The organism is Chryseobacterium sp. KBW03, from assembly GCF_003852415.1.
Classification (GTDB): domain Bacteria; phylum Bacteroidota; class Bacteroidia; order Flavobacteriales; family Weeksellaceae; genus Chryseobacterium; species Chryseobacterium viscerum.
Window position 1 is genome coordinate 286407 of record NZ_QAJO01000004.1, and the last position, 53089, is coordinate 339495.

47 protein-coding genes (1 of these 47 running past the window's edge) are annotated in these 53089 nt (G+C 37.5%); 19 read left to right on the forward strand and 28 right to left on the reverse strand.

Translation table 11 applies throughout. From position 1 onward, the window contains the following. The 5 genes from DBR39_RS09300 to rsfS all read right to left on the reverse strand — a co-directional run. A protein-coding gene (locus DBR39_RS09300; RefSeq protein WP_124532479.1) for a phosphatidylserine decarboxylase family protein crosses the window boundary here: on the reverse strand, positions 1–44 show its beginning. The gene continues 613 nt to the left of window position 1, outside the view; only the first 44 of its 657 coding nucleotides appear in the window; the start codon lies at positions 42–44; the stop codon falls past the left edge of the window. Positions 45–48: 4 nt separating this feature from the next. Then, positions 49–921: a phosphatidate cytidylyltransferase gene (locus DBR39_RS09305; RefSeq protein ID WP_124532481.1), complete on the reverse strand. Its 873-nt coding sequence runs from the start codon at positions 919–921 to the stop codon at positions 49–51. 24 nt (positions 922–945) lie between these two features. After that, on the reverse strand, positions 946–1527 hold the full coding sequence (locus DBR39_RS09310; RefSeq protein ID WP_165835248.1) for an LUD domain-containing protein: 582 nt from the start codon (positions 1525–1527) through the stop codon (positions 946–948). A 137-nt stretch (positions 1528–1664) separates the two neighbouring features. Beyond that, positions 1665–3680: an ATP-dependent zinc metalloprotease FtsH gene (gene ftsH / locus DBR39_RS09315; protein WP_124532483.1), complete on the reverse strand. Its 2016-nt coding sequence runs from the start codon at positions 3678–3680 to the stop codon at positions 1665–1667. Positions 3681–3700: 20 nt separating this feature from the next. Next, positions 3701–4066 carry a ribosome silencing factor gene (gene rsfS / locus DBR39_RS09320; protein ID WP_124532485.1) on the reverse strand — a complete coding sequence of 122 codons (366 nt, stop codon included), beginning with the start codon at positions 4064–4066 and terminating at the stop codon, positions 3701–3703. An 87-nt stretch (positions 4067–4153) separates the two neighbouring features. Between rsfS and DBR39_RS09325 the strand changes: the two genes are divergently transcribed. After that, positions 4154–4867, forward strand: a complete 714-nt coding sequence (locus DBR39_RS09325) for a biotin--[acetyl-CoA-carboxylase] ligase (protein ID WP_124532487.1) — start codon at positions 4154–4156, stop codon at positions 4865–4867. Here DBR39_RS09325 and DBR39_RS09330 read toward each other — a convergent pair whose 3' ends face one another. The 4 genes from DBR39_RS09330 to DBR39_RS09345 form a co-directional block, all read right to left on the reverse strand. Further along, a complete protein-coding gene (locus tag DBR39_RS09330; RefSeq protein WP_109737806.1) occupies positions 4868–5980 on the reverse strand; it encodes an LptF/LptG family permease in 1113 nt (370 codons plus the stop codon). Between the two features lie 6 nt (positions 5981–5986). Then, on the reverse strand, positions 5987–7117 hold the full coding sequence (tgt, locus tag DBR39_RS09335) for a tRNA guanosine(34) transglycosylase Tgt (RefSeq protein WP_103231096.1): 1131 nt from the start codon (positions 7115–7117) through the stop codon (positions 5987–5989). A gap of 67 nt (positions 7118–7184) precedes the next feature. Continuing rightward, entirely contained in the window at positions 7185–7553 is a 369-nt protein-coding gene (locus DBR39_RS09340; RefSeq protein WP_124532489.1) for a DUF4296 domain-containing protein, read from the reverse strand. Continuing rightward, on the reverse strand, positions 7550–8266 hold the full coding sequence (locus tag DBR39_RS09345; RefSeq protein WP_124532491.1) for a polyprenol monophosphomannose synthase: 717 nt from the start codon (positions 8264–8266) through the stop codon (positions 7550–7552). Before DBR39_RS09345 ends, DBR39_RS09340 begins: the two co-directional genes overlap by 4 nt. A gap of 241 nt (positions 8267–8507) precedes the next feature. Here DBR39_RS09345 and DBR39_RS09350 point away from each other — a divergent pair, with 241 nt between their 5' ends. The 5 genes from DBR39_RS09350 (at position 8508) to DBR39_RS09370 (ending at position 12890) form a co-directional block, all read left to right on the forward strand. Then, complete coding sequence (locus tag DBR39_RS09350) at positions 8508–9176, forward strand: DUF4271 domain-containing protein (RefSeq protein WP_103231099.1); 669 nt, start codon at positions 8508–8510, stop codon at positions 9174–9176. Between the two features lie 12 nt (positions 9177–9188). Then, the gene (locus tag DBR39_RS09355; RefSeq protein ID WP_109737905.1) at positions 9189–9929 is read left to right on the forward strand and encodes a uroporphyrinogen-III synthase; all 741 of its coding nucleotides are present in this window, start codon (positions 9189–9191) and stop codon (positions 9927–9929) included. 170 nt (positions 9930–10099) lie between these two features. Further along, the gene (locus DBR39_RS09360; RefSeq protein WP_124532493.1) at positions 10100–12145 is read left to right on the forward strand and encodes a S9 family peptidase; all 2046 of its coding nucleotides are present in this window, start codon (positions 10100–10102) and stop codon (positions 12143–12145) included. A 10-nt stretch (positions 12146–12155) separates the two neighbouring features. Beyond that, a complete protein-coding gene (locus DBR39_RS09365) occupies positions 12156–12512 on the forward strand; it encodes a four helix bundle protein (protein ID WP_124532495.1) in 357 nt (118 codons plus the stop codon). Between the two features lie 36 nt (positions 12513–12548). Further along, entirely contained in the window at positions 12549–12890 is a 342-nt protein-coding gene (locus tag DBR39_RS09370; protein ID WP_124532497.1) for a hypothetical protein, read from the forward strand. A gap of 78 nt (positions 12891–12968) precedes the next feature. On the opposite strand, the gene DBR39_RS09375 is transcribed toward DBR39_RS09370, so the two are convergent. Beyond that, complete coding sequence (locus DBR39_RS09375; protein WP_124532499.1) at positions 12969–13463, reverse strand: SRPBCC domain-containing protein; 495 nt, start codon at positions 13461–13463, stop codon at positions 12969–12971. A 201-nt stretch (positions 13464–13664) separates the two neighbouring features. On the opposite strand from DBR39_RS09375, the gene DBR39_RS09380 reads away from it, so the two are divergent. From DBR39_RS09380 to DBR39_RS09400, 5 genes are all read left to right on the forward strand, one after another. Then, on the forward strand, positions 13665–15209 hold the full coding sequence (locus DBR39_RS09380; protein WP_124532501.1) for a sensor histidine kinase: 1545 nt from the start codon (positions 13665–13667) through the stop codon (positions 15207–15209). Between the two features lie 130 nt (positions 15210–15339). Next, entirely contained in the window at positions 15340–16026 is a 687-nt protein-coding gene (locus tag DBR39_RS09385) for a response regulator transcription factor (RefSeq protein ID WP_103231104.1), read from the forward strand. A 78-nt stretch (positions 16027–16104) separates the two neighbouring features. Further along, positions 16105–16740 (forward strand): hypothetical protein, encoded by a 636-nt coding sequence (locus tag DBR39_RS09390; RefSeq protein WP_228447803.1) that lies wholly within the window; start codon positions 16105–16107, stop codon positions 16738–16740. Between the two features lie 46 nt (positions 16741–16786). Beyond that, the gene (locus DBR39_RS09395) at positions 16787–17122 is read left to right on the forward strand and encodes a hypothetical protein (protein ID WP_228447821.1); all 336 of its coding nucleotides are present in this window, start codon (positions 16787–16789) and stop codon (positions 17120–17122) included. Between the two features lie 68 nt (positions 17123–17190). Beyond that, the gene (locus DBR39_RS09400) at positions 17191–19896 is read left to right on the forward strand and encodes a TonB-dependent receptor domain-containing protein (protein ID WP_124532505.1); all 2706 of its coding nucleotides are present in this window, start codon (positions 17191–17193) and stop codon (positions 19894–19896) included. A gap of 266 nt (positions 19897–20162) precedes the next feature. On the opposite strand, the gene DBR39_RS09405 is transcribed toward DBR39_RS09400, so the two are convergent. The 12 genes from DBR39_RS09405 to DBR39_RS09460 all read right to left on the reverse strand — a co-directional run bounded on the left by DBR39_RS09405 (position 20163) and on the right by DBR39_RS09460 (position 40858). Further along, entirely contained in the window at positions 20163–20660 is a 498-nt protein-coding gene (locus DBR39_RS09405; RefSeq protein WP_103231107.1) for a phosphoheptose isomerase, read from the reverse strand. A gap of 25 nt (positions 20661–20685) precedes the next feature. After that, a complete protein-coding gene (locus DBR39_RS09410) occupies positions 20686–22968 on the reverse strand; it encodes a GH92 family glycosyl hydrolase (RefSeq protein ID WP_124532507.1) in 2283 nt (760 codons plus the stop codon). Positions 22969–22989: 21 nt separating this feature from the next. Next, the gene (locus DBR39_RS09415; protein WP_124532509.1) at positions 22990–23850 is read right to left on the reverse strand and encodes an ROK family protein; all 861 of its coding nucleotides are present in this window, start codon (positions 23848–23850) and stop codon (positions 22990–22992) included. Positions 23851–23982: 132 nt separating this feature from the next. Continuing rightward, positions 23983–26391 (reverse strand): endo-beta-N-acetylglucosaminidase H, encoded by a 2409-nt coding sequence (locus tag DBR39_RS09420; protein WP_124532511.1) that lies wholly within the window; start codon positions 26389–26391, stop codon positions 23983–23985. Positions 26392–26448: 57 nt separating this feature from the next. Then, the gene (locus DBR39_RS09425; RefSeq protein ID WP_124532513.1) at positions 26449–28602 is read right to left on the reverse strand and encodes an endo-beta-N-acetylglucosaminidase H; all 2154 of its coding nucleotides are present in this window, start codon (positions 28600–28602) and stop codon (positions 26449–26451) included. Positions 28603–28712: 110 nt separating this feature from the next. Beyond that, complete coding sequence (locus DBR39_RS09430) at positions 28713–30140, reverse strand: glycoside hydrolase family 125 protein (protein ID WP_124532515.1); 1428 nt, start codon at positions 30138–30140, stop codon at positions 28713–28715. A 32-nt stretch (positions 30141–30172) separates the two neighbouring features. Further along, positions 30173–32404 (reverse strand): GH92 family glycosyl hydrolase, encoded by a 2232-nt coding sequence (locus DBR39_RS09435; protein WP_124532517.1) that lies wholly within the window; start codon positions 32402–32404, stop codon positions 30173–30175. Positions 32405–32534: 130 nt separating this feature from the next. After that, a complete protein-coding gene (locus tag DBR39_RS09440) occupies positions 32535–33506 on the reverse strand; it encodes a glycoside hydrolase family 130 protein (RefSeq protein ID WP_047376309.1) in 972 nt (323 codons plus the stop codon). A 33-nt stretch (positions 33507–33539) separates the two neighbouring features. Continuing rightward, positions 33540–34838, reverse strand: a complete 1299-nt coding sequence (locus DBR39_RS09445) for an MFS transporter (protein WP_124532519.1) — start codon at positions 34836–34838, stop codon at positions 33540–33542. Between the two features lie 160 nt (positions 34839–34998). After that, complete coding sequence (locus DBR39_RS09450) at positions 34999–36624, reverse strand: SusD/RagB family nutrient-binding outer membrane lipoprotein (protein WP_124532521.1); 1626 nt, start codon at positions 36622–36624, stop codon at positions 34999–35001. A gap of 17 nt (positions 36625–36641) precedes the next feature. Next, positions 36642–39602: a SusC/RagA family TonB-linked outer membrane protein gene (locus DBR39_RS09455; RefSeq protein ID WP_124532523.1), complete on the reverse strand. Its 2961-nt coding sequence runs from the start codon at positions 39600–39602 to the stop codon at positions 36642–36644. A gap of 377 nt (positions 39603–39979) precedes the next feature. Next, positions 39980–40858: an AraC family transcriptional regulator gene (locus tag DBR39_RS09460; protein WP_103231118.1), complete on the reverse strand. Its 879-nt coding sequence runs from the start codon at positions 40856–40858 to the stop codon at positions 39980–39982. 199 nt (positions 40859–41057) lie between these two features. Between DBR39_RS09460 and DBR39_RS09465 the strand changes: the two genes are divergently transcribed. The 6 genes from DBR39_RS09465 to fabF all read left to right on the forward strand — a co-directional run bounded on the left by DBR39_RS09465 (position 41058) and on the right by fabF (position 46174). Beyond that, positions 41058–41924 (forward strand): helix-turn-helix domain-containing protein, encoded by an 867-nt coding sequence (locus DBR39_RS09465; RefSeq protein ID WP_124532525.1) that lies wholly within the window; start codon positions 41058–41060, stop codon positions 41922–41924. An 87-nt stretch (positions 41925–42011) separates the two neighbouring features. Further along, on the forward strand, positions 42012–42431 hold the full coding sequence (locus tag DBR39_RS09470; protein ID WP_124532527.1) for an OsmC family protein: 420 nt from the start codon (positions 42012–42014) through the stop codon (positions 42429–42431). A 177-nt stretch (positions 42432–42608) separates the two neighbouring features. Then, positions 42609–43214: a TetR/AcrR family transcriptional regulator gene (locus DBR39_RS09475; RefSeq protein ID WP_124532529.1), complete on the forward strand. Its 606-nt coding sequence runs from the start codon at positions 42609–42611 to the stop codon at positions 43212–43214. Between the two features lie 10 nt (positions 43215–43224). Beyond that, positions 43225–44493, forward strand: a complete 1269-nt coding sequence (locus DBR39_RS09480) for an acetyl-CoA C-acetyltransferase (RefSeq protein ID WP_124532531.1) — start codon at positions 43225–43227, stop codon at positions 44491–44493. 11 nt (positions 44494–44504) lie between these two features. Then, entirely contained in the window at positions 44505–44930 is a 426-nt protein-coding gene (locus tag DBR39_RS09485; protein WP_124532533.1) for a PaaI family thioesterase, read from the forward strand. A 2-nt stretch (positions 44931–44932) separates the two neighbouring features. Then, entirely contained in the window at positions 44933–46174 is a 1242-nt protein-coding gene (gene fabF, locus DBR39_RS09490; protein WP_124532535.1) for a beta-ketoacyl-ACP synthase II, read from the forward strand. A gap of 68 nt (positions 46175–46242) precedes the next feature. On the opposite strand, the gene DBR39_RS09495 is transcribed toward fabF, so the two are convergent. The 4 genes from DBR39_RS09495 to msrB form a co-directional block, all read right to left on the reverse strand. Further along, positions 46243–46674: a hypothetical protein gene (locus tag DBR39_RS09495; RefSeq protein WP_228447805.1), complete on the reverse strand. Its 432-nt coding sequence runs from the start codon at positions 46672–46674 to the stop codon at positions 46243–46245. 111 nt (positions 46675–46785) lie between these two features. Continuing rightward, on the reverse strand, positions 46786–47541 hold the full coding sequence (locus tag DBR39_RS09500) for a murein L,D-transpeptidase catalytic domain family protein (protein WP_124532537.1): 756 nt from the start codon (positions 47539–47541) through the stop codon (positions 46786–46788). 204 nt (positions 47542–47745) lie between these two features. Next, positions 47746–48123 (reverse strand): hypothetical protein, encoded by a 378-nt coding sequence (locus DBR39_RS09505; RefSeq protein WP_124532539.1) that lies wholly within the window; start codon positions 48121–48123, stop codon positions 47746–47748. Between the two features lie 7 nt (positions 48124–48130). Then, positions 48131–48658, reverse strand: coding sequence for a peptide-methionine (R)-S-oxide reductase MsrB (gene msrB, locus DBR39_RS09510; protein WP_124532541.1), 528 nt, complete (start codon positions 48656–48658; stop codon positions 48131–48133). A gap of 96 nt (positions 48659–48754) precedes the next feature. Here msrB and DBR39_RS09515 point away from each other — a divergent pair, with 96 nt between their 5' ends. Together DBR39_RS09515 and DBR39_RS09520 are read left to right on the forward strand one after the other, a co-directional pair. Next, entirely contained in the window at positions 48755–49999 is a 1245-nt protein-coding gene (locus DBR39_RS09515; RefSeq protein WP_124532543.1) for a DUF445 domain-containing protein, read from the forward strand. A 94-nt stretch (positions 50000–50093) separates the two neighbouring features. Then, positions 50094–50915: a hypothetical protein gene (locus DBR39_RS09520; protein WP_124532545.1), complete on the forward strand. Its 822-nt coding sequence runs from the start codon at positions 50094–50096 to the stop codon at positions 50913–50915. 190 nt (positions 50916–51105) lie between these two features. Here the strand turns inward: DBR39_RS09520 and DBR39_RS09525 are convergent, their stop codons facing one another. Beyond that, positions 51106–52143 (reverse strand): quinone-dependent dihydroorotate dehydrogenase, encoded by a 1038-nt coding sequence (locus tag DBR39_RS09525; protein WP_124532547.1) that lies wholly within the window; start codon positions 52141–52143, stop codon positions 51106–51108. 171 nt (positions 52144–52314) lie between these two features. After that, positions 52315–53089 (reverse strand): pseudouridine synthase (locus DBR39_RS09530; protein WP_317127287.1); only part of this gene is annotated, 775 nt, incomplete at its 5' end.

Sequence of the window (53089 nt, forward strand, 5' to 3'; positions counted from 1 at the left end):
GTAGCTACGGTAATTGTTCCTTTTGATTCTCTATGTAATTTCATGAGACTAAATAAATTTTTCTAAAATAAAGTACAAATATACGACAGGAACGCAGATAATAAAACTATCCAGCCTATCTAAAACTCCTCCATGTCCTGGAATGATGTTTCCACTGTCTTTCACACCGAAATTTCTTTTCAATTGGCTTTCTACCAAATCGCCTAATGGAGCAAAGGCAGCAACCAAAAATCCTACAATCATCCAATTTCCTCTTAACTCTGGCTGATAATGTTCAATGAAGTACGATAAAACAAGTGTTAAGACAACACCGCCTGCATATCCTTCCCATGTTTTTTTAGGAGAGATTTTAGGGGCCATTTTATGTTTGCCAAAGAACTTTCCTACCAAATAAGCAAAGGTATCGCTGCTCCAAATCAGGATAAACAGAAAAAGAACCTCTAATGAGAAGTTTTCATTATAGCTGGAGAACTTTGGTAACCCTAGTGCAAAACTGAACGGAAGCGCTACGTAGATAACGGTAAAAATCAGTTTTCCGCTATCGAAGTATAATTCGTTGGGATATTTGAATAAAGTAACCACAGCAATCCCAATAAGGGCCAGGGCTAATATTTCGCTAAGTCTGAAATCGAAAAAGAAATCATGATTAAAATATCTTTTGGAAAAAATATAGAATATAAAAATGACCAATGGGAATACAACCCATTTTTCATATCCATTCCCAAACTTCATGATCTTGACACACTCCCAGGTTCCCACCACCAGCAACAAACTTATTAATCCATAATAAAGATACTGTTGTTTGATAAGACCGGGTGCAATGCTGTTCAGCAGTTCTGCTCCCAGCGGCGTTGAGCAAAGAATAATGACGGCTATATAGACGATACCTGATACGGTTCTTTGAATGAGATTTTTATCCAAAATTTAAAATTTAGAAGTGGTTGCTTAATCTTCAAGCAGCAATAAAAACAGTTTTGTATTGGAATTGGAAGAACTGTCCATTTTTGACTGGCTTCCGCTGATAGAAGTAAGGTTCTTGATATTTCCGTTTCTTTTTATCTTCCCCATGGCATCATTCAGATTGTTTACAATCTGAGAAACATTGGCCATGATAATAATCTTATCCGGCAGCCTTGAAGAATGATAATGAAGGATATTATTATGCGAAAGCATGATTCTGCCATCATAGGCAATCAGGTATTCACAGGTGATGAATGCAGCATCATTAGATTGCTGCAGTTCTGAAGTATAAGAGGTCTTCACAACGTTCAAAAAGTTCTGAAGTTCTTTGTCCCAGCAGAAAAGGTTGTGAGCACCTTCTATTTTGATAATTTGATTTAAAGTTTGTAGAGCCTCCGCTTCATCTGCACAATAATTAAAAAATCCCCCCGAATGCGTAAATAATTGCGCAAACTTATAGTCAAGATCCGCATTTTTCAGCGAATCCCCTAGCTTCTCCAGGCTCTGTTTATCCTCTTCTTCAGGCTGGTTGGTAAGTTTGCTTACAATCCTCTTGAATAAATTCAACTTAATCTATTTTTAGTCAACTTTATACAAAAATAGAAAATAAATTACAATAGTGTCCTAAATATCTCTTTAAATATGAAAAAACCTGACAATTTTGAAGTTGTCAGGTTTATTTAATTCTATTTTTTTTAAGAGTCTTAAAGCTGTGTCGGACTTTCTGGAGCCTGTATTTCGCTTTCTTCTTCTTTTTCTTTAATCTGAGGTGTTTCCATTACTACCTCTTTTTCAGGGATAGTATTGGTAACAGGTTTCTCTGTCAATTCAGGATCCCAAGCTCTCTTTCCGAATATGTCTTCCAGGTCTTCACGGAAGATCACTTCTTTTTCTAGCAATTTATTCGCTAAAGCATCAAGCTTATCTTTATTTTCCTCAAGAATTCTTACCGCTCTTTCATACTGATTTTCGATGATCGATTTGATCTCTACATCAATTTTTGTAGCAGTTTCTTCAGAATAAGGTTTTCCGAAAGAGTATTCAGACTGTCCTGAGCTGTCATAGTAAGAGATATTCCCAATATTCGGGCTCAATCCGTAGATTGTAACCATTGCCTGAGCTCTTTTCGTTACTGTTTCAAGATCAGAAAGTGCTCCTGTAGAAATATTGTTAAAAATCACTTGCTCTGCTGCTCTACCACCTAATGTTGCACACATCTCGTCAAGCATCTGTTCAGTCGTTGTAAGCTGTCTTTCTTCCGGAAGATACCATGCTGCCCCTAGAGAACGTCCTCTTGGAACAATGGTTACCTTTAAAAGTGGTGATGCATGTTCTACCAACCAAGAGATTGTAGCGTGACCTGCCTCATGATAAGCCACTCTTTTCTTTTCAGATGGTTTGATAGCCATATTTTTCTTTTCAAGACCTCCAATGATTCTGTCTACTGCATCCAGGAAATCCTGTTTTGTCACAGAATTGTGGTTATATCTGGCTGCAATCAAAGCTGCTTCATTACAAACATTAGCAATATCTGCCCCACTGAATCCAGGAGTTTGTTTTGCCAGGAAATCTCTATCTACATTATCATCAAGCTTGATTTTCTTCAAATGAACATCAAAGATATCTCTTCTTTCATGCAATTCCGGAAGATCTACATAGATTGAACGGTCGAAACGCCCTGCTCTCATTAATGCTTTATCAAGTATATCTGCTCTGTTGGTAGCCGCCATTACAATTACATTGACGTCTGTTCCAAAACCATCCATCTCAGTAAGAAGCTGGTTCAGGGTATTTTCTCTTTCATCGTTCCCGCCAGAGAAATTATTTTTTCCTCTTGCACGTCCGATAGCATCAATCTCATCGATAAAGATGATCGCCGGAGATTTTGCTTTAGCCTGAGCAAAAAGGTCTCTTACTCTTGAAGCTCCAACCCCAACAAACATTTCAACGAAATCAGAACCTGAAAGGGAGAAGAACGGAACTTTGGCTTCACCTGCAACAGCTTTTGCCAACAACGTCTTACCTGTTCCCGGAGGGCCTACTAAAAGAACTCCTTTAGGAATTTTACCTCCCAGTTTGGTGTACTTTTCAGAGTTTTTCAAGAAATCTACAACCTCCTGAACTTCTTCTTTAGCACCTTCCAACCCAGCAACATCTTTGAATGTTACCTGAATTCTTTCTTTTTCGTCAAAAAGCTTAGCCTTAGATTTTCCAATAGAGAAGATTTGTCCGCCAGGACCTCCGCCTCCGCCCATCTTTCTGAAAAGCAGGAAGTAGAATAATCCCAAAATCGTAATCCAGACTAGTGCAGGCACTAAGATGTCCATCAACGCGCTTTTGCCCGTTCCGTAGTCTTTGCTTGTTTTAATCGCAGGATTTGTGACTTTAATCTGTTCAAATTTCTGAAGGAAAAGTTGAAGGTCTCCATATTTCACGGAAAAATCCGCTTTAGGAGCCATGTCAAGGGCAGAAAGAGGGTTATTATCTTTCCCGGTTTTGGAAACCATTGCCGATTTTGCTTCTTTTGTTAGGAAAACATCAGCTTTCTCTATGTCTTTGTATATAATTACATTCTGGACTTTCCCCGCCTGCATTTCTCTAAAGAAACCATCTTCATCAATAGATTTTGCACTATCACCTCCAAGGAAATTGGAACCAAAAAATAGCAAAAGAGCTATGATTGCAATTGGAAAGAACCAGTTGAACCCTTTATTATTCATTTAGACTTTTTAAATTTTTATTATTCATTTTCAATTTTGGTAATGACTGCGTCACCCCAAAGCTCTTCTATATCATAGTACTCACGTACTTCTTTTTGAAATATATGAACCACCACTGAGACGTAATCTACCAATACCCACATTGCATTTTCAGTACCTTCTACGTGCCAAGGTCTGTCCTGCAGTTCGTTTCTTACTTTTTTCTCAACACTTCCTGCCAGTGCAGCTACCTGTGTATTCGAGTTTCCACTACATATCACGAACGTTTCTGCTACGGAGTTTTCGATGTTTGAAAGATCGAAGATCATAATGTCTTCTCCTTTTACATCCTGGATAGCTTCAACGATTTTATCTATTAACGCTTGTTTTTCTGCTGTCTTATTCATTAAAAAAATACTATAATCTGCAAATTTATTGTTTTTTCTTTACTTTAACCTTACTTTTACCCTCTTAATGTCTTAAAGTTTTCTTAAATGAGTCAACTCTTCTACCTGAAAGAATGTTCTTCTACTAATGACGAAATATCAAAGTTTTTACTTTATGAAAATTCAAATTTTTTAGGATTGCATACTTTTAATCAAACTAAAGGCCGTGGTCAGTATGGTAATGTCTGGACTCCGACTGCCGGAAAAAACCTGGCTTATACGCTGGCAGTGAATACTCAGGACATCTTGTGCTCTGATTTTATGCTCAATTATTATACCGCAATAGTTGTCCGGGATTTCCTTGCCAAATTGTCTGACTCAGAGGTAAAGATCAAGTGGCCAAATGATATTATCCTTAAAGGTAAAAAAATCGTTGGAATATTAATAGAAAAGAAAAAAATTAATCAAAATAATTATTTCATCATAGGAACCGGAATCAATATTCTTCAGGAGAATTTTGATGAAATATCCAATGCTGGCTCACTTTTTACCCAAACAGGCGTCTTATTTGACCTTGAAGATCTTGCCTTAAATCTTCATGAGTTTTTGTCTGAAAAACTAAAAAACATTCCTTCCGACAAGGAAATTCTGGAGGGATTCAATGAAAATCTTTTCAGAAAGGATCTGATCTCTGTCTTTGAAATTGAAAAAGCACGACAAAATGGCATCATCCGAAATGTAGATGAGCAAGGTAAGCTTTGGATTGAACTGGAAGACGGGATGCGCTCCTTTTATCACAAGGAAGTAAAATTACTCTACTAATTATTGATTGGCTCTTTTGATATAAAGATAGAGCGTAAGCGGCAAGAACACCATATTAGGCAGCCACATAGCCACAGCCGGAGACAAACTTTTATTTTCCGAAACCACTTTTAGGGCTTCAAATGAAAAAACGAAAATAAAGGCCAATGAGATCCCTATCGCAAGGTTGACTCCCAATCCTCCTCTTTTCTTTTGTGATGACAGGGAAAGCGCCAGAAATGTCAGAATAATGATGGAGGCAGGCATGGATGTTCTTTGGTGAAGCTCATTCAGATAAGAGTTCAGGTTACTGTTTCCTCTCGCCTTTTCTCTTTCAATAAATTTTAAAAGTTCGGGGGTGGTTTTATTTTGTCCCAAAAGCTCATTAGGGAAAAGTTCTTCGGGTGAGTGCCCGTAATTTTTCCTTAATTCTATTCCGTTATTTAGCTTTTCGGTATTGTCTTTATTGATGGTTTTTTCTAAATAATTATTTAAAACAAACTGTTTTTTGAGCTTATCCCAATATACTTCACTTGCTTTCAGCTCATAAACCATTTTTCTGTCTTTATCAAATTTCTGATAGACAAAGCTTGACCCTCTTTTTTCTCTTTTATTCCAGGAATCGACAAAGATATATTCTGTTTTACTCAGCTGTGAAGAGGCTGGTGCTGTTCCTAAGATCTTTTCTTTATTGGCGGCGTTATAGGTATACGCTTCCAATTCATTTTTCTTGATATTAGCCCATGGCAGCACCATATGATACACCACAAGAGCAATCAAACCAATAAAAATAGATGTAAGCAGATAGGGTTTCGAAAATCTGTGAAAACTAGCTCCACTACTGATAATAGCAACAATTTCAGTATTATTTGCCATCCTGGAGGTAAAATAAATCACGGAAATAAATACCAGAATAGAAAGGAAGGTCACCACAAGATTAATAATCCAGAAAGGATAAAAATGAACCAGGAAATACATCAGGTCCAGCTTCGGATCTATGGCTTTGGCATTTTCTATCCTTGGAATCTTCTGCTGAACATCGATTACCAATACGACTATAGACAACAGTACCAACATGAAACTGAAAGTTCCAAGGTATTTTTTAATGATATATCTGTCTACAATTTTAAGCATAGTCTATTATAGTCTTTGTCTAAGAACCGGCACTACAGATTTTTTCCACTCGTAGAAATCTCCTGCAATGATATGTTCTCTGGCTACTTTTACTAAATCAAGATAGAATGCAAGATTATGAATCGAAGCAATCTGTTTTGCGAGATATTCTTTAGACACAAACAGGTGACGAAGATACGCTTTTGAATATTCACGGTCTACAAAACTGGTCCCAAATTCATCCAAAGGCGAAAAGTCGCGCTTCCATTTTTCATTTTTAAGATTCATCACTCCCTGCCATGTGAAAAGCATTGCATTTCTTGCATTTCTTGTTGGCATTACACAATCCATCATATCAATTCCCAGTCCGATAGTCTCAAGGATATTCCATGGTGTTCCTACTCCCATCAGATATCTTGGCTTATCTTTCGGAAGGATATCAGTAACTTCATCAGTGATTCTGTACATTTCTTCTTCAGGCTCTCCTACGGAAAGTCCTCCAATCGCATTTCCTTCTGCTCCTGCTTCAGAAATTACTTCTGCAGAAATTTTTCTAAGGTCAGAATAGGTTGATCCCTGAACAATTGGGAAAAGTCTTTGCTTATATCCGTATAATTCAGGATTATTATTTGTCCATTCAATACATCTTTTCAGCCAACGGTGTGTAAGCTCCATAGATGATTTTGCCTGGTTATATTCACAAGGATAAGGAGTACATTCGTCAAAAGCCATGAAAATATCAGCTCCGATCTGTCTTTGAATCTCCATTGATCTTTCTGGAGAGAACATGTGATAACTTCCGTCAATATGAGATTTGAATCTCGCACCTTCTTCTGTCATTTTTCTGCTGCTGGCTAGTGAAAATACCTGAAAACCTCCTGAATCAGTAAGAATAGGAAGGTCCCAGTTCATGAATTTATGTAAGCCACCTGCATCCTGCATCGTCTCCATTCCCGGACGAAGGTAAAGGTGATAAGTATTTCCCAGAATAATCTGAGCTTTAATGTCTTCTTTTAATTCTCTCTGATGAACTGTTTTTACACTTGCTACAGTTCCCACAGGCATAAAAATAGGAGTTTGAATCTTCCCGTGATCTGTGGTAATTTCCCCTGCTCTTGCTTTCCCTTCAGAGGTTTTTTCTATATTAAAAAATTTCATCTCTATACTTTTTTAGTTCACCGTTTTTATCAGTGATTTCTTTTCGGATAACAGCTCCATATCGTTTTTACCTTACTATAGGTATGACAACGCCATTCTGTTTCAGTTTATCCTTTATATATTTATCTGCTTTAGGATCTTTTTTCACCAATATTTCCTGTGCATCGTTGGCGATCCCATCCATTTCTTCTTTAATTACATAGTATTTGAAACTTCCGACGAAGTCATCAGGTTTTACTTTATATGACTTGAGAACAGCCCTTGTTCCTGCTTCCATATTTTTGTCCGGATACACGTAGATAGCCTGATCGTTGATCGAAAGATCTGCAATAATTTCCGCCATCACGTTTTTATCGATCAGATTTTTAGGCTTATCAATATAATCTGAACACGAAAACAGACTTATCAAAATGAAAATAAAGATCAGCTTTTTCATAGTCTATTGATAATTGATTTCCATTTTAGGTTTAATACTCCAAAAACTGCTTCATGGATAATTCCACCGTTCATTTTACTTTCTCCTAAAATTCTATTGGTAAATATAATAGGAACTTCTACAATTCTGAATCCTTTTTTAAAAGTTCTGAATTTCATTTCTATCTGGAATCCGTAGCCCTTCAGTTTCACATTGTCCAGTCCTATTTCTTCCAACACTTTTCTTGAAAAGCAGACAAACCCTGCGGTGGTATCATGAATCGGAAGGCCCAGAACAAATCTTACATATTTTGAAGCAAAATAGGACAGCAATACTCTTCCCATAGGCCAGTTGACTACATTTACTCCTTTTGAGTAACGAGAACCGATGGCCATGTCAGCATTGATGCATGCTTCAAACAATTTTGGGAGATCAGTTGGATTATGGGAAAAATCTGCATCCATCTCAAAAATATAATCGTATTTATTTTCGAGTGCCCATTTAAATCCATGGATATATGCCTTTCCCAATCCATCTTTCATATGTCTTATCGACAGGTGCAGATAATGTGGATGTTTCTTCTGCAATTCTTTTACAATCTCGGCTGTTCCATCCGGAGAAGTATCGTCCACTACCAAGACATGAAAGTCGTCGTCCATTGCAAAAACCGCGGAAATAATATTTTCAATATTTTCCTTTTCGTTATATGTTGGGATAATGACGAGCTTTTTCATTTCAGTTTGCAAAGATAGTTTATTTAACCTTTTTATTTTATACAAAATAATCTATAATTTTGCAAAAATACTTATCACGGATTAAGCGGATGGACCAGAAACTTGTATTAAACAGATCTGAACACTACGTAAAATCGATAAGAGTAAGTATTTTAGCTGCAAATTCATAGATCAGGTGATAGGAAAATCTGTGCCGGGTTGTGTTATCTGAAGTTAAATAATAAATAAAAAAAATTAAATTTTGCCATCATCACAACACTTTATCAACCATGTAAGAATACCTGAGAATAATGACTGGGTAATTTTTATCCTCGTGGGCTGTATATTTTTATATGTTTTTATGATGAACATCATAGAAAGGGATGCCAGTCTCAAAGATTTTCTGCTTCAGAAATATTTTGATGCCAGCAACAACCTTCCCAGCTGGATTATCACGTCATGTGTGACTACGCTTACGCTGTCTATATTAATTTCACAGTATATTCCTATTGTCCCGAAGTATATTGCCGATCTTCAGCTTTTCGGGTATCAGCTTAATAAATTTGGGTATACTTTGCTGGCTGTGCTGTTTTTTTATTTAATAAAATCAACATTAGGGTTTTTATTTTATCAAAGTATAGGGGATGGAAAAAAATGGACTATTTTTTATTTTACCTCCACAAAATTTTATTTCATTCTTTCTTTTTTGCTAATAATTCTTTGTGTAACCCACTATTACTTTCCCATAGACAGAAATAAAATGTTTTTTTATTATTTATGCTTCTTTTCTTTTGTATTCATTTTCAAAGTTTTTTTCTACTTATTTCACAAGAACAAGATTCTTCCCGAGAAATGGTATTATAAATTTTTGTATATTTGCACCCTCCAAATCACACCATTATTATTGCTTTGGAAGTTGTTATTTTTTTAATAAATGTCAATGATGAGAATAAAGTCTATATTGGTTTCTCAACCAGCGCCTAGTGAGTCTTCTCCATACTTGGATATAGCGAAGAAGGAAAAAATAAAGATTGATTTCCGTCCTTTTATCCACGTCGAAGGGGTTGACAATAAAGAGCTCAGAACACAGAAAATAGATCTGACGCAGTATACCGGTATTATTTTTACCAGTAAAAATGCGATTGACCATTACTTCAGACTAGCAGAAGAACTGCGTTTTGCCGTTCCGGATACAATGAGATATATCTGCCAGTCGGAAGCAATTGCCAACTACCTTCAAAAACATATTGTGTACAGAAAAAGAAAAATCAGCTTTGGGGAGAAAAACTTCTCAGACCTGCTTCCTCTTTTCAAAAAATTCCCAACTGAAAAATATCTGCTGCCATCTTCAGATGTTCTAAGTTCGGATACTGTAAAAACCATGGATGCATCTAATGTAGACTGGACAAGAGCAATTATGTACCGTACTGTATGCAGCGACCTTACTGATATCAACGCCAAAGATTATGACATGTTGATCTTCTTCAGTCCACAAGGAATCAAATCGCTACAACAAAACTTCCCTGACTTCAAGCAAGAGGAAACAAAGATCGGTGTTTTTGGAAACACGACTTTGGCCGCAGCAGAAGAAGCAGGATTAAAAGTAGATTTAATGGCGCCTACGAAGGAAACTCCTTCCATGACGATGGCCCTTGAAAAGTATATTAAAGCACTTCACAAATAGTCTTTACTATAAAAATACTATCAACCGTCTTTTCAATAAAGGAAAGATGGTTTTTTTTTACCTAAATTTGAACGAAAATTAACATTGAATGAGATGTCTGTGTAAATCACTTACTTTCAGAAGAAAAGTATAAAGACAGATCTTACTCAATAAAAAATTAAAATATACGGATGAAAGCTCCACAGGCAAAAAAAATAGAGAAAATATTAGAAATACACGGCGATAAAAGAGTTGATAATTACTTTTGGCTGAACGAAAGGGAAAACCCCGAAGTCATCAAGTATATTGAAGAAGAAAATGCCTACGAAGAATTCATCATGAAAGATACGGAAACTCTTCAGGAAGAGCTTTTCGAAGAGATGAAAGCCCGTTATAAAAAAGATGATGAGTCTCTTCCCTATTTCTTTAATGGATACTGGTATATTGTACGCTATGAAGAAGGGAAAGAATATCCTATTTTCTGCAGAAAACATAAAAGCCTAGACAACGAAGAGGAAATTGTACTTGACGTTAATATTTTAGCAGACGGTCAAGATTTCTTTGAAGTGGGAAGTCTAGCTGTAAGTCCTAATAATGAACTTGCCTCTTTTTCTTCAGACAATGTAGGAAGAAGAATTTATACACTCAACTTTAAAAGCTTAAAGACAGGGGAAATACTTCAGGATACAATTCCGAATACAACAGGAAAAGCTGTCTGGGCCAATGATAATCAACACGTTTTTTATATCAGAAAAGACAAAAGTCTTCGTGCGTTTCAGGTATACAGACATCAGCTGGGAACAGACTCTTCAGAAGATGTTCTGATCTTCCATGAAAAGGATGATACTTTTGACGTCAATGTATTCAAAACAAAATCAATGCAATATATTTTTATTGCAAGTTCAAGTACTATTTCTGATGAGCACCACTTCATTCCTTCTGACAATGTATTTGCAGAATGGAAAGTGATCCAGCCAAGAATAGACGACCTTGAATATTCTGTAGAGCATTACGAAGATGAATTCTACATTATCACCAATGCTGATGATGCTATCAATTTCAAGATCGTAAAAACCAAGATCAACAACTGTGGTATGGAAAACTGGGTAGATGTTATCCCCCACCGTGCAGAAGTTTTATTGGAAGGTTTTGAAATTTTCAAAGATTATCTGGTACTGGAGGAAAGAGAAAGAGGACTGCTTCAGATCAAAATCATTGATGAAAAGACTCAGGAATCTTATTATTTACCTTTCTCTGATCCTACTTATACTTCTTATATAGGAATCAACATGGAATTTGATACTGAAATTCTACGTTACGGTTATACCTCTCTTACACAGCCCAGCTCCACTTATGAGTACGACATGAAGGAAAAGACCACCAAACTTCTGAAACAACAGGAAGTACTGGGTGGACAATTTTTCCCTGAAAATTATATTTCAGAAAGAATATGGGCAGACTCCAGAGATGGGGAAACAAAAATTCCAATCTCATTAGTCTATCACAAAGACACCAAAAAATCTGCTGACACTCCACTTCTTCTATACGGATATGGAAGTTATGGACATACTGTAGATGCTAGTTTTTCAAATGTAAGATTATCTATCCTGGACAGAGGATTTATTTATGCTATCGCTCACATCCGTGGTGGAGAATATTTGGGAAGAGAATGGTATGAGGACGGAAAAATGTTATTCAAGAAAAATACGTTCTTCGACTTTATAGATGCAGGAAAATATTTAATCAAAGAAAACTACACTTCATCAAAGCATCTATATGCGATGGGTGGAAGTGCCGGAGGACTGCTGGTAGGAGCTGTAGTTAATTATGAGCCTCAGTTATTCAACGGAATTGTAGCACAGGTTCCTTTCGTGGATGTTGTGAGTACGATGCTGGATGACACTATTCCTTTGACCACCGGAGAATATGACGAATGGGGAAATCCAAATGATAAAGAATATTATCATTATATGAAAGACTACTCTCCTTATGATAATGTAGAGGCAAAAGATTATCCACATATGCTGATCACGACAGGATTCCATGATTCTCAGGTACAGTATTGGGAGCCTGCAAAATGGACTGCAAAACTGAGAGAATTAAAAACAAACGATAATATCTTAGTTTTTAAAACTGACATGAGCTCCGGGCATGGAGGTGCCAGCGGAAGATTTGAATCATTGAAAGAAGATGCTTTAGAGTATGCATTCCTTTTAAAGATAAATGATAATTCATAAATGATAAATGATGGATACTCCGGATTATAATGCAATTTTTGCTTCTAAAACAAAGCAGCTAGCCATCATAATTATTAAGGAATTATCAAAACTACCCTATAATGAAGCCTTTTCAGTTATCAGAAAGCAGATATTTCGGTCTTCAACTTCAATGGCTGCTAATTATAGAGCAATGTGCAGAGCAAGATCAAAAGCTGAAAGATTTTCAAAAATATCGATTGTAATAGAGGAAACTGATGAAACTTTATTTTGGATAGAAATGCTAGAAGAACTGGAATACGCTCAAAAAGAAATTTTAACAGATATAAAAATCAAAACTGAAGAAATACTAAAAGTAACTTCTTCATATAGAAAAATGCTAAAGTAGTTGCTTTATCAATAATCATTTACTATTTATAAAATTATGATTAACGAGTCCGAATATTGGAAAAAAATAGAACAGTTTTTCGAAGACAACTTCCAGACTGAAAAGAACCCTCCCATTGAAACCCTTTTATTTCTGATTGGGTTACAGGAACTGGGAAGTGGCCAGCAGAAATATACAAAAGAAGACAAAGTAAACCTGATTCACATTGCAGTCTGCAGGTTACTTGAGCCTTTCGGGTATTATAAATTCACACACTATGAAGACGGATGGCCTCAGTTTGATAAACTGGAAGGACTTCCGGAATTGAAGCCCAATGAGCAGTCATTGCTTATGAAAAAGGCAATTATTCAGTATTTTCAGGAAGAAGAATTGATATAAAAATAAAGCTTGGATATTTTCCAAGCTTTTATATTTTACACCATTGAGATTAAATTTATTATTCTTAGCTTCATCATCCTATGATTGTAAAATCTCCTCAAGCTGATTTAATCCCATACTAAAACCACCTTCAAATCCCATATCCAGTATCTTTTTCATAACTTCCTGAGAATGGTAATGGATATTAATGGTCACTTTGGTTCCCTCTTCCACTCCCGTAAAGCCGATCAGCCATTTTGACCTTGGAAAATCTTCGTTGATGTTTCCTTTTTCATCGCAGAAACCACTCATCCAGTCAAGACTTCTGTGCTCTCTAATTTCTCCGTACTCAGATTGAGAATACATGGGTCCTTTTTCTCCGTTTGGACCTATCATTGTATACATCCAGACTCCTCCTTCTCTGAAATCCTGATGTATCGTTTCACATTTCCAGGGTTTTGGGCCCCACCATTGATCCAATAATTCAGCTTTGGTAAAATAGTTCCATACCGTTGAAGGATCAGCTTTATAAATCTTCATGACATAAATACTGAGCTCTTCAAAATCTTTGTTGAAAATGATATTAGATTCCATAAATAATTATTTTTAATAAAGTTAGCATTTTATTTACTGCGTGGGACTTTTCATATGACAACTAAAAGATAATTCATAAATAATTGTTAAAAAACACTCTTTTAAGAAAAATAAAACAATTTTTTGGCTCGTTTTTTGTTTATGTAGTCTTAAAACAATTAATTTTAACATTCATCTTTCGAAAACATATATAATTAAATAATGAATAACAAATTCATCCCAATAATTTCAGTGTTTATGACAATCTCACTGATTGTCTTTGTGACGCTCCAATTTTATTGGTTGAAAGGCTATTACGGTGTACTGGAACAGGATTTTTCAAATAAGGTGTATGCGGTTTTGGAAAGTACTTCGAAAAGTATTGAAGAAATTGAGGCAGACAAATACCTGAATCAGGATTATAAAGATTTCAGAAAAAATATTATTGCCAACAGCAAACAGCCTTCTTTAACGACCATTCAACAGGTAGCAGACTCCGGTACTCAGAGACAGATTATTTATTCCAAAAATATTATTGAAAAAACACAGCTTCCGATTTCCCAAAAAGGAGATTCTATCAAGCTGACTACTTTATATACAGATGAAGCAGCCTACAAAATAAAAAGAGATACTACCAATCGTGAACTTCTTACCACAGACATCAATCAGGAGATTGAAACTGGAGACTACTCCATGAAAGAGTTTGTGAAAGTATATGGAAACAACCTTCCCATCACCAAAAGAGTAGATCCCAAAACACTTGATTCCGTCATTGCTAAAGAACTTAAAATAAGAGGCATCACTGCTAAGTTCGGATATGGGGTTCTAGACCGCAGCAACAAACTGACAAGCATTGTAAATAAGGCATACAAAGAGAAAAAAGACAGCAATGTCTATAGTTTTCCTCTTTTTGCTGATAAAAAAAATACACTATACAGTCTCGCACTGGTTTTCCCTAAAAAAGAATATTCTCTGGCGATGAACAACTGGCCGATGCTGCTAGGAACGTTCCTTTCTCTTCTTACTATTCTTGGGATTTATATTATTTCCATCAATTATATGATGAGGCAGAAAAAGCTTGCTGAAGTAAAGACAGACTTCATCAACAATATGTCCCACGAGTTTAAAACACCTCTGGCCACCATTTCTGTAGCCACAGATTCTTTGGCTAATGATAAGATTGCAACCAACCCGGATAAGGTAAAGTATTACTCGGAGCTGATCAAGCAGGAGAACTTAAGGATGAAAAAGCAGGTGGAAAATATTCTGAATATGTCTAAGCTTGAAAGAAATGAAGTAGAATTGTTTTTAAAAGAAGCCAACGTAAGAGAACTGATTAAAAAAACAACAGAATCCTTCAATCTGATTGTACAGCAAAGAAACGGAACCCTTACACAGAAGTTCAATGCCACTCATTATATTTTTAAAATAGACGAATTCCATATCTCAAATATGCTGGTCAACCTGCTGGATAATGCCAATAAGTATTCTCCTGAAGCACCGGAAATACATGTGGAAACCAAAAATGAAGGCCACTGGTATGTCATTCAGATTTCCGATAAAGGAATGGGAATGGATACTCAGAATAAAACCAAAATTTTCGAAAAATTCTTCAGAGAGGAAACCGGAAATATTCATAATGTAAAAGGACAGGGATTAGGACTTTCCTATGTAAAGAAAATTGTAGAACTGCACAAAGGAGAGATTATCGTAGAGTCTTATAAAGGAAAAGGAAGTACGTTCACGATAAAACTACCGATGAGCTAGAATATAAAAATGATAATTGATGATACAAGGACTGTTCACATCAATTATAAAAGTTAAACCAAATATCAAAATATAGAAGATAGAGTGAGAAAGTTCATTCTTAATTGTTAATTATTAATTATTAAAAGTTATGAGCAACAGAATATTATTAGTAGAGGACGATCAGAGTTTCGGGGCGGTGCTTAAAGATTATTTGACAATCAATAATTTTGAAGTAACTCTTGCCATTGATGGAGAGCAGGGACTTAAAGAATTCACGGAAAATGAATTCGACATCTGCATATTCGACGTAATGATGCCAAAAAAAGACGGATTTTCATTGGCTGAAGATGTAAAAAAGATTGATAAAAATACCCCAATCATATTCCTTACCGCAAGAAATATGAGAGAAGATATTTTGAAAGGCTATCAGTTGGGCGCTGATGATTATATCACCAAGCCTTTTGACACTGAGCTTCTTTTATACAAAATAAAGGCTATTCTTCAGAGAAGTTCTACACTGGAAAATGAAGAGCAGGAGCAGTTCAAGATCAGCAATATTTTCTTTGACTCTATGTTGAGACAATTGAAAGTAGGTGATAAAGAATACAAACTTTCTCCTAAAGAAAATGAATTACTGAAGCTTCTTTGCATTCATAGAAATGATTTCATGCCTAGAGATCTTGCTTTAAGAAAGATCTGGAAAAAAGAAAATTACTTTACAGCAAGAAGTATGGACGTGTATATTGCAAAGCTTCGTAAATTATTAAAAGATGACGAAGGATTGGAAATTATCAACGTTCACGGAGAAGGATTCAGACTTTTGGTGAAAAATTAATCCGAAAATCGAATTATAAATATAAAATTAGCAAAACAATTGAAAATGTTTTGCTAATTTTGTTTCATACCCATGGATATGAAGAATACATTTATAGGTTTGATCACCGTATCACTATTAGCTGCATCTTGTAAAAAGGATGAAAAAGCAACTTATTTAAAAGAAGAAGCCAACGCTGGACAGCCCAGCGTAGCTCTTAATACCACCTCAAAAACAGCCCTGATGGACCAGGCAGGTATTCAATCTACCCCCGCTCCGTCTCCAATGGCTGCTGCACCCGGTATGAATCCTCCACACGGACAACCCGGACACCGATGCGACATCCAGGTAGGACAACCCTTGAATAGTGCTCCTGCAGCCACTCCTGCGCCACAAAATATAAACACAGGCGGAAATAAGGTCATCCAGATTGATCCTAATGCAATGTCACCAGGAAAAGTAGCAATTGACAACTCCGGAAAACAAGTAAAGACGGCTCCAGGAATGAACCCTCCACACGGGCAGCCGGGACACCGATGTGATATTGCAGTTGGACAGCCATTAAGCAGTAAACCGGCTCCAGCCGCTCAGCCAGCTCAAAATATAATACAGACAACTCCAACTCCTGCACCCGCTGCACAAAACCTGGCTATGGGCGAAAAACCCAAATTAAACCCAGCACATGGAGCACCATGGCACAGCTGTTCTCTAAAAGTTGGTGATCCTTTGCCATAAATTTTGTATTTTTGCAGAAATGAAGCTGTTTCACATACTTGCAATCGTGTTTTGCTTGGGAGTTTTTTTAATTCCCAAGGATAACTTCTATGCGCAAGGGATGCAGGAAACATGCTGTAAAGCAGAATCTTCGAAAAAAAGTGACTGCTGCAAAAATCATTCTTCAAAAGAAGGCAGCAAGGATGACAAAACAAAATCATGTAATGACGACTGCTGTTCATCATGTGTTGCCTGCTATACCTTTATTGAAACTCCTTTCTCAAAAAACTTACGTCTGGAACTGTCTTATTACAAAGCGAATAAGAATCCTCAGTTTCAATATTCAGATCCTTATCTTTCAGATAGTTTAAAGGAAATCTGGCAGCCGCCCAAGATAGGTTAATTAAAATATCGCGCGTTCATTATACTACTTAATGGACTGTTTTTTAATTAATTTAAACTTTAAACAAAATGAAATTACATATTTCCAGGTTGATACTTGGTGCATTATTCCTATTTACACAATTTATATCTGCTCAAACACTTTCAAAAAACCAGTTCAAGGTAAAAGGGAACTGTGAAATGTGCAAAACAAGAATTGAAAGTGCAGCTAAAAAAGCAGGTGCAAAAACAGCAGTATACTCTGTTGATCTTCAGACATTAACTTTAGAAACAGACAAGGTATCTACCGATGATATTCTAAAGAAAGTAGCTGAAGCAGGTCATGATAACGAAAAATTCAAAACTTCTGACAGCACCTATGAAGGACTTCCGGGATGTTGCCATTACGACAGAGATGCACAGCTTTCACAGGCAGAACCTCATCATGAGCACCATGCAGATGCTAATGTTTCCGCTAAAAAAGAAAACGAATTCTATGTAAGAGGAAACTGTGCTTCATGTAAAGCCAGAATTGAAAAAGCATCAAAAGATGCCGGTGCCAACACCGCAGAATGGAATGCAGAGAAACAAACGGTTACCTTAAATTTTGACCCGTCAAAAACCTCATCGTATAAGATTTTAAAAGCAATTGCTGATGCAGGTCATGATAATGAAAAATATAAGGCTTCAGATGCTGTATACAAAGGACTTCCAGGATGTTGTCTGTATGACAGAGATTTTACTTTTGGTGAACCCAATCCAAAAGTACATTATGAAGAAGGTGCAAAACATGAAGATCATAAAGATAATGGCACCTCTGCAACTAAAGAGGATCATTCTCAACATGAAAAAAACATCGACGGTGTTGTCGTAACGGGCTCCAAGGCCGCAACAGCTTTGAGTAAGAAAGAAGCCGGACTTGTTTTTAATATTGATAAAAAAGAGCTGTTAAAGGCAGCTTGTTGTAACCTGTCTGAAAGTTTCGAAACCAATGCAACCGTTGACGTTTCTTTCAGCAATGCGGTTACGGGAACAAAACAGCTGAAAATGCTTGGTCTGGATCAAAAATACACCAGCTTAACGAAGGAACAATTACCCGAAATCAGAGGATTGGCTTCTGCCTACGGACTAAACTTTATTCCGGGAAGATGGATTGAAAGCATTCAGCTGACTAAAGGTGGAAGTACTGTAACCAACGGGTATGAAAGTATCACAGGACAGATCAACACTGAACTTTTGAAAAATGCAAAGGCTCCCGAAACGTCACTGAACCTTTTTTCCGATTTCAACGGAAGAGCAGAGATAAATATTACCAATGTTTCTCCCATCAACGATAAATGGTCACAAACTTTTCTTCTTCACGGAAACGGAACATTCGGAAATACGGATATGAATGATGACGGTTTTCTTGACAGACCGAAAGGAACACAGATCAATGCCGCTTATTTGCTGAATTATAATGATCTTGAAAAGTCTGGATTCGGATCTCACTTCGGTATTAATTTTATCCGAGATGAAAGAACTGCAGGACAGGTTGGTTTCGATAAAAAACTGGCTCAGGATAAGCAGTCTCCTTACGGTGTAGGAATTGATATTTCAAGATTCCAGGTTTGGAATAAGACGGGATATGTTTTTAAAGGAAAACCTTACCAAAGTATCGGTTGGATGAACCAATATGTGTATCACCAGCAGGATAGTTTCTTTGGATTGAGAAATTATGCAGGACAGCAGCAAACCTATTATTCCAATTTAATTTTTGAAAGCATCATCGGAAATACCAATCATAAGTATAAAGCCGGAGCAAGTTTCTTATATGACGGGTATAAAGAAACGTATTTAACGAACGACCTGAGAAGAAATGAAATTGTACCGGGAATTTTTGCCGAATATACTTTAACAGGCTTAAAATATACATTGGTAGCAGGAACGAGAGTAGATTTTCATAATCTGGCAGGAACTCAGTTTACGCCAAGACTAAATTTCAAGTATGATTTTACGCCCCAGACTATTTTAAGACTTTCTGCGGGAAGAGGATTCAGAACAGCAAATGTATTCGCGGAAAGCCAGCAGTATTTTGCATCGAACAGAGCGATTAATATTTTATCAAACGGAGGAAATATTTATGGTTTAAGACCTGAAATTGCGTGGAACTACGGAGCAAGCTTACAACAGGAATTTAAGTTATTCGGAAGAAAATCCAGTATTATTGCCGACTTCTTCAGAACAGATTTCCAGGATCAGGTATTGGTAGATTTGGACAAGTCTCCTCAACAGCTGACATTCTATAATCTGGAAGGAAAATCCTTTGCGAATTCATTTCAAACGCAGTGGGATTTTACTCCTTTCAAAAATTTTGATGTAAGGCTTGCCTATAAGTATTATGATGTACAGGCTGATTATATCGGAGGAAGAAGAGAAGTTCCTTTTATGGCTAAACACAGAGGATTTGTAAACTTAGCCTATTCAACCAACAAGAATAATAATGGAGGATTCTGGAGTTTTGATACGACTTTAAACTGGGTTGGAAAGCAGAGGCTTCCTGATACTTCAACGAATCCGGCAGAGTTTCAGTTACCAACATATTCTGAATCTTACGCGGTTCTTAATGCTCAGATCTCAAGAAATTTCAATAAAAAAATCAGAGCTTATGTAGGCGGAGAAAACCTGACTTCTTATTATCAGAAAAATGCGATTGTAGATTTTAAAAATCCTTTCGGAAATTATTTTGATGGAGGAATGGTGTATGCTCCCATTATGAAGGCTAACTTCTATGTGGGATTGGATGTGACGTTTTAGAGGCGGGAAGCTGGAAGAATGAAGCTGGGAGTACCTACAATCAAGTAAAGTTTTTATCTTATTGAGGATAAAAACTGAATAAACAAAACCTTATAGGTCTCCGAGACCTATAAGGTTTATTTTTTGCCTTCAGCTTATAAATATAGTATGAATAACGAAGGAGAATAAAAAAGTTTTGAAAATCTTCAGTAACTCCCTTCTTCCACCCTCAAGCTTCCTAACCAATAAAAAAAATCTGCTTCAATATTGAAGCAGATTTTTTTTATTTATCTTCCAAAGTCATCCTGTACTCTTACGATATCATCTTCATCTGAAGGATTGGATGCATCGGTATGTTGCCAGATTTCGGCTACGATTCCCCAGCCTGCAAGACCTATCAATCTGTGTCTTTCTCCCTGCTGAAGTTTCACCTGATCTTTTGGACCATATTCTCCTAATTCTCCTTCTTCATCTGTTGCACTTCTTTTGATGCCTACAGTTCCTTCTACCACCTGCCAGATTTCGGCTCTTCTGTGGTGATACTGCCAGCTTAATCTTGCTTCAGGAGCAACGATAAGAATCTTTGGGCTAAGCTTCCCTCCTATTCTCAGATTTTCAACATCAATACCATCAAAATACTGGTTGGCAAAATCCTGTGCCTGTGTTTCATCAATCACAAAGAATCCTCCCCATGGTCTTGTATCATCTTTTGCTGCGATGTTAAAACCCTGTGTCTGCAGCATGCTCTCTACTCTGTCGAATATTTCTTTTTTTTCTGTACTCATACAGCTTGTATTTCTAAATTAAAAATTATTTATTTGATTCTTCTTTTGACATTGAATATGGAAAATCTTTTTCCTGTGCCCCTCTTTCTTTATTAGGCTTGTTGTCCATTTTAAAGTCTAAAACAGCTCCTTTCATCAGTTCTTTATGGCTCAACCAGTTTTTGGAGTAAGGCTGTTGGTTTACGTTCAATGATTTTACATATAGATTTTCAGCATTGTTTTCCGGAGCTTTTATTTCAATTTTCTTACCATTTTCAAGATGAATGGTAGCTTCTTTAAATAAAGGTGCACCTAATACATACTGATCTGTTGCCGGCGTCACCGGATAAAACCCAAGGGCTGAGAAAATATACCATGCAGAAGTCTGTCCGTTATCTTCGTCACCACAATATCCGTCAGGAGTCGCGTGATACAGTTTATTCATCACCTGTCTTGCCCAATATTGAGTTTTGTAAGGTGATCCTGCATAGTTATACAGGTAGATCATGTGCTGAATAGGCTGGTTTCCGTGGGCATACTGTCCCATATTCATGATCTGCATTTCTCTGATCTCGTGAATAACGCCTCCATAATAGCTGTCGTCAAAAACAGGTGGTAATGAGAACACTTCATCTAATTTTGCCTCAAATTTCTTCTTTCCTCCCATGAGTTCTGACAGACCGTCAATATCCTGGAAAACAGACCATGTATAATGCCAGCTGTTTCCTTCTGTAAACGCATCTCCCCATTTGAAAGGATTGAAAGGTTTCTGGAAATTACCGTCTTTATTTTTACCACGCATTAAGCCTGTTTCCTTGTCAAATACATTTTTGTAATTGTAGGCTCTTTTCTTATAAATATCAATTTCAGAAGCGGGTTTTCCTAATGCTTTTCCTAACTGATAAATTGAAAAGTCATCATATGCATACTCCAATGTTCTTGCAGCATTTTCATTGATTTTCACATCGTAAGGCACATAGCCTAATGTATTGTAATATTCTACACCTGCACGGCCTACCGCTTCTATAGGACCCGCATTATTCGCTCCGTGTTTTACGGCCTGCCAAAGGGCTTCCGTATCATATCCACGAAGTCCTTTGATATAAGCATCTGCCACTACGGATGCAGAATTATTTCCAATCATAATATCAGAATATCCAGGGCTGCTCCACTCCGGTAAGAAGCCTCCTTCTTTGTAAGCATTCGCCAATCCTTCCTGCATTTCTACATTGATGCTTGGATACACCAGGTTCAGGAAAGGGTACAAAGCACGGAAGGTATCCCAGAAACCGGTTCCTGCAAACATTTTTCCATCTGCAATTTTACCGTTGTAAGGGCTCCAGTGTTTTATTTTGTTCTGGGCATCAATCTCATATAATTTTTGCGGGAAGAACAAAGTTCTGTATAAAGAGGAATAAAAGGTTCTCATCTGCTGATCTGTCCCTCCTTTTACGTCTATTTTTCCTAATGTTTGGTTCCAGATATTTTTCGCATCGGTTTTTACCTGTTCAAAATTTTTGGTTCCGATTTCTCTTTTAAGATTCAGTTCTGCCTGTTCAAAGCTGATGAATGAAGAGGCTACTTTTGCATACACCGTTTCTTTATTTTTAAGCTTAAAGCCTACTACAGCACCTGTATGATCGCTGGTAATTTCTAGCTGATCATTAACCAGTTTATCGTCTTTCCAGGTTTTTGTCAGTTCAAAATCTTTATCAAACTGAATGACGAAGTAGTTTTTAAAATTATCATATTTCCCGGTAGAATATTTTGTGGTATAGCCCAGGATTTTTCTTTCTTTCGGTAAAATCTTGATGTAAGAACCTTTGTTCAATGCATCCACAACGATGTAAGCACTGTCTGTTTTTGGAAAATCAAATTTAAAATAAGAAGCTCTTTCCGTAGGGGTAAATTCTGTGGTTACATTGATATCCGCAAGATAAACACTATAAAAGTAAGGAGTGGTAACCTCAGCTTTATGGCTGAACCAGCTCGCTCTGTCTTCTTCTTTAAATTTTACTTTCCCTACTCCCGGCATGATGGCAAATGCGCCATAATCATTCATCCATGGAGAAGGCTGGTGGGTTTGTCTAAATCCTTTTATTTTATCTGCATCGTAACTATACGCCCATCCGTCACCCATCTTACCGGTCTGTGGAGTCCAGATATTCATTCCCCATGGAAGTCCGACTGCCGGATAGGTATTTCCGTTGGATAAAGAAGGTTTTGACTGCGTTCCCATCAAAGGATTCACATAATCTACGGGAGATATGTTCTGACCAAAGGCCCAGGCCTGTATTAGCAGTAAGCAAGTAGAAAATATAAACTTCATTGTATCATTTCGTTTGTTAATTTATATACGCTTTTTTAATGCATAGCTGGCAGCTCCAAGAATGGCTGCATCTTCAAATATGGCAGAAATTTTAACCTGCAAGTTAATATTATTCTTTGTTAAATTCTGAATAAATCTTTGCTCAAAGTGAGGATATGCTTTCGCAATATTACCTCCTATAACTAAAACTTCCGGTTTGTAATGATTTACATATTTCACGATAAATTCTGAGAAAGAATCTGCATATTCATCAAATATTCTGGTCTGTATTTCAGTTGGCATATCCAACAAATCTTTGGTTCCTGAAATTTCTTCTCCTGTCAAATCCTTGTAGCGATTTACAAACCAGCGTGTTGCCAGATAATCTTCACTGATAGAATCTTTAAAAGGAGAATCCCATAAGTCTTCATCGGTAGCAAATTCTCCGTTGAAGAAGGTCGTTCCCAATCCTGTACCGAGAGTCACTCCAAAAGCACTCCCGAATCCCTGGGCACATCCTCCGAATACTTCTCCTTCCATGAAGGCTGCGGCATCATTTACAAAATGAATCTGCTCCTGAGAAACAGACAATCTTTTTGCCAGTTCTTCTTTAATATTCACCTGATAGATATCAATGAACTTTCCCTGCTGCATTAATGATATTCCTTTTTCATAATCGAAAGGCCCCGGCATTGCGATACCGATTAAAAGATCTTCTTTTATCAGATCATGAGCCACTTTATCAATGGCTGAAACCCATGCAGCGAAAATAACCTCTTTATTTTCAAAAGCATCTACATGTTCTCTTACATAGGTTGAAGAAATGATTTCACGTTTTTCCGGATCTACCTGAGCCAGCGTGATGTGTGACCCTCCAATATCGATTCCTACTATATTCTGCATTATTTTTTATTTTAAATTCAAGACATCCCTGTGACTGAAAAAACAGACAAACAGGAGTACATATCCTGTCTGTCTGCTTTGTATTTCAGACTTTATATTCTTAATTCTGATAATGATCTTATTATCTGAATCTTACTTTACAATAATTTTACCCGTCGATATCACTTTACTGTTTTTGGATGTAATCTTGTAAATATAAGTACCACTGATTAAATCCTGTGTATTGACTGCGTTATTATTTTGATTAATGTTCTGTTTTTTGAACAGTTTTCCTGATGCATCATACAATGCCACTTCATTGGCAGAGTTGTCGCTGATGGCAAAATGAATATCATTTCCTCGTTTCACAGGATTCGGGTAAACGGAACTGCTCTCTTTTACGGATTCAATATCTTTCACTGCAAGAGATGACGCACAGGCAACATCTGTTCTCCAGTTGGTATCTGTCATGTTGACCAAGGTTGCAAAATGAGTGTTTGCCGTAGCATCTAATGCTCCTAAGCCACTGCCTTCATCCATTTTCCAGTTGGCTTCAAGCCCCGTAGAGTTGGCAGGAACATTACAGCTGTTGCTCAATATTTCCTGTGGTGTCAATGCTTTTTTCCAAACTCTGAATTCATCCAGGAAGCCATTGATTGTACGGGAATTATCATAATTTCTTCCCAGATAAAGAATACCGTTTGCGGCAAAGTTACCGGTTACTGCAAAGCTTGCATCAAGGGTGCCATTGACATAAATTTTCATTGCTGCACCATCGTAAGTCGCTGCAATATGATACCATGTATTGGTATTAAATGCTGTATTCGTATTCAATTTTACCTGTGATGAACCGAAACTCAAGATAAACTGAAGTTTGTTGTTCGCCAGGTTTCCGTCCCCGAATCTAAGCATTGCTGAGTTATTATCTCCTACTTCAACACCCATTACTGATGAGATGTAAGGAAATCCTGTTTTGAAAGCATTTACTTTTACCCATCCTTCGAATGTCATCGCATTTCCGCTTAAGTTAAATTGCCCTGCATTAAGGTAGTGGGTACTTCCGTTAAAAGAAAGTGATCTTGCTCCAGGACTTGTAACAGGGGCAAAACCACTGTTGAACGCCCCTTCTCCTGAATAGGTACTTGTAGCTCCTCCCACACATGAAGCCTGTACTTTCCACACATAGCCTGTATTAGGCGTAAGGTTTTGTAATGAATAAGAGTTGGTTGTAATATTGGGAATTTCAGACCATGTTGTCGCTGCTGTCGTTTTATATTGCAGCGTATATGAAGTTGCATTTCCTGCATCCCATGATAATTGAGCTGTATTCCCAAGGAAACTTCCGGAAGTTAATCCTGATGGCGTAGTGCAGCCACTTCCGGAGTTAAACCTTGGTGCAAAAATATAAGTACTTGTTAATGTAGGAGAGCAGTTAGATTGTATTCTCCAATCATAGTCTGTATTCAGAGTAAGGTTGTTGATGACAATATTATTTCCTGAATAATTATTGGCTGCGTTCGTCCATACTGTTGAATTCGCAGGTTTGTAATCAATATTATAAGACTGGGAAGCATTGGACGTCCAGTTCAGTTTCGCTGAAGTTCCCGTCACATTGGAAATATCCAGTCCCAATGGAGGATCGCAGCTTTGTCCCTGAGACCATGAATATAATTGTCCGCTTAAGAGTGTATTTTCGTTGTAAAGAATATTGGAACCTGTACTCAGATAATTGGCAACATCGGTTCCCCCCAAATCATACCACATAAACACTCCGTATTGATCATTTTTTGTGCTGGTTGCTAAACTAGCAAGCGTTGTAGCAGATGTAGATCCTGAATTAGAATTAAGAATCCAGGTTGCAGCAGCAGAAATTTTACTTTTATCAAGAGGAGGAACAACAGGTGCATTGTAGGTACTATACATGGCATTCCAGGTGTAATTGATATAATTTCCTGCCAAATCTCCATTATAAGTTTGTCTTGTCGTAGCCGGGCCATAATAATAGAACGTAATCAGTTTATCCGGCATTGCTGCTTTCAGTTCCTGCAAAAGCATTACAAAAGAACTGTTGTTAGGTTGTCCTGTTCCGTTATTTCCGTATCCTGCGTATTCATCATCCAGGTCTACTCCATCCAAACCATAGGTATAAACAGTATGGGCCACCTGCAGAGCAAAATCTTTTGCTGCTTCACGGTTAGGAAAATTAGAAATTCCGGCTCCCTGGTGATTTCCTAAAAGATCGAGTAATACTTTTATCCCTTTTTGCTGTAAAGGTTTCACATAGGTATTGACATCATTCAGGACTTTGGTAACGTTGTTATTATTTGAAATATAAGCACGGTTTTTGGAAACATCATAGTTGATATTCGCTGCAAAAATAATGGCAACATCAAAAAGCTGTCTGTTGGTATTCTGTAATGTATAAGAACCTGCATTCAGCATATTGTTGTTGTTCACTTCAACATAGCAGACTCCCAAAGGATTAAGCTGCTGTGCTTTGAGCAACGGGGTTGCCTGAAGCATTAGGGCCATAAGGGGAATAAAAAAGGATTTTTTTCTCATAGTATATCAATTTTGTAGTAGAAAAATCATTGGGCCGAAGCCCAATGACTGAGGTTATTATTTTACAATTAGTTTTTCGGATTGTTTTAGACTTCCATCCTGAGATTCAAACTGGACGATATAGTTTCCTGCTGAAAGTTTGGTCAATTCATATTGATTATCTCCGGAATTCAGTGATTTTGTGTCTATAATTCTTCCATTAAAATCATAAACCGTTAATTTTCCTTTGCTGTATTCATCAGGAACAGAAACGGTAAGTGATGAAGATTTGCTTGCCGGATTAGGGTATAATTTGATTTGATTTTTAATGCTTACCTGTCCTCCGCTTATAGCTTTTTGGTTTCCTGCAGTTCTTGCCAATGCTGAACTTCCTGTTGTACAGGGTATATCTGTTCCCCAATTGGAAGCATCAATACCTGTTAATGTCAAAGTCGCTCCGTTTCCTGAAGTATCCTGAACGGAAGAACCACTACCTTCGTTAAACTTCCAATAAGCAGCCAGTGAAGTCGCCGGAACGGATACATTACACATATTCTGACTGATTTCCGTCTGACTCAAAGCCCGTTTCCAAACTCTTACCTCATCTATTTTCCCATTGAAGTTTCTTGACGTGTTATATAAATATCCTACATTGAATGCACCTGTTGAATTCACACTTCCGGTCTGCGCTTTGGTTGCATCCAGAACACCGTTGATATACAATTTCATATTGGCACCATCATAGGTAGCCGCTACATGATACCATGTATTGGCATTCAAGGCAGTTGCAGAAGCCAGTTTTTGCTGTACATTATTAATACTTACTACAAACTGTAATTTATTATTAGCCAGGCTGGCATCTCCCAATCGTAAGAATGCAGAATTGCTGTCACTTACTTCTGTTCCCATGATAGAAGAAATATACGGAGACGCTGATTTGAATGACGAAGGTTTGATCCAGCCTTCAAAAGATAATGCAGAACCGCTCAGTGTAAGATTTCCGGCCGCTCCAGATTCAGTGGTTCCATCCAGAGATAATGCGTAAGAACCTGTAGGTGTTGTTCCTGAGGTACTTTTAAATCTTGGGGCAAACATATAGGCACTTTTCACACTGCAGTTGGTTCTGATTCTCCAGTCGTATTCTGTATTGGCTGTTAAGCCGGAAACTGTAACAGAAGTAGAACTCGTTGCTGACACTGCATTTGTCCATGTTGTTGAAGAAGCTGGTTTATAATCAATATCATAGGTATTGGTTCCTACGGCTGACCAGTTCAGCTTTGCACTTGTTCCTGTAAGATTGCTTGTATATAATCCGATAGGAGCATCACAATTGGTACCTTGCGTCCACGATTGTAGAGTTCCGCTTAAAACAGTCTGCTCACCGTACAATGTCTGAGTTCCTGCAGAAAGTTGTGACGTTTCATTAGTTCCATGCAAATCATACCACATGAACACTCCATAGCCTCCATTTTTAGTCTGAGTAGCCAGGCTGGTGGTTGTAGAATTGGAAGTATTTCCCATCCATACGGCTGCAGGGGAGATTTGTGCTTTGGTAAGAGGGGGGACATTTGGAGCAGAGAATGTTCCGTACATCGCGTTCCAGCTATAGTTAACGTTATCTCCTACTCTGGCTCCGTTCCAGGAAAGTCTTGAAGCGGCATCCCCGTAATAATAGAATGAAATAATTTTATTTGGTAATAATGCTCTTAGCTCCTGAACAAGCATAACAAAAGAACTGTCATTAGGCTGCCCTGTTCCGTTCTTTCCATATTCTGAATACTCATCATCAAAATCAATTCCATCAAGACCATAGGTATTCACTGTATTGGCAAGCTGTAATGCAAAGTCTTTTGCGGCTTCACGGGTAGGAAAATTACAAATTCCGGCTCCCTGGTGATTTCCCAAAATAGTCAATACTACTTTCATTCCTTTTTGCTGAAGCGGTTTTATGTAGGTATCTGCATTGGTAAGAACCTTAGTCACATTATTGTTGGAATACAGATACGCTCTTCCACGGCTGGTATCATAATTAATATTGGCCGCAAAAATATTCACCACATTGAACAGGTAGCTGTTCGATGTCTGCAGTTTGTACGCTCCTGCATTCAGCAGGTTGTTGTTGTTCACTTCCACATAGCATATTCCTGTAGGATTAAGCTGTTGTGCATTAATCAGAGAACCTGACTGAAGCATCACTGCCATCAGCGCGGTAAAGATGGATTTTTTTTTCATTGTATAATTTTTTTAAGGTGTTTTTGGTGTTTGATTTTGATATAGCATTCCCCCTGCACTTTCTTTTTAGAGAAAGCACCTCAGATGAATATACCATATAAAAGGGAGGGCTATGTCAGTAGCTCAGGGTTTTCGTTAAAGGTTTTCCATAACAATTCGCCAAATAAGGTATTCGCCCATGCAAACCATTCTCTGGTGAATTTCTTGTCATTGTCTTTATGGAAGGATTCATGCATAAAGCCTGTCCCGCCGTGCGTTTTCTGTAAGGTATCTATGCTCCATTTGATCTCACTTTTGTCTTTTGTAGTGAGAGCCTTCATAATAATACTCATTGGCCAGATCATGTCCAGTCCGATATGCGGACCACCTATCCCTTCTGCCAGCTTACCTTTGAAGAAGAACGGGTTGTTTTCTGACCACACAAATTTTCTTGTATTCAAGTAAACAGGGTCATCTGCTTTCACCGCATCCAGATAAGGTAATCCCAGTAAACTAGGACAGTTTGCATCATCCATCAGGTTATAACTTCCAAAGCCATTTACTTCAAAAGCATATATTTTTCCGAATTCAGGATGATTGTAAATTCCGTATTTTTTAATGGCAGCTTCTACCTCATCAGCAAGGCTGTTCAGTTGTTGAGCCAATGTTTTTTCATTCTTAATCTGAGCAACCATTTCAGCTGCCTGACGTAAGCTTACTACCGCAAATAAGTTGGAAGGAATCAGGAATCCGTAGATGGTAGCATCATCACTTGGACGGAACATAGAACTGATCAATCCTACCGGTTTTGTCGGATAACCATATCCTCCCATGGGAACTCCATCTGTAGCCCAAGCCGTTGTACGCTCAAATTTGTAAGGCCCAAGATCATGTTTTCTCTGCTGTTCTGTAAAAGTCTGCAGGGTAAGTTTAATCCCTTTCAGCCAGTTGGCATCGAAAGGTTTTGTATCTCCCGTTGTTTTCCAGAAGTGGTAGGCCAGACGGATAGGATAGCAAAGCGAATCAATTTCCCATTTTCTTTCATGGGTTCCCGGTTTCATATCAGTATGGTCGTATTCTTTCCATTTACTGATCTTTTGATCATCGTTGTAGAAAGCATTTGCATATGGATCTTTTAGAATGAAAGTGGTCTGTTTATGGATCACTCCTGAGATCAGCTTATGCAGTTTTTCATCTTTTTTCGAGAACTGCAGATATGGGAAAACCTGTGCGGAACTGTCACGAAGCCACATCGCATCAATATCCCCAGTGATCACATATGTATCCGGTGTTCCGCCGGTTTCTGTATAGTAAACAGTAGTATCTAATGTATTCGGGAAGCAGTTTTCAAAGAGCCAGCTTAGTTCTTTATTTTTAACTTTCTTTTTAAACGCTGCAATAGCATTTTCTACGGATTCGCTGGTAAAATGTCTTTTATCTTTAGGAACACGGACAACAGGAAAATCGTCCAGTACTAAATTTTTAGCAAAAACATTCTGAGTAAACAGTAATCCGGCTCCTGCCAGTGCACTTGTTTTAATAAAATTTCTCCTTTCCATTGATACTTTTGTTTCGTTTATTTTTATGAGTCTTATTTTGCCGGTTTGCTTCCCATTACGAATCTCAGTTCGCCACCGTTCATGATATCGCTGTGATTCAGTTCCCAGCTTTTGTATTCTTTTCCGTTCAGGAACATTTTCTGTACGTAGATATTCTTATCGGATATTTTGTCTGCGATCACCGTAAAAGTTTTTCCGTTTTCTAACTGTAAAGAAGCTTTCGGGAATTGAGGAGCTCCGATGGCGTAAACAGGTTTCCCCGGTGTCACAGGATAGAATCCTAATGAAGAGAAAATATACCATGCTGACATTTGACCGCAGTCTTCGTTATTAACGATACCATCAGGTTTAGCGGCATACATATTGTCGCGGATATATTTTACCATTTTCTGAGTCTTGTAAGGACTTCCTGCATAGTTGTACAGGTATGGAACATGATGTCCCGGTTCATCCCCGAATCCTAAAGATCCGATAAATCCTGAGATATCGACATGCTGCTCCCCTTCCATATGAAGAGCCTCTGTAAAGGTTTTATCCAGTTTTTCTTCAAATCCTTTTTTACCACCGTACAGATTCATCATTTCGTCAATCTGGTGAGGAACAAAGAAATCGTAAGCCCAGATGTTTCCGGAAACCCAGTGTGGCTGTAACTTTTTCCAGTCGTTAAGGGTGAAATCTGCTAAGAATTTTCCATCTTTCTGTCTTGGCCAGAAATGGTTATTTTCTTTGTTGAAGGTATTCAGAAAGTTCATAGAACGTTTTTTATACACTTCTGCTTCTTCTTTTTTTCCTAATTTTTCTGCAAGCTGCTGAATACACCAGTCATCATATGAATATTCCAGTGTTGCAGAAACTGAAGCTCCGTTTTCTGATGGGGTGTAGCCTAATTTGATATAATCATTAAGACCGCCACCGCCATCGCTGCTGCTCATTTTATCTGTTAAAGAAGCATCCTTCATTGCAGCAAATGCTTTTTCTCCATCAATACCCGGAACTCCTTTGGAAATGGCATCCCAGATTACCGATGCACTGTGATATCCAAGCATACAGAAATTATCATATCCACACAATTCCCAGATTGGCATGTGGTCTTTACGATCTGTATATCTGCTGATCAGAGAGTTGGCAAATTCTTTAGTATGTTTCTGATCCATTATGGTCAGCAACGGGTGAGTCGCTCTGAATCCGTCCCAGTAAGAATAAGTGCTGTAGTTGGTGAACCATTTGGTGTTCATGTTTTCCTGAGCGGCAACATAATCTCCATTGACGTCCATATAAAGGTTAGGCGCAATGAAAGTATGATAAACTCCTGTGTAGAAGATTTTTCTCTGGCTGTCGGTTCCTCCTGTCACCTGGAATCTGCCGATCAGATCTCTCCATGTCTTTTGTGCTGTTTCTTTCGCTTTTGCAAAATCTATATTTTTTGCTTCCGTATCAAAATTTTCCTGTGCATTTTCTGTGCTCACCGGAGATAAAGATACTTTTACTTCAATACTTTCCTGATCTTCTGTTGAAAATCTTACAAAGGCTTTCGCATCCTTAGCAAGGGCAATTTTTTCATCATTTTTAATTTTCCCGTCAGCATAAACACCGTAAGACTTAAACGGCTTGGAAAACTCCATCACGAAGTAAGCAAACCGTTTACCTCCCCAGCCATTGCTGTAGCAGTACCCTTTGATTTTATTATTGCCTTCTACACTCACCAAAGTGTGGTAGATATTTCCGAAGATTTTATTAGTTGGGTCAATGATGATATTGGCCTCTTCACTTTTTGGGAAAGTATATTTATGAAATCCTACTCTTGGAGAAGTAGTAAGTTCTGCTTTAATTCCGTAGCTGTCCAACATCACGGAATAATATCCGGGAGACGCAACTTCTTTATCATGACTGAATTTTGAACGGTAACCTGTTTCAGGGGCTTCTTCTGATCCGGGAACCATTTTTACCTGCCCCACTGTAGGCATTACCAGAATATCTCCAAGATCTGCCCAACCTGTTCCGCTAAGGTGATTATGACTGAATCCCATGATCGTCTTACTGCTGTAATGATATCCGGAACACCAGTCCCAGTCGCCACTTTTAGTATTCTGATCCGGACTCAGCTGTATCATCCCGAATGGCGTAGTTGCCCCCGGAAATGTATGCCCATGCCCTCCTGTGCCTATGAAAGGATCTACCCAGGATAAGACATCATTTTTATTTTGCTGTGCATTGGCTACAGAAATCAGGGTTGTAAAAAGGCAGATAAGCAGTTCTTTTTTCATGATAAGAGAGGTATCGGAGATTTTTTTGTTTAAAAGTTGGTTTAAAAATAGGAAAACCATTATAAAATTCCCAGAAAACGGGAAAAAATTAAGATGGTTAACCTATTTTCCTAAACTTTATATTACTGTATTAAATTGAATTCTTTTTCATAAAATCAATAATTTCTGAGATATATCCAAAGGCAATAGCAACCACGGTATCAGCAGCACCGTAATATACTGTTACTTTATCTCCTTCAGTCAATGCTGCACAAGGGAAGACCACATTCGGCACATCACCTGTCAGTTCATACAATTCGGCAGGAGCCAACAGATAAGGCTTCGTTCTGTACAATACTTTAGTAGGATCTTCAAGGTCAAGCAAAGCTGCTCCCATTGAATATCTGAATCCTCTGCAGGTATTGATCACTCCATGATAGAAAAGCAGCCATCCTTCTTCTGTTTTGATAGGAACGGGACCTCCTCCGATCTTTGTACACTGCCACGCACTGTCTTCAAAAGGAGTCACTTTCATCACGCAACGGTGTTCTCCCCAATACTTCATATCAGGGCTGTAGCTGATATAAATGTCACCGAAAGGCGTATGCCCGTTATCACTTGGACGGCTCAACATGGCATATTTACCATTGATTTTTTCAGGGAACAAAACTCCATTTCTATTGAAGGGAAGAAAAGCATTTTCACACTGAAAAAATTCTTTAAAATCAAATGTATACCCAATTCCGATCGTAGGTCCATTGTATCCGTTGCACCAGGTGATCCAGTAGCGGTCTTCTATAAAAGTAACACGTGGATCATATTTGTAATCGGATTCAATCATATCGGTATTTCCTGCCTGCATTTCAATAGGGTCATGATTGATGTCCCAATTGATTCCATCTTTACTGAAACCAGCAAAAATATTCATCTGTACTGCCTTGTTGTCACAACGGAAGACTCCGGCAAAACCATCTTCAAAAGGGATCACCGCACTGTTGAATATACTGTTGGATGTTGGTATCGCGTATCTGTTAATGATCGGGTTTTCGGAAAACCTCCACATGATATCATTGCAACCTTCCGGGCGATCCTGCCAAGGGATCATTACTGATTGAGCTGTCATAAAGTATTTTTTACTTTTTATTTTAAATTATTACTAACTGATCTGTTGTTCTTTTTGATTTTCTGAATAAGGGAAAGGGACGAATAAAGTCACCAAAAATGCCGGAATTGTAGCAACCAGGACCCAGATAAAGAACATTTTGTATCCGATCCAGTCACTGATCATTCCACTGAACATTCCGGGAATCATCACTCCAAGGTTCATAATGCCTGTCGCAAATGCGTAATGGGCCGTTTTGTGTTTTCCGGGAGCAATCTGCTGCATCATGTAAAGCATTAATCCTACAAAGCCAAATCCATAGCCGAAATATTCTACGACCACGGCAATTCCTACCGGTAAAAGGTCAGCTGGTTGATAGTGAGCCAATAATGCATAGACCACAAACGGAATATTGAATGCACAGCACAGCCATATCAATGATCTTTTCAATCCACGGGCTGAGATAAAATATCCTGCCAGCACAGAGCCTAAGATAAATGCCGCAGAACCATACGTTCCATAGACAAGTCCGATATCCGATGTGGAAAGTCCTAACCCTCCCGAAGTTCTGGGCGCTTTAAAAAACAAGGGTGCTATTTTGATCGCGAATCCTTCTGCAAAACGATACAGAATAATGAAAAGTATAGACCATAGAATATTCTTTTTGGTAAAGAAAGAAGTAATAACTTCCAGTAGTTCTTTACGAATATTTCCTGCTGTCTTTTCTTTTTTCTGTTCTTCTTTGTTTTCTTTAGGCAGAATCAGGTAATGATAAATGCCCAGTACAAAAAATAATAATGCATAGATGATCATGATAATCATCCAGGCATGGGTAACTCCTTTTGTTTTTTCTAAAAATCCCGCAAAGTAAACCAATGCTCCACTGCTGATAATTTTGGCCAGATTGTAAAAAGCACCCTGCCAGCCAATATATTTTGCCTGTTCTTTATTGGTAAGAAAACCAATATAGGTTCCGTCTGCTACTACATCATGCGTTGCACCACAAAATGCAACGACTGCAAAAAGAGCGATACTGTATTTGAAAAAGTCATGCAAAGGCAGACTTAGTGCAATCAGAGCAAACAGAATTCCTATGGCAAACTGGGTAAAAACGACAAAGAATTTTTTGGTTTTATAGATTTCTAAAAAAGGACTCCAAAGAGGCTTCAATGTCCAGGAGAACAGGATAAGGGCTGTCCAGAATGTGATCTTCGAATCCGAAACTCCCATATCTTTATACATAATTCCTGAAACCGCATTAATGGTTACAAAGGGAACACCCATTGCAAAGTATAATGTGGAAATCCAGAGAATTGGCTGAATCCGACGGGTTCCGGAGTTGTTTTTTCCCATATTTGAAAATAAAATTCTAAATAAAAGAGAACATCTCAAAAGATCATTCAGGCTAAAAACGAAACTATAAATTTTTTGGAGATTTCACTCTCCTGCCTTAATGAACAGATCAAATAAAAATCTGATTTTGAGATGCCTCTTTATTAATGAGTGATTCTGATTATTTCTTATCCCACCATAGCTTAGTTCCTCCGGTATCCGGGCCGTTAAGCATTTGGGAAGCTTGCTGATAATTGTATAATGAAGTTTTGGTATCAATAGTGAAAGGAATTCTTCTGATCATTGCTTCTGTACTGATGGCCCCGCCACTATCATTTTTTCTTACTTTGAAAAGAATAGGATATCCTGTTCTTCTCTGTTCTGCCCATGCTTCCGGTCCGTTTGGATAAAGGGAAAGCCATTTCTGGGTAATAATTCTTTCTAATTTTCTTTCGTTGGTATCACCATTATTCCATGCAATAGTAATGGTACTTAACTGAGAATTTCCTACAAGCACGTTATTGTCTACATTTTTTGGATCAACATAAGGTGCTTCTGTAGAGGTGTTATCAGCAAGATAGGCCGCAACATTGGCACTTTTCCCCCATTCTCCAAAAGACTGTTGAACACCTGTAGTATAGTTGGTCTGGATATCACCAGCTCCTGCATATCCTCTCAAAGCAGCTTCTGCTTTCAGGAACCATACTTCTGCAGCAGTAAATAATTTCATTTTACCATCAGTAGCTGAAAAATAATCTCCCGCTGCTGATTTCGCCTGTGGTTGTGAGAATCCTCCATAAGTTGATTTACCATTTAACAAATCAATTCCCTGACGGATTCCTATATATTTCCCCTGAAGATCAGCATCTTTTGCTGGAATAGCATATGCCGGAAGCCTTGGGTCATTATATCCGTTCATATAAGCCATCAAAGGTGCTCCTATCAAACAATCTCCCCATGAGTAGATGATGAAGCTCAATTCAGACTGCCCTACACTGATCAAAGCATTGTCTGCATTATCAGTGATCAATCCTGCAGATGAAGCCAATGCCTCTTCTGCGTATTGTTTTGATTTTACCGGATCAGCATAGCTCATTCTCATCGCTAACCTCAGCTTTAGTGAATTAGCCAGTTTAGCCCATTGAGCCATATTTCCTCCGTATACTAAATCAGCATTTTTCAAAGAAGCTTTATCTTCTACATTCTTTGTTGCTGGAGTAGCAAGTACAGTCTGTAAATCGGCAATAGCCGAAGTAAGGTCAGCAATGAAATAATTGTAAGCCTCCTGCTGGGAATCAAAATCGGTAACTCCATTAGGATTTGGTTTTTCATATTTGCTGTATACAACAGGACCATGATTGTCTGATACTCTTGCAGCAGTAATGACTTTCAGAATTTTTTTAACGGCAAATGTTCCGGTAAAATCCACTCCTGCATAATTTACTTTAGCAGCATTATCAATAATGATAGAATAATTGAAAATATCCTGCTGTCTGGCAATGATTCTGTTATTCCACCCATCCATCATAGAGTAAGTCATATTATTTACTCCTCCATTGAATGGCGTAGCTGTACTGAACATTCCACTGTACATATCTGCACTAAGGTTAGGATACAGCTGATAATCTGCCTGCAACCCTCTTTGAATAGATTTCATAGGGTTAACAACCGCGATAAAATCTGCGTAAAAATTTTCAGGTCCTCCCAGTTTTTCCTGATTATATTGGTCAAAGTCATTCGTACAACCTGAAGCGGAAAACACCACTGCAGCTCCGAATACCAACGTTTTAATATGATTGATTTTCATTTTCTTAATTGTAAAAGTTAGAAGTTAGCTTTTAATGATAAACCGATAGATCGGGTAACCGGAAGTCCGAATGAATCTACCCCAACCCCACCAGGCGTATTTCCTGAAACCTGCTCAGGATCAAACGGTGCTTTTTTATAGAAGAAAAACAAGTTGGTTCCTACTAAACTTACCGTTGCATTCTTCAGATATTTTGAATTGACATCAAATGTATATGAAACAGATGCCTGACGTAAACGTACTGTCGTAGCACTATACAGATAGGCTTCATCAACTCCTTTTCCATATCCTTCTGTAGTTCCTACCGTTTTATAATAGTCTTTCGCATTGGTCAAACCAGTATAAGCCTGTCCTGCATTGGGAGTTCCCGGTGCATACACTGCATTTGGAATAGCAACTCCTCCAGCATCTCTTGCATCAGCAGTAGACTTGCTTACCCCGTAAATATCATTCGCTTTTTCAGTAAGAGAAAGTACTTTACCTCCAAATTTACCATCAATAAGGAAAGAAATTCCCAATTTACCAATGTTGAATGAGTTATTGAATCCCATAATAAACTTGGGGTTCGGATTACCCAGATAAGAAGGAGTACCCTCTGCTAAAGGAACACCCTTTTCATTTACCAGAATACGTCCCTGATCATCTCTTTTAAACTTAATTCCATAAAGATCTCCGAAAGATCCTCCCAGTTTAAGTTTTGTATACTCTCCACCTCCAGTCAATGAGAAAAGTTGATTTTCCGGAATACTTAAACTTGAAGGGAATAACTCAACAATTGTATTCTTATTCGCCGACGCATTTACTGTAGCAGTCCATCCAAATTTTTCTGAACTAAATATTTTATAAGACAAAGAAGATTCAAAACCTGTATTTCGGATTTTCCCGGCATTAAGGTAGTATGACCCCGGAGCCAACCCTCCTAAGTTTGAAAAGACCGTTGTTTCCAATAGCTGATTACTTGTATTGGAGTTATAGTAGGTGATATCAAAATTTAATCTGTTGTTCAACAATCTTAGCTCAGTACCGGCTTCAAAAGTTTTATTAAGTTCTGGTCTTGGAAGCAATGCTTCAAAACCTGCTCCTGTTGCAAAAGAACTCTTAGGATAAACAATTGTTCCTGCGTCTACTCCATAGGTATATCCTTTATTATATTCAAGCATTGCATTGGAGATATTGGTAGGCAATCCCAATCCGACAGTAGCATAAGATCCTCTCACTTTCCAGAAATTAATGACTTCCGGAAGTTTGAATATAGAAGATAATATAGCATTGGCTCCTACTGATTCATAGTCAAATCCGGTTCTTCCGGTTAACGCTAAAGTAGAATCCCAGTCGTTTCTGAAGGTCATGTCCACATAGAACATATTTTTGTATCCTACGGATGCACTTGCAAATACAGACTGTACCTGCTTTTTCATATTCGTGTAGATATTGTGATATCCATCTCCAGGTGATCTGTTTATATTCCACTGAAGGTTATTCGCTGTGAAAAGATTAGGATTTGCCAGATAAGCATTATCAATCTGTCCTATTTTATTTCTGGTAGTATTGATACTTCCTCCTACTGTAAAATCTAAAGAGATTGACTCACTTATTTTGGGGCTACCAATCAACAAAACGTCGCCATAAGTAGAAGTATTTTCATATGTATTTTTAAGCATTCTCCCATTAGTACCATTTGCCAGTAAACTAGGTGCTGAAAAAGCCGCAATATCACGCTGGCTATCAGAAATATTCCAGCTATAATTTCCTCTTACTCTTGCAGACAACCATGGATTGATCTGATAAGATAAGGCTAGAGCTCCATATGTATTTTTATTGCTGACTGTAACCGGATTTCTGTTTAATATCCAGTAAGGATTTTGCGTCGCCGGATTTCCTTTGAAACTTCCATCCGGGCTAACTTCCCACCAATTCTGAGCAGGCAAAAATCTTGTTTTATCTAAATAAGAATAATTATTAGGTCCATATTGATCAAAATCTACTCCTCTTGGCAGCCAATACAAACTGGTTAAAGGAGAGAAAGATGCTCCTGGAGTTTGTCTGTTCTTACTTTCCTGTAAGGAAGCAATGAAGTTGGCATCTAATGTCAGTTTATCATCCAGAAATTTACTGGAGTTTCTGAAAGAGACGTTATACTGATCGAAATAAGACATCGGAACGACTCCTTTGTTGGTTGTATTTCCAATAGAAAAGTAATTGGTAGATTTTTCATTCCCTGACTGGAAGGAAAGACTGTTTACCCACGTAGTTCCTGTTTGCAGAAAATCTTTAAGATAGTCCTTAGATTCTCCTTTTGCACCCCAGCTATCCACTGACTGTCCAGGCTGCTGACCTGCAACAGATGGATCATAAGACAAATAGCTGTGCTGTAATTTTGGAAGGCTGTATGCTCTATCCACTGTAAGACTGCTGCTGTAAGTGATTGTACTTTTCCCTGCACGGCCTTTTCTAGTGGTAATCAAAATAGCTCCATTTCCTCCCGCAGAACCATATAATGCAGAGGCCGAAGCTCCTTTCAGGAAGTTGATACTTTCAATATCATCAGGATTGATAGAACTCAGTACATCCCCGGGATCCGGCATATTAGAATACTGTCCGATATCTGCGGATTTACCCGTCCCGTTAATAATAGGAATTCCATCGATTACATATAGCGGCTGTGTGTTGTTTACAGACTTATTACCCCTCATAATCACCCTTACGGAGCTTCCTACACCATTGGTTCTGTTGATCTGTACATTGGAAACTTTTCCATTGATCGAATTTAATAGATTGGGAGTTTTCACTTCAGTAAGCTCATCTCCACCAATCTGCTGACTGGAATACGTCAAAGAGCGGGCCTGCCTTTTTATCCCCAAAGAGGTGACTACGACCTCCTCAATACTGTTTGTCTTCGTAGTGTCGGCCGATTTTTTCTCCTGTGCATTCGCAGAAATTGAAAAAACGAACAGAACAGGTATAACTGCTTTTCTCATAAGGTTTAGATTCGTTAGATTTAATTGAGAATCAATCACATTGCTTTATTTTTCAATACAAAAAAAATTATTGTTTTTTCAGCAAAATTTTAACGTTTATGTATTAAATTATTTAAAGTTTTGTTAAGATTTAATTCACATTCACAAATCTAAATTTTGTAACCAGTCTGATATAATACTATTTTATCATAAAACGATATTATTTTTTCAGTCATTAAATTTAAAAGCCATTAATATACTAAATATCAACAACATACACCTTATCTCAAACAATTAAAAAAAGGGGATTTATTCATGTATTTTAGCAAAATAAAAATGAATTTTTTACTAAGAAATCTAATTGAGTTTTATCGTAAAAAGTGAAATTCAGACAGGTATTATTCAATCTTTTTAACGCCTTTAAACTGTTCTTTAAATTCTGTGGGAGTTGTCTTTTTGATTGACTTAAATACTTTATTGAAGTTGGCAATATTATTGAAGCCCGCCTCAAAAGCAATTTCAAAAACAGTAAGATTCTTTTCCATCAGCCAGCGTGCAGCATAACTGATCCGTATTTCGTTAAGATAATTGATGAAGGTTTTCCCTGTTCTTTTTTTAATGAATCGATTGAATGTCACATTGCTCATGTTCACCATTGAGGCCACATTATCCAGCGTAATTTTATTTTCGAAATTTTTATGGACAAAATCATGAATGACCTTCATTTTATCATTATCTGCAAAAGATTCAAGCTCTATGCTATACGATGACAAAAGGGTCTTATTTTCCGCAACGGCAAGTTCATTCAAAATCTTCATAATTTCTATAAAAGACTCAAAACTGTTCATTTTTGACAGATTTAAAAACGAATCTTTTAGTTTTTCGGCCGTTTCTGTTGAAAACAGAATTCCCCTGATGGAATCTTTCATCAGGTTATTGATGGGTTTCAGAATATTTTTTTCCATCAGTGACTGGTGAAAGAAATCCTGATTGAACTGTATGGTAATTTCGTGGGTTTTTCTGTTTTTACATCTGTAATTGGCCCAGCAGTGTGGCAGATTGGGACCTACCAATACCAGTTCTATATTCCCTATCTCTCCCGTGTGATCACCTATCATCCTGCGATAGCCTTTCCCTTTGTACACAAAATTGATTTCTATTTCCGGATGATAATGGTACGGAAAATCAAATGATGCTTTGATCCTGTCAAACACTAGAAAACTGTCCTCAGGAGATAGTGGAGTTATTTCTCTAAGAATATTTTCTAGTTCGCTCATACAGGCTGTTTTGGAAAAAGGTTAATAATATTGGGTTGCAGTACAAATCTTTGTAAAAATGATAAAATAAAATCAATGTAAAAACATAATTACGATTTATTTTATTACCATTCTGTATGCCGGCATCAGAAACTGGGGTTTCGATAATTTAATACGGCTCAAATCCTGCTTTTTTGTATCTTTAAACTAAAGTTAAAATATGTCGCACCCGCTTATTTTTGAAGATCACTATAAAAGGCTTGGACTGGAAATTTTTTCAGAAGAAACTCTGAATAGCTTCAACGGGAATCGGTTCAGAACAGATATCAAAGTGTTTTTCATTCCTGCAGGGTATGAACTTACTGTTGATTTTCATGAATATAAGACAAAGAAACCCTCTCTGTTTTTTTTGACCAATCAACATCTGAATATAGAAAAAGGAAAAGAAGAATCTATCCTTCTTTTCTACAACCGGGATTTTTATTGCATCCAGATCCATGATAAAGAAGTGGCTTGTGACGGGCTTCTCTTTCATAATGTATTTGAAATTCCTTTCGTGGAGCTTGATGATTCTGAAACTGCTGTTATAAAAGGATTATTCCTGAACATTCAGGATGAACTTGAATGGAAAGATTCATCTGCAGAGGAAATGATCAGAACGTATGTAAAACAGATCATCATACGTGCTACCCGGAAATGGAAAAAGCAGAATTTAGACAATGATACGCTCAAAATACCGGGCAGTGAGCTGGATGTTTTCAGAGATTTCAGCAGATACCTGGAAATTCACTTCAGGGAAAAACACAATGTTGCAGATTATGCAGAACTTCTTCATATCGCTCCGAAAACTTTAACTCATAAATTTAAAAATCTAAATCTCGATTCCCCCAATCAGCTTATTATCAACAGAATTTTATTAGAAGCTAAAAGATTATTGTTCTATACAGATAAGCCTGTGAAAGAAATAGCCTATGATCTGGGCTATGAAGACCCTGCTTATTTTAACAGACTTTTTACTAATAAAACAGGAAGCACTCCTTCAAATTTTAAAAAAAATTACTCCTCGGGAAAAAAGTACAATATTTAAGTCTTTTTATCTATTGAATAAGACCAACTACCACTCTATCTTTGTATCATCAAAATCAAACAATATTAAAACAAAAAAACAAACATTATGAGACGTAACGCAACAGCCGTTTGGAACGGAACTATCAAAGAAGGAAAAGGACACCTAACTACTCAAAGTACTACTTTAAATGAGACACAATATTCTTTCAACAGCCGTTTCGCAGATGGTGTGGGTACTAACCCTGAAGAATTGCTGGCAGCAGCCCATGCAGGATGTTTCACCATGAAATTGGATGCAGAGCTTTCACAGGCAGGGTACAATCCTGAAGAATTAAAAACAACTTCTGTAATCACTCTTGATCCTAACATTGGAAAGATTACAAAATCTGAACTGACTTTAACCGCTAAAGTTCCGGGAATATCTGAAGAAGAATTCCAGAAATTGGCTAAGATTGCTGAAGAAGGATGTCCTGTAAGTGCAGCATTCAACTTTGAAATTACATTGAATGCTACTTTAGAGAATTAATCATAAGTATTTATTCAAAATCAATAGGAACGGGCTTTAGCCCGTTTTCTATTTTAAAAACAATTCTGTTGACTTTAGCCAAAACGTAAAGACCAGAATATTTTCGCACCTAAACTTTCTGAATAAAATATACCGAGTGGTATATTTTTGTATATTTGCATCATAAACTGAACATACATGTCGAAGGCAGAGAAAACAAAACAGCACATCATCGAGAAAACAGCAACTCTTTTTAACACAAAGGGTTATATTTCCACATCTCTGTCTGACATTACACAGGCAACCGGACTCACGAAAGGAAGTATCTACGGAAATTTTGAAAATAAAGATGAAGTAGCTATTGAAGTGTATAAATACAATGCAGGATTATTGAGCAAAACACTCAGCCGTTCTTTTGGTGAGGAATATCCTACTTCATTGGATAAACTTCATGCTTTTGTAAATTTTTACAAAAAAAACTGGCTGTTTGTCTTTTCAAACGGAGGCTGCCCTTTGATGAACGCTGCAACAGAGGCTGATGATTCTTTTCCGGCTTTAAAAACTCAGGTTAAAAGATCTTTTGAACAATGGATGACAAAAATATCAGCAGCGATTGTAGAAGGACAAAAGAAGGGAGAAATTAATAAAACCCTCAATGCCGGGCAATACGCCTCCCTATTCATCATGCTTATTGAAGGAGGAATCCTCCTTTCAAAAACAATGGGTGATCAAAGTTTTCTAAACCATGCTTTAGATAAAATCACCAGTATGATTGATCATGAACTCAATATTCTTCCATCATAAATTATACCATATGGAAACAAAAAAAGTGGCTATTGTAGGATACAACAGAATTCCTTTTGCCAGAATGAATACCGCTTATTCAGAACAGGGAAATCAGGATCTTTTACTTGCTTCTCTGAATGGACTGATAGACCGCTATCACCTCAAAGGAAAAAGACTTGGAGAAGTGGCCGGCGGAGCAGTTATCAAACACATTTCTGAAAGCAACCTGATCAGGGAAACCGTAATGAATACAACATTAGACCCTGCTACTCCTGCCTGTGATCTTCAACAGGCCTGCGATACAGGAATTGAAGCCGCTATTTACATTGGAAATAAAATAGCTTTAGGGCAAATTGAAAGTGGTATCGCATGCGGGGTAGAAGCCATGAGCAATATTCCGTTTGAGTCTTCTCCAAGATTAAGAAAAGCCCTTTTAAAAGCCAATAAAGAAAAGTCAGCATTTGGAAAATTAAAACAGCTGCTAAGCCCAAAACTGAAAGACTGGATGCCTATTCCTTACAAAGGACAGGAACCCCAAACGGGCCTTGTAATGGGTGAACACACTGAAATTACAGCAAAATATTACAACATACCAAGAGAAGAGCAGGATCAATTGGCCTTGAGAAGCCATCAGAATATGGCAAAAGCTTATGATGAAGGCTTTTTCGAAGATATGATCACTTCTGCTTTTGGGCTGGATAAGGATAATAACTTGCGACGTGACAGCAGTATTGAAAAACTATCACAGCTGAAACCTGCTTTTGATAAGCAGAACGGAACATTGACTGCAGGTAACTCAACGCCATTCACAGATGGAGCTTCAGCCGTTTTATTGGCCAGTGAAGAATGGGCAAAGGCTAATAATTTACCTATTTTAGCTTATATCACTTTTTCAGAATTGGCAGGAATAGAGTATGTTGAAAATAAACAAGATTTACTTCTTGCTCCGGTATTTGCGGCAGAAAGAATGCTGAAAAAAGCAGGCATGAGTCTGTCAGAATTTGATTACTACGAAATTCATGAGGCATTTGCGGCACAGGTTTTAGCCACTATAAAAATCTGGGAAAATGATGAACTTGCTAAAAAGTTCGGATTGGAAAAAGCACTTGGAAAGATTGACAGGAGCAAATTGAATGTAAAAGGAGGAAGCCTGGCTGCTGCCCATCCTTTTGCTGCAACAGGAGGAAGAATTATTGCAACCTTAGCCAAATTACTTCATGAAAAAGGCAGTGGAAAAGGTTTTATATCAATCTGCGCAGCCCGTGGACAGGGGGTAACCATGATTTTAGAAAAATAAAAATTGAAAGTATGGATAGATTAGCACAATTAAAACAATTCATCGGAAAAGAATTTGACCAGTCACCATCTCCTTTTATGAAATGGCTCAACCCCATCGTTCTTTCTGTAGAAGAAGGGCAATTGGCATTTCAATATACAGTAAGACCAGAATGGCTGAATCCTATAGGAAATCTTCACGGTGGAGTTACAGCAGCCATTGTAGATGATATCATTGGAGCCACCATGTTTTCTTTAAATGAAAATTCTTTCATCACCACTATAAATAATGTCATTGATTATTTTTCAACTGCAAAAGAAAATGATAATATTGTAGCTGAAACTAAAATCATTAAAAGAGGTAAGCAATTTGTAAACGCGCAATGCGAAATATGGAATGCAGACAAAACACGCTTAATCGCAAGAGGAACCTCTAATTTATTCAAAATCAATAACTAAGTATGAAAAGAGTTGTCATTACAGGTCTTGGCGCAGTGACGCCTTTGGGAAATAATGTCGAAGAATTTTGGCAAAACAGTATCAATGGAGTGAGTGGAGCAAATAAAATCACCCATTTTGACACAGAAAAATTTAAAGTACATTTCGCTTGTGAGGTTAAAAATTTTGATCCAAAAGTACATTTAACACACAACGAAATCAAAAGAAGTGATTTATTTTCACAATATGCAATGTACTCCACTGCGGAGGCATTAAAAGATTCCGGGCTTGAACTGGAAAATATGGACCCATTTGATGTAGGTGTTATCTGGGGAACGGGACAAGGTGGAATGTGGACTTTCGAAAGTGAGGTCATGAATTTTGCAGCCGGTGACGGAACTCCAAGATTCAATCCTTTCTTTGTGCCGAAATTCATTGCGAACATGGCTTCGGGAATGATCTCCATGAAATATGGTCTTCAGGGTATCAACTATACAACAGTTTCTGCCTGTGCAACCGGAAATACAGCATTGATGGATGCCTTCAATTATATCCGTCTGGGAAAAGCAAAGGTAATTGTCAGTGGAGGTTCTGAAGCAGCAATCTCTCCAGCTTCTATCGGTGGATTTTCTATTATGAAAGCTATGTCTACAAGAAATGACGATTTTGCGACAGCAAGTCGTCCTTATGATGCAGAAAGAGATGGTTTTGTAATGGGTGAAGGTTCCGGAACTTTGATTCTGGAAGAATATGAACATGCTAAAGCAAGAGGGGCAAAAATCTACGCAGAATTAGTAGGCGCTGCAATGACAGCTGATGCTTATCACATGACAGCACCTCATCCTGATGGCGTTGGAGCTATCAAAGCAATGCAATTAGCCCTTAATGAGGCAGGAATTAACGTAGATGATATTGATTATATTAATCCTCATGCTACTTCTACTCCTCTTGGTGACCTGGTTGAATTAAATGGAATTAATAAATTATTTAAAGGAAGTAAAAACCTTGACATCAGTGCTACAAAATCTATGACAGGTCACTTATTGGGTGCTGCAGGAGCTGTTGAAGCTATTATTTCCATTAAAGCGATTCAAAATGGGATTATTCCGCCAACGATCAATCTTCATTCTATTGATGAGAATATTCCACAGGATATTAATATTGTCTTTGGACAAGCAAAGGAAAAAGATATTACGTATGCTTTAAGCAATGCTTTTGGTTTTGGAGGTCATAATGCGACTTTAATTTTCAAGAAGTTTAGCTAATTAAAATTGAAAAAATCCCTGTATGAAAGTCATGCAGGGATTTTTTTATTCTATCTTAACTTTAATTGTTATATAAAATCAGCATCAGGAATGAAAAAATCATCCTCATTCTCTGAGATCGGAATATAAAGTCTCTCCCATTCTTCACCTTTAACCATGTCCCAGCTATGTCCGGCACCTTTAAGATCTTCAGCCAAAAGGATGATTCCTGGCTTAATAATAAATGTGGTACCATCTGTTACTTTAAACCTTATATCCCCTTTGATGGTAATAACATATTGCCTTCTGGGTGCTGGATGAGCATTTTTTTCCCATTCTTCCGTTTCATTACTCATCCAGAAAACCGTTGCATTTATAGGTTTAAGAGTGGGAATTTTACCTTTCTCAAAAGTACATGAGCCATCAGGATTATTAATCAGTCTTATGGCTGGAATGAATCCGGTAGAAGTTTCCAGAGCTGCACTTATATTTTTGTGATTTTCATGTTGTCCATTCATCATTCTATTATACTTTAGGGCTAAAAGGTTTATATAAATTTAATTTTTATTTTCGAATTGCAGGACTTATTTTAAAATAAAAAGAGCAGTCAAATCTGACTGCTCTTTTTATCTTTATGCTTTCAACCATTCTGAGGAGGAAAGATAATTCTGATCGGGATAATAGATGAACAGACAATTTTTACCTTTAATTGTGTTGACAATTGGCTGTATCAAATCTCTTGGTACGGCAGGGCATCCCCAGCTTCTTCCAATTCTTTTGTGCATGGCAGCGAATGCATCACTTACATAGTCTGCACCGTGCATTACAATTGCTCTTCTGTAAGCCGCATCATTAAAGCCTTTATCCATTCCCAATAGTTTCAGAGAATATCCGTTGTCTCCCTGATACGTTGCATCGGTGATATAAAATCCTAAGCTGCTCTGCAACGAACTTTCCTTGTTAGAAAAATTCGTCGCAAATTCTTCGCCTGTATTTTTACCATGGGCAACCAATGAGTTGAACAGAACTTTTTTGTCTTCAAGATCAATTATCCAAAGTCTTTTGGTATTGGAAGACATAGAAAAATCGCAGATCGTTAATAAATGCGAGTCCTGAGTAAGCAATCCTGCTTTCTTTAAGTTTTCATATCCTGTCAATGCTTTTGAGAACACTTCATAATTAAGTTCATGCTCCGGGTCAAACGCTATTGATTGGTATAGTGCTTCTGAGGCAGATACGGCTGTCGTACCCTTCTCAGATTTCGTTTCAGCAACTTTTTCAGTTTTCGTTGTTTTGACATTCTCACTTTTCGCAGCCACTCTTGGGGAAATGTAGAATGAAGTCGTCACCATGTAAACAAGGCCTAATACGCTATAAAATCCTTTCATTCAATACTATATAAATCCAAATTAGTGGGGCAAAATTATAAAAACATAATTACCAAGAGGTTATAACTCTAAAAAGTTTAACGCTATTTAAGAAATTTTAACGTCCTGATTCTGTGAATTAAAGCACTTTTTTTTGAAAATCTGGGAAAATTTCAAGGTTCATACATTCATTCTATTTTCCAATAAAAGCCTCTACTCACAAAGTCAGACATCTGCCTGATTATAGATCTCTTCCACTCTTTTCCAATAGTTCTGGTTCATTGGTTCGTAGAGATAATAAATACATTTGATGGCAAAAATATCCAGCTGATTTCTGGATTCCAGCCAGTTCATAATATTTTTAACTAATCTCTTTTCTTCAAATCCAGCCCATTCTCCCGCCGGATCCATCAGATTGGAGAAGAGAACAGGAAAAACTTCGTACTGATCTATTTTTTTAATATTCTCAAGGCTAAAAGGACTTTCAAGGAAAATCCGGGTTATATACTGAAAATCCGATTCCTGAAGTTCTGTATCCAGGTATAAGTTAGAAAGCGCATACCAGACCTCTTTCCTTTCATCCAAAAATTCAAGTTCGTTCATAGAATATTTACTTCTGAGAATCGGAAACAAATTCCAGGCTCACAGAATTCATACAGTATCTCAGCCCTGTAGGTTTGGGACCATCATCAAAAACATGCCCCAGATGGGAATCACATCTTTTGCAAAGCACTTCTACTCTATCCATTCCATAGGACTGATCTCTTACATAATAGACCCCTTCTTTATCGGCTTCAAAGAAACTCGGCCAGCCACAACTGCTGGAAAATTTTGAGGTGGAACGGAAAAGGTGATTTCCACACACCGCACAATAATAGTCGCCTACTTCATCAAACTCGTTATATTTTCCTGTAAAAGCTCTTTCTGTAGCGGCTTCTCTGGCGATTGCATACAAGTCCGGAGCAAGGATCTTTTTCCATTCTTCATTGGAAATAGTAAGTTTTGCGGTATCGGTTCTGGAATAGTATGGATTGTTTTTTGCTTCTGTATTTTCCATAGGAGAGTTTTTAATAGGTTGATATTTCTGCGTACAATCCTGCAGAAAAAATAATAAGGTGATTGAAACTAAAAATTTCATCGTAAATTTTATTCTTTAACCATAAAAATTTTTGTGGTGTAAAAGCTTTTATTAAGATTAAACGGTTTCATAACCAAATTTAGTAAATTTGAGAATATGAATGACGAAGCAAAAAGAAAACAGCTCAGAAAATATAAAGCATTTGCCACAGGATTATTTGTCCTGATGGCCATTATTTTTATCGTTACCACTATTGCACAGAAGTCTAACCCTTCTCATTGGATTGGCTACGTACGGGCTTTTGCTGAAGCTGCGATGGTAGGTGCGCTGGCTGACTGGTTTGCTGTAACCGCATTATTCCGCCATCCTCTCGGACTTCCGATTCCTCATACCAACCTGATTGAAAACAGCAAACAGAGATTGGGAGACAATCTGGGCAGCTTTGTGGTGGGCAACTTCCTTTCCCCTCAGAATATACGCCCTTATATTCAAAAGCTTAAAGTTTCAAACTTTGTCGGAGAATGGCTGGGTAAAGAAAAGAGCCAGGAGATTTTGATTAGAAATCTTTCAGATATTGTTCTTGATATTCTTAATAAGCTTGATGATTCTACCGTAAGCCAATTTATCAGCAAAAAGGTTTCTGAAATGACGGATGATATTAAGCTTAATAAAGTAGTAGGAAACGGAATCGGCTATATTCTGGAAAAAAACGATCACCAGAGAATCATCACCAACCTTTCCAAACAGATCAAAGAATACATTATTGAAAACGATGAAATGATCAAAGATCGTGTAAAAAAAGGCAGCTACACATTCATTCCATCTTTTGTAGATAATAAAATCGCAGATAAAATTGCAGACGGACTTTCTGATTTTTTCAAAGAAATAGAAGAAGATCCCCAGCACGGAGTAAGAGAGCTGATCACTCAGAAAATCCATGAATTCGCAGTTGATCTGAAAGAAGATCCGAAATGGGACAGCGAGTTTAAAACCATCAAAAACGGACTTCTCCGAAATGATAAGCTTGATGAATATTCTAATGACATCTGGGTTTCTATCAAAAAAACACTCATGAAAGAACTGCAGGAAGAGCATTCCGCATTGAAAAGCTATCTTTCTAAAAACCTGAATGAGTTTGCACAAAACTTAAAGACCGATGAAAGTCTTCAGAACAAAATTGACCACTGGGTTCGGGTAACGGCTTATAAATACATTCTTAAAAACACCCATCAGTTCGGGAACCTCATCAGTACTACTGTTGGGAATTGGCAGGGAAAAGAACTTAGCGAAAAACTGGAACTGGAAGTAGGAAAAGATCTCCAATTTATCCGGGTAAACGGAACGCTGGTCGGAGGTCTGGTCGGACTGATCATCTACACCATATCCCATTTCTTTCTCTGAAAAAACTACAACTAATGATACCCCAACCATGAAAAAACTTTTTACCGTATTCTTTTTCTTATCCCTCACATTTTTTCTCTGCCAAAAAGTTGAATTGAAGAAAGTAACAGATTCTTCGCAGATTTTCAAAGGAGAAATCGCAGGAGTTCCTATCACCATGCAGCTTCATTTCGCAGGAATTGCAGATTGCAGTCTCTATCAGTATTTTGTAGATGGATGGTATTATTACGATAAATATCAGAAGAAAATTCCGCTAACAGGGGTTTATGATTACGGTAAACTCTCATTGTATAATTTTGGTGCTAAGCAGAAAATAAATTCCAAAATATTTAAAGAAAAGATCACATCACCACAAACGGTAGAAAAAACAAACGAAACAGCCCAGTTATTGGCTCCCAAAGAATATATTTCCTTTAATCAGGATGAAACTAAAGAAAATACAATTCGGGGAAATATTTATCTGGATAAAAAAACTCACCCTGCCAGACTTTTTACCGGTAATGATATGATTTACCGCTACAACAATTATCTGATCTTACCTAATAATAAAAAGATCAATACATTCGACTTTATCAATCAATATGGAGGAAATGAACTGGTCTCCTATACATCGGAAGAAAATAGGAACCGGGTATTGCTGTATTTTGAACATTCTTCGAATCTTAATGCATGTGGAAGATGTGGGGCTAGTGAAGGTGAAAAAGGCTATCGTGTTCTTTACTTTACAAAAGACTGGAATTATAAAAACTATGAGGAATTCCTGACAGAAAGTTGTCTGGAGAACATCTATGACGTTACCAAAACGAAATCCAAAGACAGGCAAACAATACGATATAAAATAGGTAAATCTGACACTACTCCTGCCCATACCCTTACCGTAGACCTTAAGAATGCATCAGTGGTAAAGTCAAAATAAAAAAGAGGCTATCTTAAAAGTGTCATTCTGAACACAGACTGAAAGTTTGCGAACGTAGTTCAGAAATGTAGTGAAGAATCTCATGTATTTGGTTATTAATGAGATTCTTCCTTCGTCAGAAATCGAAGATTTGACGTAGTCAATGACAAAAGCCAAATTATTTGACTTTTGAGACAATCTATTTTTATTTTTATCTTGGTAATCTGCTTGCTCTTTTCAGTAGCTCCTGGTTGATCTCGTTGATCAGTTGTGGGCCTTCATAAATAAATCCTGTATAGAGCTGGATCAAACTTGCACCTGCATCTAATTTCTCCATAGCATCTTTCGCAGAATGTATTCCTCCTACTCCAATGATTGGGAAAGCTCTGTTGCTTTTATCGGAAATATATTTGATCATTTTTGTACTTCTTTCACGAATAGGCTTTCCGCTTAGTCCGCCATTTCCTATTTGTTCTAAAACTTCCGGAGAAGTCTTCAAACCCTCTCTGTTAACGGAGGTATTGGAAACTACGATACCATCGATTTTTGTTTCTGCAATCAAATCAACAATTTCGTCCAGTTGATTATTATTAAGATCCGGAGCAATTTTCAGTAATATAGGCTTCTGTACAGATTTTGACTGGTTTATTTTTTTCACTTCTGTAATCAGCTCTCTCAGATATTCCACATCTTCAAGTTTGGCGTGGCTCCCTACATTCGGGCAGCTTACATTCAGTACAAAGTAGTCTACATGAGGATGAAGACCTTCAAAACAGTCCAGATAGTCCTGGGTATAATTTTCAGGGCTTGTATCTGTATTTTTTCCGATGTTTCCACCGATGATGATCTTTCCTTTGTTGGATTTCAGTTTTTCAATAGCCGCTTCAAGACCGTCATTGTTGAACCCCATTCTGTTGATAATTCCCCCGTCTTCTATTAAACGGAACAGTCTTTTTTTAGGATTTCCTGCCTGGGCTCTAGGCGTTACGGTTCCAATTTCTACAAATCCAAAACCAAGATCACCCAATTCATTGAACAAAACCGCATTTTTATCAAAACCGGCAGCCAGTCCTACAGGATTTTTAAATTTCAATCCGAAAACTTCTCTTTCAAGACGTTTATCTTCAATAGGTTTTGGAAAAAATAATTGGGTAAGGAATCCAAAATTCTTAAGCATCGAAAAAGTAAAGTGATGAACTTCTTCGGGATCAAATTTGAAAAGAATTGGACGAATGAGCGATTTGTACATTGAAAAAAAGTTTTACAAAATTACTCATTTTAAAATTAATCTTTGGCTATCCTGTGATATTTTATCAAAATGTCTTTTATATATAGAATCTAAAAGAGACCAATATCTCATATCCCGGGATATTTAGAAAAACACACCTTGACAAGGTGTGTTAAGAGTTTTTTATTTAAATTAAGAATACGAGCTCAAATCGAAATTTAAGATATTCCCTACCCTTTTGAACTCTTCATTTACTGTAGCATTCAGCATTATTTTTTCGTTGGTAATGGGATGATTAAACACCAATTGATGGGCGTGAAGCATCAGTTTGCTCATGTCAAAAGTTTCCAGCCACAGTTTATTTTGTTTATTACAGCCATATGGACGACATCCCAAAATAGGGTGTAAGATATGTTTAAAATGCTTTCTAAGCTGATGCATTCTGCCCGTTTCCGGAATGGCTTCTACCAGACAGTACCGCGAAGTCTGATGTTTTCCAAAAGCTAAATCTATTTCCGAAGTTTGCAAACGGTGATAATAAGTAATAGCATTTTGCTGGGTTCCATCCTCATTGGTTAAATCATAATCAATTGTTTCCTCTTCTTTTGCCCAGCCCCGAAGAATGACTAAGTATTTTTTTTCAACTTGCCGTGTTGCAAATCGATCGTTCATTACTCTCAATGTATCTTTATCTAAAGTAAACAGCAGAACACCCGAAGTTTTCCGGTCTAAACGATGTGCAGGATAAACATACTGCCCGATCTGATCTCTTAATTCCTGAATAGCATAGGTATCTGCTTCTCCTGCATAATAAGATTTATGAACCAATAATCCACTGGGTTTATTAATGGCAATAAGATGTTCGTCGCGATAAAGAATTTCTAACATGGGGCAAAAGTAGAAATTTTCAACCGATTTAGCCCTGATTGAGCGGTATGTTTGAGCTCTTTTCTGGTATTTGGCGGCG

Bases quoted from the DNA above. Each gene is read 5' to 3' on its own strand.
- DBR39_RS09330 (WP_109737806.1), bottom strand. From the start codon at position 5,980: ATGCTTAAAATTGTAGACAGATATATCATTAAAAAATACCTTGGAACT.
- DBR39_RS09505 (WP_124532539.1), bottom strand. From the start codon at position 48,123: ATGAACGAACTTGAATTTTTGGATGAAAGGAAAGAGGTCTGGTATGCG.
- DBR39_RS09425 (WP_124532513.1), bottom strand. From the start codon at position 28,602: ATGAAAAAAAAATCCATCTTTACCGCGCTGATGGCAGTGATGCTTCAG.
- DBR39_RS09450 (WP_124532521.1), bottom strand. From the start codon at position 36,624: ATGAAAATCAATCATATTAAAACGTTGGTATTCGGAGCTGCAGTGGTG.
- fabF (WP_124532535.1), top strand. From the start codon at position 44,933: ATGAAAAGAGTTGTCATTACAGGTCTTGGCGCAGTGACGCCTTTGGGA.
- DBR39_RS09415 (WP_124532509.1), bottom strand. From the start codon at position 23,850: ATGCAGAATATAGTAGGAATCGATATTGGAGGGTCACACATCACGCTG.
- DBR39_RS09340 (WP_124532489.1), bottom strand. From the start codon at position 7,553: ATGAAAAAGCTGATCTTTATTTTCATTTTGATAAGTCTGTTTTCGTGT.
- DBR39_RS09460 (WP_103231118.1), bottom strand. From the start codon at position 40,858: ATGAGCGAACTAGAAAATATTCTTAGAGAAATAACTCCACTATCTCCT.
- DBR39_RS09345 (WP_124532491.1), bottom strand. From the start codon at position 8,266: ATGAAAAAGCTCGTCATTATCCCAACATATAACGAAAAGGAAAATATT.
- DBR39_RS09435 (WP_124532517.1), bottom strand. From the start codon at position 32,404: ATGAAAAAAGAACTGCTTATCTGCCTTTTTACAACCCTGATTTCTGTA.
- ftsH (WP_124532483.1), bottom strand. From the start codon at position 3,680: ATGAATAATAAAGGGTTCAACTGGTTCTTTCCAATTGCAATCATAGCT.
- DBR39_RS09500 (WP_124532537.1), bottom strand. From the start codon at position 47,541: ATGAAAGGATTTTATAGCGTATTAGGCCTTGTTTACATGGTGACGACT.
- DBR39_RS09400 (WP_124532505.1), top strand. From the start codon at position 17,191: ATGAAATTACATATTTCCAGGTTGATACTTGGTGCATTATTCCTATTT.
- DBR39_RS09475 (WP_124532529.1), top strand. From the start codon at position 42,609: ATGTCGAAGGCAGAGAAAACAAAACAGCACATCATCGAGAAAACAGCA.
- DBR39_RS09355 (WP_109737905.1), top strand. From the start codon at position 9,189: ATGAGAATAAAGTCTATATTGGTTTCTCAACCAGCGCCTAGTGAGTCT.
- DBR39_RS09480 (WP_124532531.1), top strand. From the start codon at position 43,225: ATGGAAACAAAAAAAGTGGCTATTGTAGGATACAACAGAATTCCTTTT.
- rsfS (WP_124532485.1), bottom strand. From the start codon at position 4,066: ATGAATAAGACAGCAGAAAAACAAGCGTTAATAGATAAAATCGTTGAA.
- DBR39_RS09470 (WP_124532527.1), top strand. From the start codon at position 42,012: ATGAGACGTAACGCAACAGCCGTTTGGAACGGAACTATCAAAGAAGGA.
- DBR39_RS09410 (WP_124532507.1), bottom strand. From the start codon at position 22,968: ATGAAGTTTATATTTTCTACTTGCTTACTGCTAATACAGGCCTGGGCC.
- DBR39_RS09380 (WP_124532501.1), top strand. From the start codon at position 13,665: ATGAATAACAAATTCATCCCAATAATTTCAGTGTTTATGACAATCTCA.
- DBR39_RS09390 (WP_228447803.1), top strand. From the start codon at position 16,105: ATGAAGAATACATTTATAGGTTTGATCACCGTATCACTATTAGCTGCA.
- msrB (WP_124532541.1), bottom strand. From the start codon at position 48,658: ATGAAATTTTTAGTTTCAATCACCTTATTATTTTTTCTGCAGGATTGT.
- DBR39_RS09405 (WP_103231107.1), bottom strand. From the start codon at position 20,660: ATGAGTACAGAAAAAAAAGAAATATTCGACAGAGTAGAGAGCATGCTG.
- DBR39_RS09455 (WP_124532523.1), bottom strand. From the start codon at position 39,602: ATGAGAAAAGCAGTTATACCTGTTCTGTTCGTTTTTTCAATTTCTGCG.
- DBR39_RS09360 (WP_124532493.1), top strand. From the start codon at position 10,100: ATGAAAGCTCCACAGGCAAAAAAAATAGAGAAAATATTAGAAATACAC.
- DBR39_RS09515 (WP_124532543.1), top strand. From the start codon at position 48,755: ATGAATGACGAAGCAAAAAGAAAACAGCTCAGAAAATATAAAGCATTT.
- DBR39_RS09420 (WP_124532511.1), bottom strand. From the start codon at position 26,391: ATGAGAAAAAAATCCTTTTTTATTCCCCTTATGGCCCTAATGCTTCAG.
- DBR39_RS09440 (WP_047376309.1), bottom strand. From the start codon at position 33,506: ATGACAGCTCAATCAGTAATGATCCCTTGGCAGGATCGCCCGGAAGGT.
- DBR39_RS09385 (WP_103231104.1), top strand. From the start codon at position 15,340: ATGAGCAACAGAATATTATTAGTAGAGGACGATCAGAGTTTCGGGGCG.
- DBR39_RS09465 (WP_124532525.1), top strand. From the start codon at position 41,058: ATGTCGCACCCGCTTATTTTTGAAGATCACTATAAAAGGCTTGGACTG.
- DBR39_RS09445 (WP_124532519.1), bottom strand. From the start codon at position 34,838: ATGGGAAAAAACAACTCCGGAACCCGTCGGATTCAGCCAATTCTCTGG.
- DBR39_RS09365 (WP_124532495.1), top strand. From the start codon at position 12,156: ATGGATACTCCGGATTATAATGCAATTTTTGCTTCTAAAACAAAGCAG.
- DBR39_RS09485 (WP_124532533.1), top strand. From the start codon at position 44,505: ATGGATAGATTAGCACAATTAAAACAATTCATCGGAAAAGAATTTGAC.
- DBR39_RS09370 (WP_124532497.1), top strand. From the start codon at position 12,549: ATGATTAACGAGTCCGAATATTGGAAAAAAATAGAACAGTTTTTCGAA.
- DBR39_RS09495 (WP_228447805.1), bottom strand. From the start codon at position 46,674: ATGATGAATGGACAACATGAAAATCACAAAAATATAAGTGCAGCTCTG.
- DBR39_RS09430 (WP_124532515.1), bottom strand. From the start codon at position 30,140: ATGGAAAGGAGAAATTTTATTAAAACAAGTGCACTGGCAGGAGCCGGA.
- DBR39_RS09525 (WP_124532547.1), bottom strand. From the start codon at position 52,143: ATGTACAAATCGCTCATTCGTCCAATTCTTTTCAAATTTGATCCCGAA.
- tgt (WP_103231096.1), bottom strand. From the start codon at position 7,117: ATGAAATTTTTTAATATAGAAAAAACCTCTGAAGGGAAAGCAAGAGCA.
- DBR39_RS09375 (WP_124532499.1), bottom strand. From the start codon at position 13,463: ATGGAATCTAATATCATTTTCAACAAAGATTTTGAAGAGCTCAGTATT.
- DBR39_RS09325 (WP_124532487.1), top strand. From the start codon at position 4,154: ATGAGTCAACTCTTCTACCTGAAAGAATGTTCTTCTACTAATGACGAA.